The 56,323-nt window shown below is 68.3% G+C and carries 48 protein-coding genes (2 of these 48 only partly in view); 16 read left to right on the plus strand and 32 right to left on the minus strand.

What is annotated here, in order from left to right; all coding sequences use genetic code 11:
- On the minus strand, positions 1–839 hold the 5' portion of the coding sequence (locus ACS5PK_RS08865; RefSeq protein ID WP_439439872.1) for an NAD(P)/FAD-dependent oxidoreductase. Its footprint begins 478 nt before the window's first position; only the first 839 of its 1,317 coding nucleotides appear in the window; it begins with the start codon at positions 837–839; the stop codon falls past the left edge of the window.
- Between the two features lie 28 nt (positions 840–867).
- Positions 868–2,184, minus strand: coding sequence for an aspartate aminotransferase family protein (locus ACS5PK_RS08870; RefSeq protein WP_439439873.1), 1,317 nt, complete (start codon positions 2,182–2,184; stop codon positions 868–870).
- A gap of 188 nt (positions 2,185–2,372) precedes the next feature.
- Here ACS5PK_RS08870 and ACS5PK_RS08875 point away from each other — a divergent pair, with 188 nt between their 5' ends.
- Positions 2,373–2,831: an Lrp/AsnC family transcriptional regulator gene (locus ACS5PK_RS08875; RefSeq protein ID WP_439439874.1), complete on the plus strand. Its 459-nt coding sequence runs from the start codon at positions 2,373–2,375 to the stop codon at positions 2,829–2,831.
- A gap of 293 nt (positions 2,832–3,124) precedes the next feature.
- On the opposite strand, the gene ACS5PK_RS08880 is transcribed toward ACS5PK_RS08875, so the two are convergent.
- The 3 genes from ACS5PK_RS08880 to ACS5PK_RS08890 all read right to left on the minus strand — a co-directional run bounded on the left by ACS5PK_RS08880 (position 3,125) and on the right by ACS5PK_RS08890 (position 5,380).
- Complete coding sequence (locus tag ACS5PK_RS08880) at positions 3,125–3,310, minus strand: hypothetical protein (protein ID WP_439439875.1); 186 nt, start codon at positions 3,308–3,310, stop codon at positions 3,125–3,127.
- Positions 3,311–3,621: 311 nt separating this feature from the next.
- Complete coding sequence (locus ACS5PK_RS08885) at positions 3,622–4,521, minus strand: DMT family transporter (protein WP_439439876.1); 900 nt, start codon at positions 4,519–4,521, stop codon at positions 3,622–3,624.
- A gap of 70 nt (positions 4,522–4,591) precedes the next feature.
- Complete coding sequence (locus tag ACS5PK_RS08890) at positions 4,592–5,380, minus strand: ferritin-like domain-containing protein (protein WP_439439877.1); 789 nt, start codon at positions 5,378–5,380, stop codon at positions 4,592–4,594.
- Positions 5,381–5,454: 74 nt separating this feature from the next.
- Here ACS5PK_RS08890 and ACS5PK_RS08895 point away from each other — a divergent pair, with 74 nt between their 5' ends.
- Together ACS5PK_RS08895 and ACS5PK_RS08900 are read left to right on the plus strand one after the other, a co-directional pair.
- Positions 5,455–5,979, plus strand: coding sequence for a gamma carbonic anhydrase family protein (locus ACS5PK_RS08895; protein ID WP_439439878.1), 525 nt, complete (start codon positions 5,455–5,457; stop codon positions 5,977–5,979).
- A 167-nt stretch (positions 5,980–6,146) separates the two neighbouring features.
- Positions 6,147–7,100, plus strand: coding sequence for an Hsp33 family molecular chaperone HslO (locus ACS5PK_RS08900; RefSeq protein ID WP_439439879.1), 954 nt, complete (start codon positions 6,147–6,149; stop codon positions 7,098–7,100).
- A 139-nt stretch (positions 7,101–7,239) separates the two neighbouring features.
- Here ACS5PK_RS08900 and ACS5PK_RS08905 read toward each other — a convergent pair whose 3' ends face one another.
- From ACS5PK_RS08905 to mutS, 10 genes are all read right to left on the minus strand, one after another.
- Positions 7,240–9,015 carry a bifunctional metallophosphatase/5'-nucleotidase gene (locus tag ACS5PK_RS08905; protein ID WP_439439880.1) on the minus strand — a complete coding sequence of 592 codons (1,776 nt, stop codon included), beginning with the start codon at positions 9,013–9,015 and terminating at the stop codon, positions 7,240–7,242.
- Positions 9,016–9,192: 177 nt separating this feature from the next.
- On the minus strand, positions 9,193–9,906 hold the full coding sequence (locus ACS5PK_RS08910) for an AAA family ATPase (RefSeq protein ID WP_439439881.1): 714 nt from the start codon (positions 9,904–9,906) through the stop codon (positions 9,193–9,195).
- Between the two features lie 9 nt (positions 9,907–9,915).
- Positions 9,916–10,554, minus strand: a complete 639-nt coding sequence (gene pnuC, locus ACS5PK_RS08915) for a nicotinamide riboside transporter PnuC (protein WP_439439882.1) — start codon at positions 10,552–10,554, stop codon at positions 9,916–9,918.
- Positions 10,555–10,567: 13 nt separating this feature from the next.
- Positions 10,568–10,837 (minus strand): septum formation initiator family protein, encoded by a 270-nt coding sequence (locus ACS5PK_RS08920; protein WP_439439883.1) that lies wholly within the window; start codon positions 10,835–10,837, stop codon positions 10,568–10,570.
- Positions 10,838–10,966: 129 nt separating this feature from the next.
- A complete protein-coding gene (gene eno, locus ACS5PK_RS08925; RefSeq protein WP_439439884.1) occupies positions 10,967–12,253 on the minus strand; it encodes a phosphopyruvate hydratase in 1,287 nt (428 codons plus the stop codon).
- Positions 12,254–12,351: 98 nt separating this feature from the next.
- Positions 12,352–12,642: a DUF1330 domain-containing protein gene (locus ACS5PK_RS08930; RefSeq protein ID WP_439439885.1), complete on the minus strand. Its 291-nt coding sequence runs from the start codon at positions 12,640–12,642 to the stop codon at positions 12,352–12,354.
- A gap of 61 nt (positions 12,643–12,703) precedes the next feature.
- Positions 12,704–13,561 (minus strand): 3-deoxy-8-phosphooctulonate synthase, encoded by an 858-nt coding sequence (gene kdsA, locus ACS5PK_RS08935; protein ID WP_439439886.1) that lies wholly within the window; start codon positions 13,559–13,561, stop codon positions 12,704–12,706.
- Positions 13,562–13,574: 13 nt separating this feature from the next.
- Positions 13,575–15,218 carry a CTP synthase gene (locus tag ACS5PK_RS08940; RefSeq protein WP_439439887.1) on the minus strand — a complete coding sequence of 548 codons (1,644 nt, stop codon included), beginning with the start codon at positions 15,216–15,218 and terminating at the stop codon, positions 13,575–13,577.
- 45 nt (positions 15,219–15,263) lie between these two features.
- Positions 15,264–16,133, minus strand: coding sequence for an alpha/beta fold hydrolase (locus tag ACS5PK_RS08945; RefSeq protein ID WP_439439888.1), 870 nt, complete (start codon positions 16,131–16,133; stop codon positions 15,264–15,266).
- 8 nt (positions 16,134–16,141) lie between these two features.
- A complete protein-coding gene (gene mutS, locus ACS5PK_RS08950; RefSeq protein WP_439439999.1) occupies positions 16,142–18,703 on the minus strand; it encodes a DNA mismatch repair protein MutS in 2,562 nt (853 codons plus the stop codon).
- Positions 18,704–19,035: 332 nt separating this feature from the next.
- Here mutS and ACS5PK_RS08955 point away from each other — a divergent pair, with 332 nt between their 5' ends.
- Positions 19,036–19,179, plus strand: coding sequence for a hypothetical protein (locus ACS5PK_RS08955; protein WP_439439889.1), 144 nt, complete (start codon positions 19,036–19,038; stop codon positions 19,177–19,179).
- Between the two features lie 19 nt (positions 19,180–19,198).
- Here the strand turns inward: ACS5PK_RS08955 and ACS5PK_RS08960 are convergent, their stop codons facing one another.
- Positions 19,199–20,194: a pirin family protein gene (locus ACS5PK_RS08960; protein ID WP_439439890.1), complete on the minus strand. Its 996-nt coding sequence runs from the start codon at positions 20,192–20,194 to the stop codon at positions 19,199–19,201.
- 191 nt (positions 20,195–20,385) lie between these two features.
- Between ACS5PK_RS08960 and edd the strand changes: the two genes are divergently transcribed.
- Together edd and eda are read left to right on the plus strand one after the other, a co-directional pair.
- Complete coding sequence (edd, locus tag ACS5PK_RS08965) at positions 20,386–22,203, plus strand: phosphogluconate dehydratase (protein WP_439439891.1); 1,818 nt, start codon at positions 20,386–20,388, stop codon at positions 22,201–22,203.
- 28 nt (positions 22,204–22,231) lie between these two features.
- Complete coding sequence (gene eda, locus ACS5PK_RS08970) at positions 22,232–22,861, plus strand: bifunctional 4-hydroxy-2-oxoglutarate aldolase/2-dehydro-3-deoxy-phosphogluconate aldolase (protein WP_439439892.1); 630 nt, start codon at positions 22,232–22,234, stop codon at positions 22,859–22,861.
- A gap of 44 nt (positions 22,862–22,905) precedes the next feature.
- Here the strand turns inward: eda and ACS5PK_RS08975 are convergent, their stop codons facing one another.
- Positions 22,906–23,463 carry a PaaI family thioesterase gene (locus tag ACS5PK_RS08975; protein WP_439439893.1) on the minus strand — a complete coding sequence of 186 codons (558 nt, stop codon included), beginning with the start codon at positions 23,461–23,463 and terminating at the stop codon, positions 22,906–22,908.
- A gap of 18 nt (positions 23,464–23,481) precedes the next feature.
- Complete coding sequence (xth, locus tag ACS5PK_RS08980; RefSeq protein WP_439439894.1) at positions 23,482–24,246, minus strand: exodeoxyribonuclease III; 765 nt, start codon at positions 24,244–24,246, stop codon at positions 23,482–23,484.
- 352 nt (positions 24,247–24,598) lie between these two features.
- Between xth and ACS5PK_RS08985 the strand changes: the two genes are divergently transcribed.
- Positions 24,599–26,287, plus strand: coding sequence for a methyl-accepting chemotaxis protein (locus ACS5PK_RS08985; RefSeq protein WP_439439895.1), 1,689 nt, complete (start codon positions 24,599–24,601; stop codon positions 26,285–26,287).
- Between the two features lie 15 nt (positions 26,288–26,302).
- On the opposite strand, the gene ACS5PK_RS08990 is transcribed toward ACS5PK_RS08985, so the two are convergent.
- The 5 genes from ACS5PK_RS08990 to ACS5PK_RS09010 form a co-directional block, all read right to left on the minus strand.
- Positions 26,303–26,881, minus strand: coding sequence for a DUF4337 domain-containing protein (locus tag ACS5PK_RS08990; RefSeq protein ID WP_439439896.1), 579 nt, complete (start codon positions 26,879–26,881; stop codon positions 26,303–26,305).
- Between the two features lie 30 nt (positions 26,882–26,911).
- Positions 26,912–27,418 carry a dihydrofolate reductase gene (locus ACS5PK_RS08995; protein ID WP_439439897.1) on the minus strand — a complete coding sequence of 169 codons (507 nt, stop codon included), beginning with the start codon at positions 27,416–27,418 and terminating at the stop codon, positions 26,912–26,914.
- A 17-nt stretch (positions 27,419–27,435) separates the two neighbouring features.
- Positions 27,436–28,269: a thymidylate synthase gene (locus ACS5PK_RS09000; protein WP_439439898.1), complete on the minus strand. Its 834-nt coding sequence runs from the start codon at positions 28,267–28,269 to the stop codon at positions 27,436–27,438.
- Positions 28,270–28,336: 67 nt separating this feature from the next.
- Positions 28,337–30,103 (minus strand): mechanosensitive ion channel family protein, encoded by a 1,767-nt coding sequence (locus ACS5PK_RS09005; protein WP_439439899.1) that lies wholly within the window; start codon positions 30,101–30,103, stop codon positions 28,337–28,339.
- 75 nt (positions 30,104–30,178) lie between these two features.
- Positions 30,179–32,008 (minus strand): ABC transporter transmembrane domain-containing protein, encoded by a 1,830-nt coding sequence (locus ACS5PK_RS09010; protein ID WP_439439900.1) that lies wholly within the window; start codon positions 32,006–32,008, stop codon positions 30,179–30,181.
- Between the two features lie 211 nt (positions 32,009–32,219).
- Between ACS5PK_RS09010 and ACS5PK_RS09015 the strand changes: the two genes are divergently transcribed.
- The 4 genes from ACS5PK_RS09015 to ACS5PK_RS09030 all read left to right on the plus strand — a co-directional run bounded on the left by ACS5PK_RS09015 (position 32,220) and on the right by ACS5PK_RS09030 (position 37,090).
- Positions 32,220–32,717 (plus strand): MarR family winged helix-turn-helix transcriptional regulator, encoded by a 498-nt coding sequence (locus ACS5PK_RS09015; protein ID WP_439439901.1) that lies wholly within the window; start codon positions 32,220–32,222, stop codon positions 32,715–32,717.
- 5 nt (positions 32,718–32,722) lie between these two features.
- A complete protein-coding gene (locus ACS5PK_RS09020; RefSeq protein WP_439439902.1) occupies positions 32,723–34,150 on the plus strand; it encodes an efflux transporter outer membrane subunit in 1,428 nt (475 codons plus the stop codon).
- A 76-nt stretch (positions 34,151–34,226) separates the two neighbouring features.
- Positions 34,227–35,525 carry an HlyD family secretion protein gene (locus tag ACS5PK_RS09025; protein WP_439439903.1) on the plus strand — a complete coding sequence of 433 codons (1,299 nt, stop codon included), beginning with the start codon at positions 34,227–34,229 and terminating at the stop codon, positions 35,523–35,525.
- Positions 35,526–35,527: 2 nt separating this feature from the next.
- Positions 35,528–37,090 carry a DHA2 family efflux MFS transporter permease subunit gene (locus tag ACS5PK_RS09030; protein ID WP_439439904.1) on the plus strand — a complete coding sequence of 521 codons (1,563 nt, stop codon included), beginning with the start codon at positions 35,528–35,530 and terminating at the stop codon, positions 37,088–37,090.
- Positions 37,091–37,124: 34 nt separating this feature from the next.
- Here ACS5PK_RS09030 and ACS5PK_RS09035 read toward each other — a convergent pair whose 3' ends face one another.
- The 3 genes from ACS5PK_RS09035 to ACS5PK_RS09045 form a co-directional block, all read right to left on the minus strand.
- Complete coding sequence (locus tag ACS5PK_RS09035; protein ID WP_439439905.1) at positions 37,125–37,367, minus strand: hypothetical protein; 243 nt, start codon at positions 37,365–37,367, stop codon at positions 37,125–37,127.
- 7 nt (positions 37,368–37,374) lie between these two features.
- Positions 37,375–38,268, minus strand: coding sequence for an SPFH domain-containing protein (locus ACS5PK_RS09040; RefSeq protein ID WP_439439906.1), 894 nt, complete (start codon positions 38,266–38,268; stop codon positions 37,375–37,377).
- Between the two features lie 94 nt (positions 38,269–38,362).
- Complete coding sequence (locus ACS5PK_RS09045) at positions 38,363–40,507, minus strand: acetyl-CoA hydrolase/transferase C-terminal domain-containing protein (protein ID WP_439439907.1); 2,145 nt, start codon at positions 40,505–40,507, stop codon at positions 38,363–38,365.
- Between the two features lie 214 nt (positions 40,508–40,721).
- Here ACS5PK_RS09045 and ACS5PK_RS09050 point away from each other — a divergent pair, with 214 nt between their 5' ends.
- Positions 40,722–41,540, plus strand: coding sequence for a GGDEF domain-containing protein (locus tag ACS5PK_RS09050; protein ID WP_439439908.1), 819 nt, complete (start codon positions 40,722–40,724; stop codon positions 41,538–41,540).
- Between the two features lie 45 nt (positions 41,541–41,585).
- On the opposite strand, the gene miaA is transcribed toward ACS5PK_RS09050, so the two are convergent.
- The 3 genes from miaA to mutL all read right to left on the minus strand — a co-directional run bounded on the left by miaA (position 41,586) and on the right by mutL (position 46,248).
- On the minus strand, positions 41,586–42,512 hold the full coding sequence (gene miaA / locus ACS5PK_RS09055) for a tRNA (adenosine(37)-N6)-dimethylallyltransferase MiaA (RefSeq protein WP_439439909.1): 927 nt from the start codon (positions 42,510–42,512) through the stop codon (positions 41,586–41,588).
- Positions 42,513–42,523: 11 nt separating this feature from the next.
- Complete coding sequence (locus tag ACS5PK_RS09060) at positions 42,524–44,245, minus strand: pseudouridine synthase (RefSeq protein WP_439439910.1); 1,722 nt, start codon at positions 44,243–44,245, stop codon at positions 42,524–42,526.
- A 65-nt stretch (positions 44,246–44,310) separates the two neighbouring features.
- On the minus strand, positions 44,311–46,248 hold the full coding sequence (gene mutL, locus ACS5PK_RS09065) for a DNA mismatch repair endonuclease MutL (protein ID WP_439439911.1): 1,938 nt from the start codon (positions 46,246–46,248) through the stop codon (positions 44,311–44,313).
- A gap of 60 nt (positions 46,249–46,308) precedes the next feature.
- Here mutL and ACS5PK_RS09070 point away from each other — a divergent pair, with 60 nt between their 5' ends.
- The 3 genes from ACS5PK_RS09070 (at position 46,309) to ACS5PK_RS09080 (ending at position 52,781) form a co-directional block, all read left to right on the plus strand.
- The gene (locus ACS5PK_RS09070; protein ID WP_439439912.1) at positions 46,309–46,953 is read left to right on the plus strand and encodes a DedA family protein; all 645 of its coding nucleotides are present in this window, start codon (positions 46,309–46,311) and stop codon (positions 46,951–46,953) included.
- 110 nt (positions 46,954–47,063) lie between these two features.
- The gene (locus ACS5PK_RS09075) at positions 47,064–50,411 is read left to right on the plus strand and encodes a S41 family peptidase (RefSeq protein WP_439439913.1); all 3,348 of its coding nucleotides are present in this window, start codon (positions 47,064–47,066) and stop codon (positions 50,409–50,411) included.
- Between the two features lie 192 nt (positions 50,412–50,603).
- Entirely contained in the window at positions 50,604–52,781 is a 2,178-nt protein-coding gene (locus tag ACS5PK_RS09080) for a prolyl oligopeptidase family serine peptidase (RefSeq protein ID WP_439439914.1), read from the plus strand.
- 48 nt (positions 52,782–52,829) lie between these two features.
- Here ACS5PK_RS09080 and ACS5PK_RS09085 read toward each other — a convergent pair whose 3' ends face one another.
- Together ACS5PK_RS09085 and tsaE are read right to left on the minus strand one after the other, a co-directional pair.
- Positions 52,830–54,251, minus strand: a complete 1,422-nt coding sequence (locus ACS5PK_RS09085) for an N-acetylmuramoyl-L-alanine amidase (protein WP_439439915.1) — start codon at positions 54,249–54,251, stop codon at positions 52,830–52,832.
- Positions 54,248–54,754 carry a tRNA (adenosine(37)-N6)-threonylcarbamoyltransferase complex ATPase subunit type 1 TsaE gene (gene tsaE, locus ACS5PK_RS09090; protein WP_439440000.1) on the minus strand — a complete coding sequence of 169 codons (507 nt, stop codon included), beginning with the start codon at positions 54,752–54,754 and terminating at the stop codon, positions 54,248–54,250. The genes ACS5PK_RS09085 and tsaE overlap by 4 nt, the downstream gene beginning before the upstream one ends.
- Between tsaE and queG the strand changes: the two genes are divergently transcribed.
- Positions 54,749–55,879 (plus strand): tRNA epoxyqueuosine(34) reductase QueG, encoded by a 1,131-nt coding sequence (queG, locus tag ACS5PK_RS09095; RefSeq protein WP_439439916.1) that lies wholly within the window; start codon positions 54,749–54,751, stop codon positions 55,877–55,879. The genes tsaE and queG overlap by 6 nt on opposite strands.
- Here the strand turns inward: queG and ACS5PK_RS09100 are convergent.
- Positions 55,833–56,323, minus strand: the 3' portion of a protein-coding gene (locus ACS5PK_RS09100) for an AEC family transporter (protein WP_439439917.1). 415 nt of this gene lie beyond the right edge of the window; the window shows 491 of its 906 coding nt (coding positions 416–906); the start codon falls outside the window, past its right edge; its stop codon occupies positions 55,833–55,835. The two genes, queG and ACS5PK_RS09100, sit on opposite strands and share 47 nt — an antisense overlap.

Here is a 56,323-nt window from a genome sequence, read left to right on the forward strand (position 1 = left end):
AGGCGTGCCGGGTCCATGGGCTCGGTGCAGACGATGTAGGTACCGACCGGCATGATGCGGCCCGCGAGTGCAGGCGCCAGCGAGGGAGCCAGGGCCTGCAGGTAGACATTCCCCGCCAGCAGCACCTGCCTGGCGCGCACGCTGCCTGTGCTGGTGCGAAGCAGCTGGCTGCCATCGGCCTGTGCCTCCAAGCGGTGCACGGCGCTGTGCTCATGAAGGATCGCCCCGGCGGCCCGCGCGGCGCGGGCCAGGCCCAGGCAGTACTTCAGGGGATGGAGATGGCCGGAGCGCGGGTCGTGGATGCCGGCATGGAAGCGCGGGCTGGCGATCCAGTCCTGCATCTGCTCGGGCGGGATCCAGGTCAGCGGGTAGCCGTAGTCCCGCTCGATGCGATCGGTCCAGGCGCGCAGCTCCACGGTCTTGGAGGGTTTGGTGCTGAGCCCCAGAAAGCCCGGCTGCCACTCGGCTTCGATGCCATGGCGCTGGCAGCGCTGCTGGATCAGGTCCAGGGCCTCCAGGCTCATGTCCCAGAGGCGCCGCGCGTCGGCCAGGCCCAACTGGCCTTCTATTGTCGAGTTGTCGCAGGCCAGGCCATGGATGGCCTGCCCGCCGTTGCGGCCAGACGCACCGCCACCGACCAGCCCGGCTTCCAGCAAGCGTACTTCCATGCCGCGCTCTGCCAGCTCCAGCGCAGCAGACAGGCCGGCCAGGCCGCCGCCCACGATGGCGACGTCCGCCTCCACCTCCTCGTGCAGAGGCGAGTAGGCCTCCTGACGCGGCGCAGTGGCGGCGTAGTAGGAGTCGCGGGCGAGGTCCTGGTCGATCCGGAGCAGGCGCATGCAGCAGTGATCAGGCGAGGCTCAGGCCTCAGGCCACCCGACGCAGGGCGGTGCGGATGGTGTCGATCAGGCGATCGATTTGCGCGGAGTCGATGATCAAGGGCGGTGACAAGGCGATGGTGTCACCCGTTGTGCGGATCAGCGCGCCTTGTTCCCAGCAGTCGAGGAAGACGTTGAAGGCCCGCTTGGCTGGTTCGCCGGGCAGGGATGCGAGTTCGATGCCGCCGACCAGGCCCATATTGCGGATGTCGATCACATGCGGCTCGCCCTTCAGCGAGTGCAGCGCCTCGGCGAACTGCGCCTGCATCGTGCTGGCGCGGGTCAGCAAGCCTTCTTCGGCATAGGTCTTGAGCGTGCCCAGGGCCGCGGCGCAGGCCAGCGGGTGGGCCGAGTAGGTGTAGCCATGGAAGAACTCGATCAGGTGCTCGGGCCCGTTCATGAAGGTGTCATGGATCTTCTGGTGGGCGAAGACGGCACCCATGGGCACGCAGCCGTTGGTCAGGCCCTTGGCGGCGGTCATGATGTCGGGCGTCACGCCGAAGGTCTGGGCGGCAAAGGGATTGCCGGTGCGACCGAAGCCGGTGATGACCTCGTCGAAGATCAGCAGGATGCCGTGCTTGTCGCAGATCTCGCGCAAGCGCTGCAGATAGCCCTGGGGGGGGATCAGCACACCGGTGGATCCCGCGATGGGCTCGACGATCAGCGCGGCGATGGTGGAGGCGTCATGCAGGGCCACAAGGCGCTCGAGGTCTTCCGCCAGTTCTGCGCCATGGGCGGGCTGGCCCACCGAGTAGGCATTGCGCGCGGGATCATGCGTGTGGCGGATGTGGTCCACGCCGCCCAGCATGGTGCCGAACATCTTGCGGTTGGCCACCATGCCGCCCACGGAGATGCCGCCGAAGTTGACGCCGTGGTAGCCGCGCTCGCGGCCGATCAGCCGGGTGCGCGCGCCTTCGCCGCGCACGCGGTGGTAGGCAATGGCCATCTTCAGCGCCGTGTCCACAGACTCCGAGCCGGAGTTGGTGAAGAAGACCTTGTTGAGGCCGGCAGGCGTCAGTTCCACCAACTGCTCGGCCAGCTCGAAGGCCTTGGGATGGGCCATCTGGAAGGGCGGGGCGAAGTCCAGCTCGGCGGCCTGCGCCTGGATGGCCTGGACGATGTGCGGGCGGTTGTGGCCGGCGTTGACACACCAGAGGCCGGCGATGCCATCCAGCACCTGGCGGCCGCGGTCGTCACGGAAATACATACCGTCGGCCTGGGTCAGCAGGCGGGGCGCCTTCTTGAACTGCCGGTTGGCGGTGAAGGGCATCCAGTAGGCATCCAGCGCGGCGGGATTGAGGGTCATGAAAGGGCTCCGGGTGATCGAATCCGCTGCGCCTCAGGGGCATGTACGTGCAGCAGGCAATTCGCTCAGTCTAGGCATTCCCTCACGCAATAGGCTTGCGGATGAGCGCAGGGCAAACCCTTGGATTTGCAATTTACTGCGATAGGATTGCGCTCAATTCGCATTGGATTCGAATGATGAGCTCAGTAGTGCAATTGGATTCGATTGATCGCGCCATCCTGAACGAATTGCAGCAGGACGGCCGCCTCTCCAATCAGGACCTCGCCCAGCGCGTGCATCTCTCGCCCTCGGCCTGCCTGCGGCGTGTCAAACGGCTGGAAGAAACCGGTGTCATTGCCCAATACGTGGCCCTGGTGAATCCCAAGGCCGTGGGCAAGCAGGGCACCAGCTACACCATCATCAATCTGGAGCGCATGACCTCCGCTGCCCTGGCTGCCTTCGAGCAGGCGGTACTGGACAGCCCGGACATCCTGGACTGCTTCTATGTGGCGGGTACCAACGACTATGTCATCCGCTTTGCGTACAAGGACGCCGAGGATCTGGAGCGCTTCCACACCCATGTGCTGATGCAGTTGCCCGAAGTGGCGCGCTCCAACAGCATGCTGGTGCTGCGGACCATCAAGAAGACCACTGCATTTGGGCTGTGAACCACCCCCTACGGCCCCATCAAGGGGGCATGCTTGGTGGCCCGGCGCAGCCGGATCCTCAGGCGTTGCGCGGGGCGAGTTCGATGGGCGGGGCGTCTGAAAAAGCAAAACGGACCTCGAAGGTCCGTTCAGGCTGGCATGGTGCCCATGCCGGGCGTTGAGCTGCACCGTGCGGAGCACCCGCAGCCCCGCCTGGCAACCGGGCATCCGGCATTGCCGGGCCTACGGTTTCACCCCCTTGAGGGGCCAGAGGCCCAGTGCGGTCGGCAAGGCCGGCGAAGCCGGTCGTGTGATCAAGCGGCCATCAGGGCGATGAGCGAGCTGAGGCCGAAGAAGGCCAGCATCGCGACGATCATCACTTCCTCAACCTGGCCGGCCGAGACGGGTTCGAAAGACTGGGTGCCGCTGGCGTCCAGGGCAGCCGGGCCGGCCACGAAAGACGTGGTCACCGGGGGAAGGAACTTCTTGAATGCAAACATGGAGCTTCTCATCGTGTCTGTTGGACGGTGGGGTGAGAAGACCTCGTGAGTAGCCCTACAGCTGCCACTCTCACCAGCCGGATGGGCACGTCCACATGCGACATCCGCCTAGCGTGTCGGCGTCGGGATCTGTCCGCCGCCTTAGGCCTTGTGATGCCCTCCAGGGCGTCACAGGAAGGAGTATCGCAGAGGTCCGTGAAAACCCTATGACAATGTTTCGGGTTAACCCGTACTTTTCTGCATAGATTGATGTCCTGTTGCTCGATGCGTGACTATTTGAAACAAAAATGTACGCGAATTGAACAGTCGCCTCAGCTGCGATCGCGTCGCAAGGACGCCAGCATGGGCAGCATTTGCACACCCAGCATGCTCACCAGAATGAGAGCACAGCCGGCCAGGCCTGCTGCGCTGAGGCGGTCGCCCATGAGCAGGTAGCCGAAGGCTGCCGAGAACACGGTCTCGGAGGACAGGATGATGGCAGCGTCTGCCGCATGCGAATAGCGCTGCGCCACCACCTGCGCTGTGAAGGCCACACCCACCGACATCACACCTGTGTAGAGGATGGCGTTGGTGGCTTCGCGCAGGCCGGTCCAGCTCCAGGGCTCGAAGGCCAGGGCATAGGCCAGGGCCGCCAGGCCCACGAAGAAGAACTGGCCGCTGGCCACCGAGAAGGGCGCGTTCATGCGGTCGGCCACTCGGCCCACCATCAGCACGTGCACGGCCCAGGGCAGGGAGGAGGCGATCACCCAGGCGTCGCCCAGGCCAATCTTCAGCTCATGGGCGCCCGACAGCAGGAAGGCTCCCACCAGGCAGGCCAGGCCGCCCGGCCAGACCGACCAGTGAGGCACCTGGCGCAGCAGCAGCCAGCCCAGCACCGGCACCAGGGGCACGTACAGCGCGGTCAGGAAACCGGCATTGGTGACCGTGGTGCTGACGATGCCGATCTGCTGCATGGCCGCGCCCATCAGGAGCAGGGCGGCCAGGGCGGCGATCTTGTGCCAGTCCCGGCGCTGCAGGGCGGCTCCCTGGGTGCTCAGTTGGCGCTGTTCCCGCCAGGCCAGTGGCAGCACCACCAGCGAGCCCAGCAGGAAGCGCACCCCGGTGAACATCATGGGCCCGATATGGGCCATGCCCTGGCTCTGGGCCACGAAGGCCGAACCCCAGATCAAGGCGATGACGGTCAGCAGCAGATTGGCTTGGATGCGGGTCACGGAGGCGGCACTTCAGGAGCGGTCAGGGGAGCCGCGCATCATAGCGAGGCGCCTGGGCTGCCGCCGTGGCTCAGCTTCGCAGATAGTCCAGTTCGGCTTCGCTGAAGCCTGCGGCGCTGCGGGCTTCGAAGTTGAAGGGCGGGCGCAGCCGGGGCGCCTGGTAGCGCTCGACCAGGGCCGGGTAGCTGGCGATCGGGTCCATGCCCCGTTCCACGCACAGGTGGCGATACCAGCGGTTGCCGATCTCCACATGGCCGATCTCGTCACGCAGGATGATGTCCAGGATGGCCACGGCGCGCTCGTCCCCGGCCTTGCGGAACTTGGCCTGCAGGGGCGGGGTGGCATCCAGGCCGCGGGCCTCCAGGGTGCGTGGCACCAGGGCCATGCGGGCGAGCACGTCGTCCCGGGTGCGCTCGGCCATGGTCCAGAGGCCGTCGTGGGCGTCGAAATCGCCGTAGTGGTGGCCCAGGGTCTGCAGGTGCTTGTGCAGCAGCGTGAAGTGCAGGGCCTCTTCCGCGGCCACCTGCAGCCAGTCGGCGTAGAAGTCGCGCGGCATGCCGGGGAAGCGCCAAACGGCGTCCAGCCCCAGGTTGATGGCATTGAACTCGATGTGGCAGAGGGCGTGGATCAGCGCCGCACGGCCCTCGACGGTGAAGGGCGAGCGGCTGGGCACCTGCAGCGCCTCCTTCAGCAGGGGCCGTGCCGGCCGGCCGGGGAGGAGCAGGGCGGGGGACAGGCGGGCTTCGGTGTCCAGCGCGGCGCCGGCCAGAAAATCAGCGCGCAGTTGCGTGGCGGCGCTCGCCTTGCGGGCTGGATCGGGCTCGGCCAGCACGTCGAGTGCCCTCATGCGTGTTTCCATCCTTAAAATTATCGCTTTGCCGTCAGGCCCCGGTCTGACGGCCCACAAGACAAGGCCGGACAAGGAGTGCCTCGATGGCGATCTATCAGCTGGGCGAACATGTGCCCGAGGTGGCCGATTCGGCCTGGGTGGCCGACAGCGCCGAAGTCATCGGGCGCGTGAGCCTGGGCGATGACGTGAGCATCTGGTTCCAGGCCGTGCTGCGCGGTGACAGCGACACCCTCACCATCGGCCGCGGCAGCAATATCCAGGACGGCTCCGTGCTTCACGCCGACACCGGTTTTCCCCTGGTGCTGGGCGAGAACGTGACCGTGGGCCATCAGGTGATGCTGCATGGCTGCACGGTGGGCGACAACTCCCTCATCGGCATCGGCGCCGTGGTGCTCAACGGCGCGCGCATTGGCAAGAACTGTCTGGTGGGGGCGGGGTCTCTGGTGACCGAGGGCAAGGAGTTCCCGGACGGCAGCCTGATCATGGGCAGGCCGGCCACGGTGGTGAAGGAGTTGCGACCGGAGCAGATCGCCGGGCTGGCGGCCAGCGCAAGGCATTACGTGGGCAACGGGCAGCGCTATGGCAAGGAGCTCAAGCGCCTGCGCTGAATGCCCGCCTTCAGCGCTTGCATTGATCGCGATCGGCCCCATATCGAGCGTTGCCACGGCATGAAGTGCCGCGGCCATCCCGTCGCTGCGGCGTCGGGATTTTTGTTTTTCTGAAACCTGCAAGGACGTCCCCGGCCCTTCATCATGGGGCTGGCCGGACCAAGACCATGAGTGAACTGCACAAATTCCTGTTCGAAGGCCTGCCTGTGCGTGGCATGCTGGTGCGACTGACCCACAGCTGGAAGGACCTGCTGGCGCGCCGTCCCGGCGACAAGGCCTTCCCGTCGGCGGTGCGCAGCCTGCTGGGGCAGATGTCGGCCGCAGGCGTGCTGATGCAGTCCAATATCAAGTTCAACGGCGCCCTGGTGCTGCAGGTGATGGGCGACGGCCCCGTCAAGCTGGCCGTGGTGGAGGTGCAGCCCGACCTCAGCTACCGGGCCACGGCCAAGGTGATCGGCGAGGTGGCGGACGACGCGCCGCTGGAGATGATGGTCAACGTGCTGGGCCAGGGCCGCTGCGCCATCACGCTGGACCCCAAGGACAAGATGCCCGGCATGCAGCCCTACCAGGGCGTCGTGCCCCTGCATGGCGACCAGCGCGAGCCCCTGCACAAGATCTCCGAGGCCCTGGAGCACTACATGCTGCAGTCCGAACAGCTGGATACCCGCCTCATCCTGGCCGCCAATGACGAGATGGCGGCCGGCCTGCTGATCCAGCGCATGCCTGTGGAGGGCGAGGCCAATCTGGAAGGCCAGCCGGGTCGGGGCGAGATGATCGGTGACCACGAGGACTTCAACCGCATCGCCATGCTGGCCTCCACCCTGACCAGCGAGGAGCTGCTGAGCCTGGACGCCGAGACCATCCTGCGCCGCCTGTTCTGGGAAGAGGACATGCGCCGCTTCGAGCCCCTGCGCCCGCGTTTCGCCTGCACCTGCTCTCGCGAGCGCGTGGGCCAGATGCTGGCCGGCCTGGGCCGTGAGGAGGTCGAAGGCGTGATCGAGGAACGGGGCGAAGTCGAGGTCGACTGCGAGTTCTGCGGCGCCCAGTACCGCTTCGATGCGGTGGATGTGGGTGGGCTTTTCGCGGCGCCCAGCGCTGGTGGGAGCCAGACGCTGCAGTAGCAGCCGCAGAAGGGCGGGCGTTACGGGCCGAGCGCCGGGCCGCGCCAAGCCGGCCCAAGCCGACCTATCTGCAATGGCCGGCGGCTCAAAGCCGCGGACCATTGCGTCCCCTGGGGGGACCGCCTGGCATCGCGCGCGTTCAGTGCTGCGGAGCTGGGCGGGGGGCCAACGCCACCACGCGATCCCGCGGGGCCGGCTTGAGGCCCGGATGGGCTTGCAGGTAGTTCACCAGGGCCATATGGTCCAGGATGCTGCGCTGCAGGATCTTGCCTTCCGCAAAGGCGGGGAAGCCGTCTCCGCCGGTGGCCAGGAACATGTTCATGCCGACCTTGTAGCTGGCGTCCATGCGCAGGGGTTGCCCGCGCAACTGCAGGCTGCCCGGTACCACGCGATCGCCCACCGGCCGGCTGGCGTCATGGGCATAGCGCAGGCCTTCTGAGAGCTGCAGCGGGCGGAACTTGGGCTGGCCTATCCATTGCTGCTCCAGTGCTGCCTTCAGCTGCGCGCCAGTCAACTGCATCACGACGAGGTTGTTGTTGAAGGGCTGTGTGGTGTAGACCTGCCCGAAGCTGACGGAACCGTCGCCGCTGAACAGCAGGCTGGAGCGCACACCGCCGATATTGGTGATGGCGAAGTCCGCGCCGCCGTCCTCGGGTGCGCGAGTGGCCGCCCAGTGCGCATCGGCCACCAGTTGGCCCATGGTGGTGGCCCCGGCGGCGTCTTCCTCGCGGGTAAAGCTGGTCCCGATGCGGCCCACGGGACGGTCGATGATGGCCGTGGCCTTGGATTCGTAGGCGGCGATCAGCGCGGTCTGCGATGCGTCACGGGCGTATTGATCGTGCCGCACGATGCGGTTCTCGGCCGAGGCGCTGCGCACGTCGCCGGTCTTGCGGTCCAGCTGGACATCGATGGCGGTGACGATGGTGCCGTACTTGTCACCGCTGGTGACCAGGCGGCCGGCGATGCGGCAGTTGTAGGCCCGGTGCGTGTGGCCGCTGACCACCAGGTCCACCGCCGGATCCAGCCGCTTGACGATGTCCACGATGGGACCGGAGATGCCCGGGCACTCGTTGTAGTCACCAGCGGGGAAGCCTCCCTCGTGGATCAGCACCACGATGGCCTCGACGCCCTGGGCGCGCAGCTGGGGGACCAGGCGGTTGACGGTCTCGGCCTCGTCATCGAAGCGCAGGCCCTTGACGCTGCTGGGCACCACGATGCCCGGCGTCCCCTCGAGGGCCAGGCCGATGAAGGCCACGGGAATGCCGTCGAAATGGCGGATGGCATGGGTGGGGAAGATGGGCTTGCCGGTCGCCGTCTCGATGGTGCTGGCGGCCAGATACTGGAAAGCGGCGCCCTTGAACGGCGCCGGGCCCTGGCAGCCCTTCTCGGGGTGGCATCCGCCGCGCTGGCGGCGCTGGAGCTCGTCCAGGCCGGCGTCGAACTCGTGGTTGCCCACGCTGCTGAGGGCCAGACCCATGGCGGAGAGGGATTCGATGGCCGGCTCGTCATTGAAGAGCGCAGACAGCAGAGGCGAGCCGCCGACCAGATCGCCCGCGGCTACGAAGACGTTGTTGGCATGGCCTGCTCGGGCCTGGGCCACAGCGGACGCGAGGTATTCCGAACCGCCCGCGTCGATGTCCAGGAAGGCGCCCGGACGCTGGGGGTCCTGGATGCGGATACCTCCTGCCGGCGGCTTCAGGTTGCCATGGAAATCGTTGATGGCCAGGATGCGCAGCGGCACCAGTTCAGAAGCTGCGGCGGCAGCTGCGGGTGTGGCCCGGCTGGCCGGGGCCTGTATGGGCGCTGTGCTGCAGGCTGCCAGGCCAAGGGCAGCCAGCGCGGCGGCCAGGGTGGGGCGCCAGGACAGGCGCGGGAACGCGGGACGGGATCCGTGCAGGGCAGCTGGGGCGGTCATGGAACTTCGCGGACGCTCAGGGTTTGTGAGGGGGCTGGCATGCGGCACCACAAGAATGCCAAACGTTTGCCGCACGCGGCGGCCAGTGTGCAGGGGGAGCGCCCCTGCGTCAAGAAGTGGGACCGATGTGCGGCCAGGCCCCTCGTCGCGGCGAGGGCGCTTGGGCAGGAGGCCGTGTCAGGATCGGTGGCGGTCCTGGGGTGATGGCGCTGCCTTCAAGGCATGCTCACAGCCTGGGTCATCACAGAGTTCGCAAGTCCAGCGCGTACTGCCGGGCAGACGGGACTGTCGGTCCAGCAGGCGGCTGAAGAGGCCTCCAACTGGCTTGGCCGCTCCCGTAGCCTGGCCTGGACTGACCTGGCCCAAGAGCGGGGTGAGGGCGTCCAGGGCATGTTCCAGGCGGCTTGGGCCCTGGCCCTGCACCACGACGAAGGCATGGCCCGCCTCGCGCAGCCAGCGGCGGAGCAGGCGGTCCACGGGCGCCTGGGCATGCGGGCCGTCGCGCATGGTGTCGGGTGCCCAGGGCAGGTCGGTGCTCATCAGCAGGCTCAGGTGGTAGCGGCGATGGGCCTGGTGGGCCCAGGCGGCCAGGCTGGTGTCGGCGAACAGGTACTCGCTGTAGATGGCGGGCATCAGGGCGGTGGTGTCGGCAATCAGCACATCGTGGCTGGCTGCCAGCGCGTCAGCGCGGCGCTCCTGCTCCTGGATGATGGCCAGCTGCTCATCCGCACGAGGCGTGCGGCCTTCGCGTTCGCACCATTCGCGCAGGTACTCGTCCACGCGCGCCACGCGCAGGCCGGTGAGGTGGGGCAGCGCCTGGTGCAGGGCGCGAGCGAGCGTGCTCTTGCCCGTGCTTTCTGCGCCCAGCAGCGCAATCCTCAAGGCAGACATCGCAGCCACTCAGCTTGCCGGCTGGTCCCGCAGCTCGCGGGACCAGGCCCGCCAGCCCGCCACAGACATGGGGATGAATCCGGCATACAGCAGCACCGTCAACCAGTAGCCCTTGATGGCGAACAGCGCGACAGACGCGACGTTCACCACCACCCATACCCCCCAGTTCTCCTGGTACTTCCGGCCCAGCAGGTACTGGCCGAGCAGGCTGGCCACGGTGGGGAAGGCGTCCCAGTAGGGCAGGGGGGAATCGGTGAAGTGGGCCAGGTAGAGCCCCAGCACGGGCCAGGCCAACAGGGTGACGGCCACGGCCTGCAGGAGGTGGCGCTGCGCCAGGCGGCGGACGTAGAGCGCCTCGCCCTCGTCCGTGCGACCGCGCAGCCATTGCAGCCAGCCCCACAGCGCGAGCACGGCAAAGACCAGCTGCAGCGTGGCCTCGCCATAGAGCTTGCCGGACCAGAACAGCAGGAAGTACAGCAGCGAGCTGACGAGGGCCAGGGGCCAGCCCAGCACCTGCACGCGCATATTGCAGATCACCATCCAGACGGCCAGCACGAAGGCCACCAGTTCCAGCCAGGTGATGGGGCTGCCGAAGGCCTCGAAGGCGGGCAGCAGCAGGGGGCTCAGCCAGGCGAGCAGGGCTTCCATGGAAGACAGGGGATCAGCGATGGACCTGGACGTAGATCTCGTCGGGACGGACCATGCTCAGCTCAAACCGGGCCTTCTCCTCGACCATCTCCAGGCCCTCGCGCAGGTCGCGCAACTCGGCCTGGATTAGCGCATTGCGCGCCTGGGCCTGTTCATTCGCCTGCTGCTGCTGGCGCAGCTCGGCGCGCAGCTGCACGCCACGGGCCAGGCCGCCCTTGCCGAACCAGAGCTGGCCCTGGATGGCGATGAGGAAGGCGGCGAGGATGAGCGCGAGGACTTTCACGAGGGGCGAGTGTAAGGCAGTCCGCGGGGGCCGGCCTTGCGGGATGTCCTTGAAAAAGGCCCCGGCACCAGGGGGTGCGGGGCCTTTGGGGGCCTTTCGCGGCATCGGGCACGAAGCCCGGATGCTCGATCAGCGCAGGTTGTAGAACGCAGCGCGGCCAGGATAGACAGCGATGTCGCCCAGGTCTTCCTCAATGCGCAGCAACTGGTTGTACTTGGCCATGCGGTCCGAGCGCGACAGCGAGCCGGTCTTGATCTGGCCGGCGTTGAGGCCCACGGCGATGTCGGAGATGGTGGAGTCTTCGGTTTCGCCCGAGCGGTGCGAGATCACGGCGGTGTAGCCGGCGCGCTTGGCCATCTCGATGGCGGCGAAGGTCTCGGTCAGGGTGCCGATCTGGTTGATCTTGATCAGGATCGAGTTGGCGATGCCCTTGTCGATGCCTTCTTTCAGGATCTTGGTGTTGGTCACGAAGAGGTCGTCACCCACCAGTTGCACCTTGGCGCCCAGGCGCTCGGTGATGTGCTTCCAGCCGTCCCAGTCGCCTTCGGCCATGCCGTCCTCGATGGAAATGATGGGGTACTTGTCGACCCAGGTGGCCAGCATGTCGGTCCATTGCTCGGCTGTCAGCGAGATGCCGCCTTCGCCTTCCAGCACGTACTTGCCGTCCTTGTAGAACTCGCTGGCGGCGCAGTCCAGGCCCAGGGCGATCTGCTCGCCGGCTGTGTAGCCGGCCTTGTCGATGGCTTCCAGGATCAACTGGATGGCGGCCTCGTGGCTCTCGACGCTGGGGGCGAAGCCACCCTCGTCACCCACGGCGGTACTGATGCCCTTGTCGTGAAGGATTTTCTTCAGGGCATGGAACACCTCGGCGCCCCAGCGCAGGGCCTCGCGGAAGCTCGGGGCACCCACGGGGATGATCATCAGCTCTTGCAGGTCCAGCGAATTGTTCGCGTGGGCGCCGCCGTTGATCACGTTCATCATGGGCACGGGCAGTTGGTTGCCGCCCATGCCGCCGAAGTAGCGGTACAGGGGCAGGCCGCTCTCTTCGGCAGCGGCACGGGCCACGGCCATGGAGACGGCCAGCATGGCGTTGGCGCCCAGGCGGCTCTTGTTTTCGGTGCCGTCGAGGTCGATCAGGGTCTTGTCCAGGAAGGCCTGCTCGGAGGCATCCAGGCCCAGCACGGCCTCGGAAATCTCGGTGTTGATGTGCTCGACGGCCTTCAGCACGCCCTTGCCCAGATAGCGGCTCTTGTCGCCGTCACGCAGTTCGATGGCTTCGCGCGAGCCGGTGGACGCACCGCTCGGCACAGCCGCACGGCCCATCACACCCGATTCCAGCAGCACGTCACATTCCACGGTGGGATTGCCGCGGCTGTCCAGGATCTCGCGTCCGACGATGTCAACAATGGCGCTCATTGAGAAGGTCTCCGGTAGGAAGTTGGTAACTTAGTTACGTTCGGCGCGCATGGTGCCAGCAAAAGGTTACGCGCGCTGAACAATCGCGGTCCAGGGGCTCATACCCCGTCCACGATCAGCATGCGCATGACGCCCGCGTTCTCGCGCAGGGTCCGGGCATGCCGGTAGGTCTCGGAATCGTAGAAAGCGCGGGCGGTGGCGTGGTCGGCAAACTTCAGCAGCACCAGGCGGGTGGGCTGCCAGTCACCTTCCAGCACCTCGATGGCGCCGCCGCGCACCAGGATCTCGGCGCCATGCTCCTGCATGGCCTTGGTGCTCCATTCCCGGTACTTGGCCATCTGCTCGGCATCGGTCACGGTGACGTCGGCAATCACGAAGGCGGCGGGCATGGGCATCCTTGAAGAAAAAGCGGCGCGGACTGTGCAGGCCGCGCCGGGGTGTGTTTCAGGTTCAGGCGGAGAAGTCGTTCTCCAGCAGGGGCTGGCTCTTGACCACGCGGTCCAGGGCCACGAGCTGCTCCAGCAGCGCCCGCATGCGGTTCAGTGGGACGGCGTTGGGGCCGTCCGAGAAGGCCTCGGCCGGGCGAGGATGGGTCTCCATGAAGAGCCCCGCCACGCCCACGCCTACGCCGGCTCGGGCCAGCACCGGCACCATCTCACGGGCACCGCCGCTGGTGGTGCCCTGGCCGCCGGGCTTCTGCACCGAGTGGGTCACGTCGAACACCACCGGGGCGCCGGACTTGCGCATTTCGGCCAGGCTGCACATGTCGGCCACGAGGTTGTTGTAGCCGAAGCTAACGCCGCGCTCGCAGGCCAGGAAGCTGTCTTCAGGCAGGCCTGCTTCGCGGGCGGCCTCGCGGGCCTTGTCGATGACGTTCTTCATGTCCCAGGGCGCGAGGAACTGGCCCTTCTTGATGTTCACCGGCTTGCCCGACTTGGCCACCGCGCGGATGAAGTCCGTCTGGCGGCACAGGAAGGCCGGCGTCTGCAGCACGTCGACCACGGCGGCCACGGGGGCCACCTGGGATTCGTCATGCACATCGGTCAGGATGGGCAAGCCGAGCTGGCGGCGCACCTCGTCCAGGATTCTCAGGCCTGCATCCATGCCGACGCCGCGCTTGCTGGTGCCGGAGGACCGGTTGGCCTTGTCGAAGGAGCCCTTGTAAATGAGGGGGATGCCCAGGGCCGAGCAGGCTTCCTTGAGCTGGCCGGCCACCTCGATGGAGAGCTCCTGGCTCTCGATCGAGCAGGTGCCGGCGATCAGGAAGAAAGGCTTGTCGATCCCGACATCAAAGCCGCAGAGCTTCATGGGCAGGGTTCCTTCAGGCCTTCTTGTGGCTCAGGGCCGCCTTGATGAAGGCGGTGAACAGCGGATGGCCATCCCAGGGCGTGGACTTGAACTCGGGGTGGAACTGCACGCCGACGAACCAGGGGTGCACCTCGCGCGGCAGCTCGACCATCTCAGTCAGCTTCTCGCGCTGGGTGATGGCCGAGATCACCAGACCGGCCGCCTGCAGCTTGTCGAGGTAGTGCTCGTTGGCTTCGTAGCGGTGGCGGTGACGTTCCGTCACGACCGGGCCGTAGATGTCATGGGCCAGGGTGCCGGGTTTGACGTCCGAGCTCTGGGCGCCCAGGCGCATGGTGCCGCCGAGGTCGCTCTTTTCGTCACGCTTCTGGATGGAGCCGTCGGCGTCCTGCCATTCGTCGATCAGGGCGATGACCTTGTGCGGAGCGTCGGGGTCGAACTCGGTGGAGTTCGCGCCTTCCAGGCCGGCCATGTGGCGGGCGTATTCGATGGTCGCGACCTGCATGCCCAGGCAGATGCCCAGATAGGGCACCTTGTGCTCGCGGGCGTACTGGGCCGCGAGGATCTTGCCTTCCACGCCGCGCTTGCCGAAGCCGCCGGGCACCAGGATGGCGTCGAACTTGGCCAGCTGCGAGATGCTTTCGCGGTCCAGCAGCTCGGAGTCGATGTACTCGATGTTGACGCGGGCATGGTTGTGGATGCCGGCGTGGCGCAGGGCCTCGTTGAGCGACTTGTACGAATCCGACAGGTCGGTGTACTTGCCGCACATGGCGATGGTGACTTCGGTCTTGGGGTTCTCGACCTCATAGACCAGGCTGTCCCAGCGCTTGAGGTCGGTGGACTTGGTGTTGAGCTGCAGCTTGGTGCAGATCAGCTGGTCCAGGCCCTGCTCGTGCAGCATGCGCGGCACCTTGTAGATGGTGTTGACGTCCCACATGGAGATCACACCGTACTCGGGCACATTGGTGAACAGCGAGATCTTCTCGCGCTCGTCGTCCGGGATGCGACGGTCGGCGCGGCACAGCAGGGCATCGGGCTGCACGCCGATCTCGCGCAGCTTCTGCACCGTGTGCTGGGTGGGCTTGGTCTTGAGCTCGCCAGCGGCGGCAATCCACGGCACGTAGGTCAGGTGCACGAAGGCGGTGTTCGTGGGGCCCAGCTTCAGGCTCATCTGACGAGCGGCTTCCAGGAAGGGCAGGGACTCGATGTCACCCACGGTGCCGCCGATCTCCACGATGGCCACATCGACCGCATCCGGCGTGCCGGTACCGGCGCCGCGCTTGACGAATTCCTGGATTTCGTTGGTGATGTGCGGGATCACCTGCACGGTCTTGCCCAGGTAGTCCCCACGGCGCTCCTTCTCCAGTACCGACTTGTAGATCTGGCCGGTGGTGAAGTTGTTGCTGCGCTTCATCCGGGTGGTGATGAAACGCTCGTAGTGACCCAGGTCCAGGTCGGTCTCGGCACCGTCATCGGTGACGAAGACTTCGCCGTGCTGGAAGGGGGACATCGTGCCCGGATCCACATTGATGTAGGGATCCAGCTTGATGAGGGTGACGGAGAGGCCGCGCGATTCGAGGATGGCAGCCAGAGAGGCCGATGCGATGCCCTTGCCGAGGGAGGACACCACACCGCCGGTGACGAAGACGTACTTGGTCATGTCTTGCAGCGTCCGATGCAAGAACGCTGTGGTGGTAAAGCGCGATTATAGCGAGGTCGCGCCGGGGGCCGCAGCCTCCGCTTCCAGCCTATCCAGCAATTGCAGCACAAGAGCTGCCGTATCGTCGGGCCGCTCGAAGGGATAGAGGTGCCCGCCTTCCATCCAGTGGAAGTTGTGACCGGCCAGGCGCTTGCTGGCCTCGGCTCCGGCCTGGCGCAGCTCCTCGGACTGCGTGCCCGCCACGAAGGCCACCGGGCAGCGCGGCGGATGGCGGCGCATGATGCGGTCGAAGGTGTGGGGCAGGGTGTTGTAGATGCGGGTCTCGATCTCGCGGCGGAATCCCAGGTGGATCTCCCCCTCGATCTCGTCGAAGCCGCTGGCGATGTAGTCGCGCAGCACGCGCTCGTCCCAGCGGGCGAACTTGTGCTTGCTGGCGAAATGCTCGAACACCACGTCACGCGAGGGCCAGCGGTGGCGGCGCTGGCTGGAGATCTTGCCGGGCGACACCCGCTCGATCAGCCCCGTCAGCTTGGCCACATGGATGCTGTGCGCCTTCCAGCCCGAGACCACCGGCGAGTCCAGCATGAGCAGGCCGCGCGCCAGGTCCGGCCGCTTGCAGGCCGCCAGCAGGCTCACGCCACCGCCCAGCGAATGCCCGGCCAGCATGACGGGGCCCGGCGTCTTCATGCGCGGGCGCACCTGGCGCTCGATGAAGTGGATCAGTTGGTCCCGCAGGTGCGGCCAGTTGCTGGTGACGGGGTAGTGCGGGTCGTGGCCCAGGCGGGGGATGGCATGCACCGTCCAGCCCGCCCGCTCCCAGGTCTCGAACAGCACACGGTAGCAGCCCGCGGGAAAGCCGTTGGCGTGGGAGAAAACGAGGTGGCGCTCGGCCGGCGCGGGCGGGATCTGGGACATGGAAGGGTTCAGGCGCGGACCAGTTGCTTCAGCTTGTAGAGCTGCTCCAGGGCCTCGCGCGGGCTCATGGCATCGGGGTCGAGATCATGCAGGGCGTCCAGGGCGGGATGGGTCGCCTCGGCGACAGCCGGGGGCGGCTCGGGCGGCGCCGCGAACAGGTCGATCTGCGAGTCAGCCTCACCGGCCTTGGCCTCCAGCGCCTCCAGCGTGGCGCGAGCCTGTCGCACCAGGCTGCCGGGCATGCCGGCCAGGCGGGCCACCTGAACGCCGTAGCTGCGGCTGGCAGGGCCGGGCTGGATCTCGTGAAGGAAGACGATGTCTTCGCCGCTCTCCGCTGCCGAGACGTGCATGTTCACCGCCTGCGGGTGCTTGGTCGGGAACTCCGTCAGCTCGAAGTAGTGCGTTGCGAACAGGGTGAAGGCCCGGCACTTGTCATGCAGATGGCTGGCGATGGCGCCGGCCAGTGCCAGACCGTCGAAGGTGGAGGTGCCGCGGCCGATCTCGTCCATCAGCACCAGGGACTGGTCCGTGGCACCGTGCAGGATGGCGGCGGCTTCGGTCATCTCCAGCATGAAGGTGGACTGGGCATTGGCCAGGTCGTCCGCAGCGCCGATGCGGGTGTGGATGGCGTCCATGGGTCCCAGGCGGCAGCTGCGCGCCGGCACGTAGGAACCCATGGCCGCCAGCAGGCAGATCAGGGCCACCTGACGCATGAAGGTGCTCTTGCCGCCCATGTTCGGGCCGGTGATGACCTGCATGCGGGTGCGGGCGTCGAGCCGGCAGTCATTGGCCATGAACTCGCCGGCGCCGGTTTCGCGCAGGCGCATCTCGACGACGGGGTGGCGGCCGCCCTGGATGTCGATGCAGGGCTGGGGCACGAACTCCGGCCGGGCCCAGCCCAGCGTGGCGGCGCGCTCGGCCAGGGCTGCCAGTGCATCCAGGCTGGCCAGGGCACGGCCCAGGCGGGTGAGGGCGGGCAGCTCGTTGATGAGTTCGTCGATCACCAGCTCGTACAGCGCCTTTTCGCGCGACAGCGCGCGCTCCTGGGCGGAGAGAGCCTTGTCTTCGAAGCTCTTGAGTTCCGGCGTGATGAAGCGCTCGGCGTTCTTGAGGGTCTGGCGGCGCTGGAAGTCCATGGGGACCTTGTCCAGCTGCCCCGTGGTGACCTCGATGTAGAAGCCGTGCACCTTGTTGTACTGCACGCGCAGATTGGCGATGCCGGTGCGGGCGCGCTCGCGGGCTTCCAGGTCGAGCAGGTAGGCGTCACAGTTCTGGCTGATGCCGCGCAGCTCGTCCAGCTCCTCGTCGAAGCCGGTGGCGATGACGCCGCCGTCGCGGACCAGCACCGCCGGCTCCTCGGCGATGGCGCGGCTCAGCAGCTCCGCCAGGTGGGGCGAGGCCAGCAGGCCTTCGCCCAGGGTCTGCAGCAGCACGCTGCCGGCCGCGGGCACCTGCGAGCGCAGGGCAGGGAGGTTCAACAGCGTGGCGCGCAGGCCGGCCAGCTCGCGCGGGCGCACCTGCCGCAGGGCCACGCGGGCCGCGATGCGCTCCACGTCGGAGACCTGGCGCATGGCCTCGCGCAGCCCCTCGAAACCCTTGGTGAGAAAGGTGTCGATGGCTTCGTGCCGCGCCAAGGCCTCGCTGCGCTCGCGCTTGGGATGCAGCAGCCAATGGCGCAGGGCGCGGCTGCCCATGCCGGTGCGGCAGTTGTCCAGCAGGGAGAGCAGGGTGGGACTGGCCTCGCCGCGCAGGGTTTGAGTCAGTTCCAGATTGCGCTGGGTGGCGGGCGGAAGATCCAGCAGCTCGGAGGCGCGCTGCACTTGCAGACTCTTGACGTGAGCCAGGGCGCGGCCCTGGGTGTGCTCGGCGTAGCTCAGCAGCGCCGCGGCGGCGGCCTGCGCGGCCGTCATCTCCTGCGCGTTCAGGCCCTGCAGGCTGGCCACGCCCAGTTGCTCGCAGAGCTTGCGCAGGCCCAGGGCGGTGTCGAACTGCCAACTGGGGCGGTTGGTGATGGGCAGGCGCGCAGCCAGCACGCCGGCGGGCTGGCGTTCGCGGTCCACCAGCACCTCGGCCGGGGACAGCCGGGCCAGCCACGATGGCAGTTCCTCGGCACTGCATTCCGCCAGGCCCAACTGGCCCTGGGTGAGCGAGAGCCAGGCCAGGCCCAGGGTGGGCTTGGCGCGGGCGCCGGTGCTGGCCACGGCCAGCAGAATGCTGTCCTGCTTGTCGGCAAGGAGTTCGGTGTCGGTTACGGTGCCCGGCGTCACCACTCGCACGACCTTGCGCTCCACCGGCCCCTTGGTGGCGCCTACCTCACCGACCTGCTCGGCAATGGCCACGGCCTCGCCCAGCTTGATCAGCTTGGAGAGGTAGGACTCCAGCGCATGCACCGGCACGCCGGCCATCACCACGGGCTCGCCACCGCTCTGGCCTCGCACGGTCAGGGTGATGTCCAGCAGGGCGTTGGCCTTGCGGGCATCGTCGTAGAAGACTTCGTAGAAGTCCCCCATGCGGTAGAAGACCAGGGTGTCCGGGAACTCGGCCTTGATGCGCAGGTACTGCTGCATCATGGGGGTGTGGGCGGAGAAGTCCTGGGCCGCTGGGGCGGCCTGGGCACTGGCGGCGCTGCTGGAGGCGTGGGCCATGTCGGCTTGCGGGATGCTGGAAAAGGGAAACGAGCCGCTGCGGGCTTGCGGGGCTGGCATCTTAGCGGCAGTGGGCGGTGAGCGTGCCTGCGCATGCGTCCGCATCCACGCTCCTGAGGAGGCGCTGGGCAGGGCCGAGGAAAAAAATCATTGAATACTGTATGCGCATACAGTATTCTTGCGCCATCACGAATCAAGGCAGGCACGCCACCCGGCGCCCCCTGCCACCTGGTCAAGCAATGCAGCGGGAGCAGCAGATGGCAGCGGTCAAGCGCATGAGTGTGAAGATGGGTCGGACGGTGGGACTGATGGTCGGCGGCCGCATGCAGGAGCCGGAGTCCTGGATCGTGGGCATTGGCGGTCTGACCGTGCTGGGGCTGGCGCTGGGCGTGCTGGGCTGAGTGTGGTGCCTTATTGGCCTTATGGCCTCGGGGCCGGCAGGGGGATGAAGTCGTCCTCGCCTGGCACTTTGGGGAAACGGCCCTCGGCCCAGTCCCGGGCCGCCTGCTCGACACGCTCCTTGCGGCTGGAGACGAAGTTCCACCAGAGGTGCCGGTGTCCATCCAGCGGCCTGCCGCCCAGGAGTACCAGTTCCGTGGGTTCCGGTGCCCAGGGCGGGGCGCTGAGCTCTAAGGCCGGATGGGGTGGCGCTGCGGTCTGGCTTGATGCCAAGGCGGTGCCGTCTTTGCTTGCTTCGTTGCCAGCCTGAACATCGCCGCCCCGCGTGCTGTCCTGGGCTGTGTGCAGCACCGCCAACTGTCGCGCTGGTAGCGGCGCTCCCTCAAGCAGCAGGTCCTGGCTGGGGGCGTAGAGGGCCCATTCTTCCGGCAGCTCGGCCCGCCAGTCGTCCAAGGCAAGGCTGGCCCCCGGCGCCAGGCTCAGGTGCAGGTACAAGGTGCCGGCCGATGCACGGACTGGCGACTTCAGCCCACCCAGCTGCCCCACCAGAATGCGGATCCTCGCCCCCGGTCGTTCCAGCACGGGCAGGTCCGCGGCAGCCACGTGCTGGAAGGCGGGTTCGCACTCCTCCTCCTCATGCGGCAAGGCGCACCACAGCTGCAGGCCGTGCATGGCGTAGCGGGCGCCTCGCAGGTGCTCGGGCGCACGTTCGCTGTGCACGATGCCTTTGCCGGCCGTCATCCAGTTGATGTCGCCCGGGCGGATCTCCTGGCGGGCCCCGGTGCTGTCGTGGTGGAGCAGAGCGCCTTCGAAGAGATAGCTCACCGTGCTCAGACCGATGTGCGGGTGTGGGCGCACGTCGTGGGCTGGATCGCCATGACTGGTGCTCGGGCCGAAATGATCCATGAAGATGAAGGGCCCGACGCTGCGCTGGGCCACCGCCGGCAGCAGGCGGGACACCTTGAAGCCACCGCCCAAGTCTTTCTCATGGCCGTGAATGAAGCGTGCTACTGGCATGTCGGTCTCTTTCATGAAGTCAGGTCGGGGCCTGGCAGGATTGTGGCTTGCTGGACTCCGGACCGCGCTGTCGCCGCGTGGCCGCCTCTCCTGCATTTGTACTCGCCTTGTAACCCGCTGAGGGTGCTCTTCTTGTAATATGGTTACCAACTTAACAAGGGTTGAGTTACATCGACCCGAGGCACAGACGCATGAACAAGACGCTGCAAACGGTGACCGCCCGCATCCGCGAGCGCAGTGCACCGGCCCGTGAACGCTATCTGGCCGAGGTGGAGCGCCTGGCGCACCGCAAGAGGGGGCCCGAGCGCATGGGCTGCGCCAACGTGGCCCACGCCTTCGCGGCCATGCCTGCCAACGACAAGCTGCGCCTCGTGGCCGAGCGCCCGACCCACCTCGGCGTGGTCACGGCCTACAACGACGTGCTGTCGGCCCACCAGCCCTACGAGCACTATCCCGAGCTGATCCGCGATGAAGCCCGCCGCCATGGCGCGACCGTGCAGGTGGCCGGCGGCGTGCCGGCCATGTGTGATGGCGTGACACAGGGCTTGCCGGGGATGGAGCTGAGCCTCTTCTCCCGGGACGCCATCGCCATGGGCACCGCCGTGGCCCTGAGTCATGACGTGTTCGACGCCGCCCTGCTGCTGGGCATTTGCGACAAGATCGTGCCCGGCCTGCTGATCGGCGCCCTGAGCTTCGGCCATCTGCCTTGCGTCTTCGTGCCCGCGGGTCCGATGAGCAGCGGCCTGTCCAACAGCGACAAGGCCAAGGTCCGTGAACTCTTCGCCCAGGGCAAGGTTGGCCGCGAGGAACTGCTCAAGGCCGAGTCGGCCGCCTACCATGGCGCAGGCACCTGCACTTTCTACGGCACGGCCAACAGCAACCAGATGCTGCTGGAGGCCATGGGCCTGCATGTGCCAGGTGCCGCCTTCGTGCACCCGCATGACGATCTGCGCGAGCAGCTCAGCCGGGAGGCCGTGCGCCAGGCCCTGCGCATCGCGCCGGGTGCCAACTTCACGCCCATCGGCCGCCTGGTGGACGAGCGCTGCATCGTCAATGCCATGGTGGCCCTGCTGGCCACCGGGGGCTCCACCAACCACCTGATCCACTGGGTGGCCGTGGCGAGGGCTGCGGGCATCTGCATCGACTGGACGGACTTCTCCGAGCTGTCCGCCGTGGTGCCCCTGCTGGCCCGCGTCTATCCCAATGGCAGTGCCGACGTGAACCAGTTCCAGGCTGCAGGCGGCCCGGGCTTCGTGATCCGCGAGCTGCTGGGGGCCGGGCTGATGCATGGCGATGTGCTGACCATCCAGGGGGCTGGCCTTGAAGCCTACGGCCGCGTGCCTCGCGCAGCAGCTGCCGGCGGCATCGAATGGACGGCGCTGCCTGCCGGGTCGGGCGATGACAGTGTCGTGCGCTGCGCCAGCGCGCCCTTCAGCCCGACCGGCGGCCTGAAGCTGCTGGAAGGCAATCTGGGCCGAGCCGTGATCAAGGTCTCCGCCGTGCCCGAGGATCGCCATGTGGTCGAGGCGCCCTGCCGCATCTTCAGCGACCAGGATTCCATGCAGGCTGCCTTCAAGGCCGGCGAGCTGGATCGCGACGTGGTGGTGGTGGTGCGCTTCCAGGGGCCGCACGCCAACGGCATGCCTGAGCTGCACAAGCTGACGCCGCCGCTGGCCGTGCTGCAGGGCAAGGGCTTCAAGGTGGCTCTGGTGACCGATGGCCGCATGAGCGGGGCCTCGGGCAAGGTGCCGGCCGCCATCCATGTCAGCCCGGAGGCGCTGGCCGGCGGACCGCTGGCCCGCTTGCGCGATGGCGATGTGGTCCGCCTCGATGCCGTCACGGGCGAGCTCCAGGCCCTGGTGCCGGCGGACGAATGGACCGTCCGCGAGCTGGCCACCATCTGCCCCGAGCAAGCATCAGACAATGCCACCGGCCTGGGCCGCAATCTCTTCGGCGGTTTCCGCCGCAACGTCCGCAGCGCCGAGGAAGGCGCCGTCACCTGGCTTTGATGGGCCGGTGCACAGCAGAGGAACCCGCATGAGCAATCAGACCCTGAACCTGGCCAGTCACGGCCCCGTGATCCCCGTCATCGTGATCCAGAAACTGGAGCATGCCGTGCCCCTGGCCGAGGCCCTGGTGGCCGGCGGCGTGCGGGTGCTGGAGGTGACGCTGCGCACGCCCGTCGCCTTGCAGGCCATGGAAGCCATGGCACGGGCCGTGCCCGAGGCCATCGTGGGCGCCGGCACGCTGCGCACGGCCACGGACGTGGCCGCTGCCAAGAATGCCGGCTGTCGCTTCGGCGTCAGCCCCGGCTTCAATCATGAGATCGCAGTGGCGGCCCAGGGGCAAGACCTGGCCCTGCTGCCGGGGGTGTCCACGGCCAGCGAGGTCATGCAGGCCAACGCGGCCGGCTACACCTTCCTGAAGCTCTTCCCGGCCGTGGCCGTGGGCGGCGTGAACCTGCTGAAGGCCCTGGCCGGGCCCTTCCCGGACGTGGCCTTCTGTCCGACCGGCGGAATCACGCAGGAGTCGGCCCCGCAGTTCCTGTCGCTGCCGAATGTGAAGGTCTGCGGCGGTTCCTGGCTCACGCCGCAGGACGCCATGGATGCCGGCGACTGGGGCCGTATCACCCAACTGGCCCGCGCGACGCACGCTTTGCGCCGCTGAGTCTCCCGGACCTGGCGCAAGCCGCAACGCTCAGCCCTCAGCCCTCAGCCCTGCCGCTGCTCGAAGATCAGGCAGGTGGTGCTGGCGTGTGCGTAGAGCTTGCCGTCATGCCCCACCAGGCGTGCTTCCGAGGTGGCGACCTGCCGGCCGCGGTGCGTCACTTCGCCGATGGCGCGGACCAGGGGGACCTTGTCCGTCAAGGCCCGCACCAGGTTCACCTTGAACTCCAGCGTCGTGTAGCCGCTGCCGGCTTCCAGCGTGGTGTGCACCGCGCAGCCCAGGGCTGAGTCCAGCAGGGTGGCGAACCAGCCGCCATGCACGGTGCCCAGGGGGTTGTAGTGGCGGAACTGCGGCTTGCCCTGGAAGACGGCCTTGCCCTTGGCCACCTCGACCAGCAGGAAGTCCAGGGTCAGGGCGATGGGCGGAGGCGGCAGTTCGCCGTCCAGCATGGCCTGCATCTGGGCCAGGCCGTCCAGCCCGGCCAACTGGTCCAGGCGCGCGAGGCCGGGCTCACCGAGCATGCGCTGGCGGACCTGGGCTTCCTCGTCACACCAGCGCTGGAGCAGGGCATCTGCATGGGTGGCGCTGTCGGTTCGGCTCATGAAGACTCCTGAAGGGCTTCAGCCCAGGGTGACGATGACGGGGGCGTGGTCGCTGGGGCGCTCGTTGCGGCGCGGCTGCTTGTCGATCTCGCAGGCCAGGACCTGCGCGCGCAGGGCTTCGCTGACCAGGATGTGATCGATGCGCAGGCCCTGGTTCTTGCGGAAGGCCAGGTTGCGGTAGTCCCACCAGCTCCAGCTCTTGGGCGGCTGCTCGAAGAGCCGGAAGGCGTCCACCAGGCCCAGTCCCAGCAGGTCCTGGAAATGGGCGCGCTCCTGCGGCGTGCAGTGGATCTGGCCTGCCCAGGCCACGGGGTCGTAGACGTCACGGTCCTCGGGGGCGATGTTGAAGTCCCCCATCAGCACCAGGCGCTCGTGCGTCTTCAGCTCGCTGCGCACCCATTCGCGCAAGGCCTCCAGCCAGCCCATCTTGTAGACGAACTTCTCGCTGTCCGGTGCCTGGCCATTGGGGAAGTAGGCACCGATGACGCGGACGCCGTCCACTGTGCCGGCGATCACGCGCGCCTGCTCGTCGCCAAGGCCGGGAATGTTCTTGACGACATCCAGGGCCGGCGTGCGGCTCAGCAGCGCCACGCCGTTGTAGGTCTTCTGGCCGAACCACTGCACCTGATAGCCTGCCGCGCCGATCTCCAGCGTGGGGAATTTGTCATCCGTGAGCTTGGTTTCCTGCAGCACCAGGGCATCGACCGGATTCGCCGCCAGCCAGTCCAGCAGCTGGGGCAGGCGCACGGCCAGGGAGTTGACGTTCCACGTGGCAAATTTCATGAGTTCGGGGCAAATGACGGGGGGAGCGACCATTGTCGGCCAGAACTGAGATTGCGTTGCCCCGGCGCGCTGCGTATGGTTGCACCACGGTGGAGCTTGCCACACCCTCCAGTGGTGCAGGACGCGCGCCGATGGCTGCAATCAGCGGGATAACAAGCCAAAAGGCTGGCCCGCCCAAGGGAGCGATTCATGCAGTGCTGTGCCTGCGGGCCTTAGCCGCCCGGCTTCAACTTCCACGTCTCCTGCCGCACGGCGAGCCTGGTGCTGGGTCGTCGTGACGGTGCATTCCTGCCCGGCAAAGCGAGCGGTGTGCCTGTTGCGCACCTGCTCCAGCCATCCCATGGAGAGAACCATGCAACAAGGCAAGGCAAGTTCGGTACGAGGCATCTTCGGCACGCTGTTTGCCGCGGTGTTCGGCATCTCGGTGCTGCTCCTGTGCTCGACGCTGGCGATGCGGCGCGCAGCGGAAAGCGTGGAGCGCACCACCCAGGCGCGCTACGACTCCTACCTCCTGGCAGACGAACTGAGGCAGAGCTCGGACGATCTCACCCGCCTCGCGCGGACCTATGTGATCAGCACGGATCCCAAATGGGAGAAGCAGTACTTCGAGGTGCTGGACGTCCGCAATGGCAGGCTCGCCAGGCCGGCGAACTACCAGGGCATCTACTGGGACTTTCGCGCTGCCGACGAAACACCCAGCAAGGGCAGCGGATCCCCCGTGCCCCTGCAGGACCTGATGAAGACGGCCGGTTTCACGGAGGCCGAGTTCGCCAAGCTGCGGGAAGCCCAGCAGAACTCCAACGACCTGGTGCGCACCGAGACCATCGCCATGAACCTCGTCAAGGGCCTCTACGACGACGGCAAGGGCGGCTTCACCAAGCAGGGCGAGCCGGACCTGGAGCGGGCCCGCGCCATGATGCACGACCTGGACTATCACCGCTTCAAGGCCAAGATCATGCGGCCGGTGGACGAGTTCCTCCAGCTGCTGGACCAACGCACGGCCCTTGCCGTGGCGCAGGCCAGCAAGCAGCGCAGTACCTGGGCCAATGTCTCGGTGCTGCTGGCCGTGTTGCTGGTGCTGGCCGTGGCAGCTCTGCTGTGGTGGGGCTACCGCGCCCTTCTTTCGCAGTTGGGGGCCGAACCCGCCCAGGTGCGCAGCATCGTGGAGCGGGTGGCGTCGGGTGACCTCAGCAGCCCGGTCGAATTGCAGGGCGTTTCATCGCACAGCCTGCTGGCCTCGGTATCCCGCATGCAGCATGCCCTGCGTGACGTGGTCGGGGCGGTGCGTGCCAGCAGCGACAGCATCGTGACCGGATCGGCCCAGATCGCCACGGGCAATGCCGATCTTTCCCAGCGCACCGAGCAGCAGTCCAGCAATCTGCAGCAGACGGCGGCCTCGATGGAGACGCTGTCAGACACCGTGCGCAGCAATGCAGACACCGCCCGCCAGGCCACCCAGCTCGCGGGCTCGGCCAGCGCGGTCGCCGAGCGCGGTGGCGAGGTGGTCAGCCGCGTGGTCTCGACCATGGAGGAGATCAACGGCGCCTCGCGCAAGATCGTCGACATCATCGGGGTCATCGACGGCATCGCCTTCCAGACCAACATCCTGGCCCTCAACGCTGCGGTGGAGGCCGCGCGTGCCGGGGAGCAGGGCCGCGGCTTTGCCGTCGTGGCCAGCGAGGTGCGCAGCCTGGCCCAGCGCAGCGCAGAGGCCGCCCGCGAGATCAAGAGCCTGATACACGACAGCGTGGGCAAGGTCGAGGCCGGCAGCCTGCTGGTGAACGAGGCTGGCAGCACCATGGCCGACATCGTCAGCCAGGTGCGCCGCGTCACCGACCTGATCAGCGAGATCAGCGCTGCCAACAGCGAGCAGACCACCGGCATCCAGCAGATCAGCAGCGCCGTGGGCCAGCTCGACCATGTCACGCAGCAGAACGCCGCGCTGGTGGAGCAGAGCGCCGCGGCGGCGGAAAGCCTCAGCCAGCAGGCTCAGGCGCTGATCGAGGCGGTGAGGGCCTTCAGGCTGGAGCCTGCGGCCTGAAACGAGGGCCTTGAATCAGTAGTGAAGCCAGGCTGCAATCCCGATCACGATGCCCACGCCACCCACCGCCAGGGTGGCCCATTCCATCCAGCGGCGGCGGGTCAGCAGGGCGATGGCGGCGACGGCGATGGAGACCTGCAGCGCCGTCGTGGCCTGGGCCCAGCGGTGGTGCTGGTGCAGTTGCTCCTCGCTCTTGTGGTCGAAGTCCGCGGATGCCTTCTCCAGGGCCTCGGCCTCTTTCTTGATCTCGTTCTTCTCGGTTTCGTAGCGCTCGATCTTGGCCTTGTACTTGGCCTTCTGCTCCTCGCTGGGTGCCAGGTCCATGGCAATCTCGGCGAGGTTCTGCTTGCTGCTCTTGGACTGGAAGTAGGCCCAACGGTTGGCCGCTTCGGTCTTCTTGATGGCCGCGTCGTTCTTGTAGAGCCCCGCATTGGCCTGCGTGGCGCCGCCCATGTAGGAGAAGAGGGCACCCACCGTGGCCAGGATGGCCGTGATCACGGCCAGTTGCCCGGCCATTCCCTTGGGTTCGTGCTGGGCCGCATGCTCCAGCTCATGGTCATGCGGGCCGTGGACGTGAAAGCCGCCTCCAGACATGGTCAATTCCTCCAGATGTTGTGATGCTGTTCAGCGTCGGCGCTCCAGGCGCACGAAGCTGTAGGCGAAGCCCTCGGGCTCGCCGGGGCGATGATGGTGAAGTTCGCGACTGCATTCGCGGAACTGGGCAGGGTCCCAGGCGGGGAAGAAGGCATCGGCCGGGCGCTGCAGCTCGAACAGCGTCAGCTCCAGGGCCGTGGCCAGGGGCAGGGCCAGGGCATAGATCTCGGCGCCGCCCATCACGAAGACCTGCTCGCCCGGCGTGCAGGCCGCCAGGGCCGAGGACAGCTCGGTGAAGACCTCGGCGCCGGGCAGCTGCAGACCGGCCTGGCGGCTCAGGACCAGATTGCGCCGACCGGGCAGTGGACGGAACTTCGGCGGTATGGATGCCCAGGTCTTGCGGCCCATCAGCACTGTGTGGCCCAGGGTGAGCGCCTTGAAGTGCGCCATGTCCTCGGGCAGTCGCACCAGCAGCTCATTGCCCAGGCCGATGCCACGGTCCAGGCACAGGCCGGCGATGAGGGTCAGGTCTTGCATGCGCAGCGCCCCGTCACTCAGACAGCCACCGGCGCCTTGATGGCGGCGTGGTGCTCATAGCCCTGCACCTCGAAGTCTTCCAGTGTGTAGTCGAAGAGGCTGTCCGGCCTGCGGCGGATGTGCAGGGTCGGGTAGGGGAAGGGCTGGCGGGCGAGTTGGGTCTGCACCTGCTCGAAGTGGTTGCTGTAGATGTGGCAGTCGCCACCGGTCCAGATGAAGTCACCCACGTCCAGGTCGCACTGCTGGGCCACCATGTGGGTCAGCAGGGCATAGCTGGCGATGTTGAAGGGCACGCCCAGGAAGATGTCGGCGCTGCGCTGGTAGAGCTGGCAGGACAGCCGACCGCGGCCGCCGGGCTCATTGGCGGGGGCCACGTAGAACTGGAAGAACGCGTGACAGGGCATCAGGGCCATCTTGGACAGGTCGGCGACGTTCCAGGCGCTCACGATGAGGCGGCGCGAGTCGGGATTGCTGCGCAGCTGTTGCAGCACGTCATTGATCTGGTCGATGTGGCCGCCGTCGGGCGTGGGCCAGGAGCGCCACTGAACGCCGTAGACCGGGCCGAGGTCACCATCTTCGCGGGCCCATTCGTCCCAGATGGTGCAGCCGCGTTCCTGCAGCCACTTCACATTGGAGTCGCCGCGCAGGAACCACAGCAGCTCCAGGATGATGGACTTCAGGTGCACCTTCTTGGTCGTCACCAGGGGGAAGCCTTCATTCAGGTTGAAGCGCATCTGGTGGCCGAAGACCGAGCGCGTGCCGGTGCCGGTGCGGTCGCCCTTGGCCACGCCCTGTTCAAAGACAAGGCGCATGAAATCTTCGTACTGGCTTCGAACGGGGTGGGTGGTCACGGCAGGGATCCGGGCCGCCTTGGGGCGGCATCAGGGCAGCAATCGAGGCAGCGTAGTTTATGCGAGCTTATGCGAGCCGCCGGCCGCTGGAGGGCGGCGTGCCGGCGGGATCGCCCTTCACTGGTTCGGGGCGCCAGCGGGCTGGCGGGACCACCTTGGCCTCAGCCGGATCGCCCAGGTAGTGCGGGGACATGATCTGCACGCCGAACTCGTTGAAGACGTCCTGGATCTCCGCGTGCAGCAGGCTCAGTACCTGGGCGCGCGGACCCGGCTCCGTGGGCTGGGCCTGCACCACCAGGCGGTACTCGACGTAGAAGTCCGACAGCGCGGTCTGGAATACGCGCGGCGCGGGGGTCTGCAGGATGCCCGGGGTGCGGGCCGCGGCGAGCTTGAGCATGGCCTCGACTTGGCGCCAGGCGGTGTCATAACCAATGGTCACCGTCGTGTCCAGTGCGAAGCCTGCGCCGCCGCCGGTGCGGGAGTAGTTGCGCGTGACGCTGCCGGCGATCAGGGCGTTGGGCAAGGTGAGTTCGTCGCCCTGGCCCGTGCGGATGCGGGTGGCGAAGGTGCCCAGCTCGGTGACCGTGCCTTCATGCTCGCCGATGCGCACGTATTCGCCGATGCGCAGCGTGCGCGTGTACATCAGGATCAGCCCGGCGGCCGCTTGCCCCACCACGCTGGAGGCGCCCAGCGAGGCCATCAGGCCGATGAGCACGGACAGGCCTTTGAAGGCCTCGGTCTGCGCGCCGGGGAGGTAGGGGTAGGCCATGGCCACGGCGAAGGCCCAGATGCCCAGGCGCAGCAGGCGGCGCGTCGGGCGGGCGGTGTCGGCGTCCAGCCAGCCCAGGTCGACGGCACCGGATTCGGCGCGCTCGAAGAAGGGGTCCAGGGCCGTGCTCAGGAAATGCGCGAGTACGAAGATGAGAATGGCCACCAGCAGCTGGGGCAGGGCGCTGGCGGCGCCGATCAGCAGGCCGCCCAGGGCGTCGCGCAGCATGGCATGGAGCTGCTCGCCCCAGACCCGTGTGTAGGGGAACTGGCGCAGGGCCCAGCCCAGCCACTCGTACACCAGCAGCAGCCACAGGCCGGCATGCAGCAGGCGAACGACCAGCCGCACGCCGTCTCCCAGGCGGTCCAGGCTCAGCAGCGTGACGCCGCTGACCTGCAGCTTGCGGGCCTGTGCACCCGCCCCACGTGCGAGCAGGCGCAGGCTGATCCGCGACATCTTGCGCAGGGCCCATAGCAAGGGCAGCAGCAGGGCCAGCGAACCCAGCACCCACAGCGCGGCGAGGCCCAGGCGCTGCCAGCTGTGAGCCTCCTGATGCTCGGCCAGGGCCTGCTGCAGCTGGGCCTTGGCGGCCTGCGCGCGCTGGTCCAGATCCGGTTCCGCGGAGGCGTCCAGGCCCAGGTCGCCCGGCATGAGGGTGCCGATCAGTTGGCCGTTCACGAGCAGGGCCCGCCCCTCGGGCGTGGGGCGCAGCTCCACCCGGTAATCGGGCGACTGCATCTCCAGCACGGCCTGCAGCTGGGCCTGTGCGCGCCGCTGCCGGTCGGCCGGGCTCAGGCCCAGCGAACCGGCGCGGAAGACGAGGATGTCGCGCCCCGCCAATTGCAGTCGCGGCTCGGCGAGGGCTGGTCGCGATGCCGGGAGCGCTGCCGCGACGGCCGAGGCGGCCGAGGCGGCCGAGGCGGGCGCTGCCGCCGACGCTTGGGCGAGCCCGGCCTGGGGCAGCGCCATCAGCAGCGCGGCCAGCAGCAGGCACAGGCCCTGATGAAGTCGGTCGAACAGCGATGGGATCTTGGGTAGTTGCGCGGGCAGGCAGGTCCGTGTCATGGGCGATCCGGGTGTCGTGGGCGGGCGTGGGTTCAGCCCGGCAGGGCGGCTCAACTCTACCCGCCCGGGGCCGCCTCAGGCGCCCGTCTGGAACTGCAGCGCGGCCAGCCGCGCGTAGATGCCGCCGCGCTCGATCAGCTCAGCATGCGTGCCCTGCTCAACGATGTGGCCGTGGTCCAGCACCAGGATGCGGTCTGCCCGTTGCACCGTGGCCAGGCGGTGGGCGATCACCAGGGTGCTGCGCTGGCGCATGGCCGCTTCCAGCGCTGCCTGCACGACGCGCTCGCTCTCGGCGTCCAGAGCGCTGGTAGCCTCGTCCAGCAAGAGCAGGGGCGGGTTCTTCAGGATGGCGCGGGCGATGCTGATGCGCTGGCGCTGGCCCCCCGAGAGCCGCACGCCGCGCTCGCCCAGGAAGGTCTGGTAGCCCTGGGGCAGGGCGCTGATGAAGTCATGGGCGAAGGCAGCCTTGGCCGCGGCGATGACCTCCTCGTCCGAGGCCTCCGGCCGGCCGTAGCGGATGTTCTCCAGGGCGTTGGTCGAGAAGATCACGCTGTCCTGGGGCACCAGCCCGATGCGCTGGCGCAGTGCCTGCAGTGGCAGCTGCGCGATGGGCACGCCGTCCAGCTCGATGCGGCCCAGCTGCGCGTCGTAGAAGCGCTGCAGCAGCTGCAGCACCGTGCTCTTGCCTGCACCGCTGGCGCCGACCAGGGCGACGGTCTCGCCGGGCGCAAGGCTGAGGCTCAGGCCCTGCAGGGCGGGCTTGTCGGGCCGCGAGGGGTAGTGGAAGTGCACATCGTCCAGCACCAGCGTCGCGCCGGCACGGGCGGGTGGCAGGGTCTGTGCCTGGGGCGGATCCTGGATGGGCGATTGCGCGCTGAGCAGCTCGCTCAGCCGCTCCATGGCGCCGGCCGCGCGAAGCACCTCGCCCCAGACCTCGGCCAGCACCGCCACGCTGGAGACCAGCAGGGTCACGTAGACCAGGGTCTGGCCCAGCAGGCCGGCACTCATGCGGCCCTCGATGACGGCCTCGGTGCCCCGGTACAGGCCGAAGAGCATGGCGCCGAAGGTGGCGGTGATGAGGAAGGCCACCAGCCCGGCGCGCACCTTCATGCGCTTGCGGGCCGTGTCGAAGGCGGCCTCGCTGGCCTGCTCGAAGCGCTGGCCTTCGCGGGCCTCCTGTGTGTAGCTCTGCACCACGGTGACGGCATTGATCACCTCGGCGGCGATGGCGCTGGTGTCCGCCACCCGGTCTTGGCTGGCGCGGCTGAGCTTGCGCACCCGGCGCCCCAGCAGCACGGCCGGCAGCACCACCAGGGTCAGCAGGCCCAGCACCGGCAGCATCAGGCCCGGGTTGCTCCAGACCAGCATCAGCAGGGCGCCCACGCCCATCACCACATTGCGCAGACCCATCGAGAGGCTGGACCCCACGACGGTCTGCACCACGGTCGTGTCGGTGGTGAGTCGGCTCAGCACCTCACCGGTCTGGGTGGTTTCGAAGAAGGCCGGGCTCTGCTTGAGCACATGCCGGTAGACCGCGTTGCGCAGGTCAGCCGTGACCCGCTCGCCCAGCCAGGTGACGCTGTAGAAGCGCGCGGCGGAGAACACGGCGAGCGTCACGCCCACGCCGAACAGCGCCCCGAAATGCCCGCGCAGGGCCATGACCCGCTGGGCGGGATCGCTGGACACCAGGCCCTGGTCGATCAACTGCTTGAGGGCCACGGGGAAGAGCAGGGTGCTGACGGCCGCCAGCAACAAGAACAAGCCGGCCAGGATGACCCTCCCGCGGTAGGGCCGCAGAAAAGGCCACAGCGCGGCCAGGGCCTGGGGCGGGCCCTTGGCCTTGTCGGCACCGGGGGCGCTGCGCTGGAGGGGGGCGGGGGAGGTGGCGACTGGGGTGTCCGACATGGGCTGGAGGCGTGCGGGCTGGATGCGGGCTTGCGGGGCGGCGGGCTTGCGGGGTGTGGCCGGGAACTGGGGCCAGACCCGCCAAATGCAAGCGGATCTGTGCGAAATGCAGCAATTTGGACGGAAACAGCCCCTGAACCACGCGGGAAGGGTGATGCCCCCGACTTCCGCAAGGATACTTGCCTGAGCAATAATTGCCTAGGCAATTGATATGAAGCAATCCAAACCACTCCCGCCCCCGGCCGACTTCTACAGCGCCGACACCTACCGCAGCCAGGACAGCATCGGCTGGCTGATGCACCGCACCAAGCAGTCCATCGTCCATCTGGCGGACAAGCGCCTGTGCCAGCACGGCCTCACTCACGCGCAATGGGCACCCATGCTCAAGCTGCGCCTGCACGGGCCGCACTCCACCGTGCAGCTCGGCAAGGAGCTGGACATGGATGCCGGCGCCCTGAGCCGCCTGCTGGACCGCCTGGAAGCCAAGGGCCTGGTGCAGCGCGAGCGCTCCAGCACCGACCGCCGCGTAGTCCAGGTCTCGCTGAGCGAGGAAGGGCAGCGGATGACGGCCGAGCTGCCTGCCGTGCTGTCCGAGGTCTTCAACGCCCACTTGGCTGGCTTCACCGAGGCCGAGTGGCGCACCCTGATCGAACTGCTGCAACGCCTGGTCGCCAATGGCGAGGCCTTGCGCGAGGCAAGCAAGGAATGAACCCGATGTACCCACACTCCCGACCTGGCGCGCTGCGCTTGTCCGCATTGCCAGCCTTGATGCTGCTCCTGGGCCTGATGACGGCCTGCGCTCCGGTGCCGCCGCAGCCGGCCGCGCCGGGGCGTCTGCAGGGCGAGGCCCTGGGCCTCAAGCCCGGCCCGGCTGCGGCAGGTACCGCCTGGTGGCGCGCTTGGGGCGACGAGCGCCTCAACGCCCTGATGGACAAGGCCCTGCGCGACGCCCCCAGCCTGGCGCTGGCCCGCGCCCGCATCGCCAAGGCTGGCGCCGCGGTGGACAACGCCGCTGCCGCCGACAAGCCGGTGACGGGCGTGGGGCTGGACATCGAGCGCCAGCGCTTCAGCGAGCACGGCATGTACCCGCCGCCTCTGGCCGGCAGCGTCCAGAACACCGCGACCCTGCAGGCCGGCATCAGCTATGACTGGGACTTCTTCGGCCGCCATCAGGCCGCCTTGCAGGCCAGCCTGGGGCAGCAGCGCGCCTGGCAGGCCGAGGCCGAGGCCGCCCGGCTGAACATCGCCAGCGCCGTGCTGCGTGCCTGGCTGGGCCTGGCTCGCAGCGTGAGCCAGGAGCAGTTGCTGCAGCAGCAGATCGTGCTGCGCCAGCAGGCCCTGGACCTGGTGCGCCAGCGCCGCACCGCCGGCCTGGACACCGACATCGAGCTGCGTGGCGCCGAAGCCCCGCTGGCCGATCTGCAGCGCCAGGCCCTGGCCCTGCAGCAGCTGGCCCAGGGCTACCGTGTGCAGTTGGCGGCCCTGAGTGTGCAGCCCCTGGATGCGCTGGCCGACTGGAAGCCCGCGCTGCCCGCCGAAGTGGCACCGGCCCAGGCACCCAACCTGGACCTGCTGGCCTCCCGCCCCGATGTGAGTGCCGCCCTGGCCCGCGTGGAGGCGGCCGGCTACGAGATCACCGCGGCCCGTGGCCGCTTCTATCCGGACCTGACGCTCAACGCCTTCGCCGGCTTCAGCAGCATTGGGCTGGACAAGCTGCTGGAGAGCGGCAGCCACCAGCTGGGCTTCGGGCCCTCGCTGCGCCTGCCCCTGTTTGACACGGGCCGCCTGCGCGCCGGTTTCAAGGCCGCCGTGGCTGAGCAGGACGCCGCTGTGGCCGCCTACAACGCCGCCGTGCTCGAAGGCGTGCGCGATGCCCGCGAGCAGTGGGAGGCCCTGCGCTCCCTGCAGGCCCAGCAGTCGCCCCAGGAGGCCCTGCTGCGCAGCAACGAGCAGCAGCTGCGCCTGGCCCAGGAGCGGCAGGCCGCCGGCCTGGGCAACCGCCTGCCGGTGCTCCAGGCCCAGCAGGCCCTGATCCAGCAGCAGCGCCAGACCCTGGACTTGCGCGCCCAGCAGCTCGACAGCCGCGTGCAGCTGATGCGCGCCCTGGGCGGAGAGGTCCCCAGGACAGAGCCCCGCGCCTGATCCATCGCCTGACCGGCCCACGCATTCCTGCGGCTTTCCCGATCCAGCCGCACCCCAACGCAAATAGCAGCACATCATGAGCCAAGACAACAGCAGCCCCGCCGCCACCGCCCCCGTGAAGAGCGGCAATCCGCAGCGCAAGAAGGGCCTGACCACCGTCGCCATCGCCCTGATCCTGGGTTTCGGCGCCTACAGCGCCTACGAGTGGCTGGTGGGCCGCCACTTCGAGAAGACCGACAACGCCTATGTGCAGGCCCATGTCGTGCAGATCACGCCCCTGGTGGGCGGTACCGTGCGTGCCATCCACGTGGACGACACCGACGCCGTCAAGGCCGGCCAGAAGCTGGTGAGCCTGGACCCGGTGGATGCCCGCATGGCCCTGGACCAGGCGCAGGCCCAGCTGGCGCAGACGGTGCGGGAGGTCCGCACCCTGTTCGCCAACAACGCCACCCTGCAGGCCCAGGCACGCAGCCGTGAGGCCGACCTTCAGCGCGCCCGCAGCGAGGTGGCCCGCCTCAAGGACGATGTCAGCCGCCGCGAGCCCCTGGTGGCCACCGGCGCCGTGGGCAAGGAGGAACTGGAGCATGCCCGTGCCCAGCTCAAGACGGCCCAGGCCGCTGCGTCCGCTGCCGAGGCCGCGGCCGAAGCCGCCCGCGAGCAGCTGGTCTCGAACCAGTCGCTGACGGATGGCACCGGCGTCGAGCAGCATCCCAATGTGCTGCGCGCCGCCGCCCGTGTGCGCGAGACCTTCCTGGCCGTGCAACGCAACGAGCTGCTGGCCCCGGTGGACGGCTGGGTCGCGCGCCGCAGCGTGCAACTGGGCCAGCGCGTGGCCGCCGGCACGCCGCTGATGAGCGTGGTGGGCCTGCAGCAGGCCTGGGTCGATGCCAATTTCAAGGAAGGCCAGCTGGCTCGCCTGCGCATCGGCCAGCCGGTGACCCTGGTGGCCGACGTCTATGGCGACAAGGCCGAGTTTCACGGCAAGGTCGTGGGTCTAGGCGCAGGTACCGGTGCGGCCTTTGCGGTGCTGCCGGCGCAGAACGCCACGGGCAACTGGATCAAGGTCGTGCAGCGCGTGCCCGTGCGCATCGCCCTGGACGCCAAGGAGCTGGCCGAGCACCCGCTGCGCGTGGGCCTGTCGATGAACGTGGCGGTGGACGTGAGCGATCAGTCGGGCAAGCCGCTGTCCGAGACCATCGCGGCTGGCAGCGCCACCTCGACCAAGGTCTTCGAGGACCAGGACCGCGCCGCCGATGCCGAGGTGCAGCGCATCATCCAGTCCAATCTGGGCCGCGCGGCCAGGCCGGCGGTTGCCACAACCAAGGCCGTGGCCAAGGCCCACAAGAGCGCTGACGCCGTCCACGGAAAGGCCTGAGCATGAGCGCTCCCGCCGCCGCCTTGGCGCCGCCGCCACCGCTCAAGGGTTCCGACCTGGTGATGGGCACGCTGGCCCTGTCGCTGGCGACCTTCATGAACGTGCTGGACTCGTCCATTGCCAACGTGTCGCTGCCGGCCATCGCCGGTGACCTGGGCGTGAGCCCGGTGCAGGGCACCTGGGTGATCACGAGCTTCGGCGTGGCCAACGCCATCTCCGTGCCGCTGACCGGCTGGCTCACCCAGCGCTTCGGCGCCGTGCGCCTGTTCACCACCAGCGTGCTGCTCTTCGTGCTGGCCTCCTGGCTGTGCGGCTTCGCGCATTCGCTGGAGATGCTGGTGGCCTGCCGCGTGCTGCAGGGCCTGGTGGCGGGGCCCATGATCCCGCTGTCGCAGACCCTGCTGCTGTCCAGCTATCCGCCGGCCAAGGCGGGCACGGCACTCGCCTTATGGGGGGTGACGACGCTGGTCGCGCCCGTGGTCGGGCCGCTGCTGGGCGGCTGGATCACGGACAACGTCTCCTGGCCCTGGATCTTTTACATCAACGTGCCCGTGGGCCTGCTGGCCGCGGGCATGACCTGGAGCATCTACCGCCAGCGCGAGACGCAGATCAAGAAGCTGCCCATCGACGGCGTGGGCCTGGCCCTGCTCGTGCTGTGGGTGGGCGCGCTGCAGGTCATGCTGGACAAGGGCAAGGAGCTGGACTGGTTCGCCAGCCCCGAGATCTGCATCCTGGGCCTGACGGCGCTGATCGGCTTCGCCTTCTTCCTCGTGTGGGAGCTGACGGACGAGCACCCGGTGGTGGATCTGCGGCTGTTTGCGCGGCGCAACTTCCTCTTCGGTGCGGCCACGCTGTCCATCGCCTACGGCCTGTTCTTCGGCAATGTGGTGCTCCTGCCTCTGTGGCTGCAGCAGTGGATGGGCTACACGGCCACGGACGCCGGCATGGCGCTGGCGCCGGTGGGCCTGCTGGCCATCCTGCTGTCGCCGGTGGTGGGCCGCAACGTGGCCCGGGTGGACCCGCGCTGGATGGCCAGCTTCGCCTTCGTGATGTTCGCCATCGTGCTGAAGATGCGCGGCAACTTCACCACGCAGACGGACTTCGCCACCATCATGATCCCCACCATCCTGCAAGGGGCGGCGCTGGCCTTCTTCTTCATTCCGCTGACCACGCTGACGCTGTCGGGCATCACGCCGGACCGCATCGCGGCGGCGGCGGGCCTGTCGAACTTCGTGCGGATCACGGCGGGCGCCATGGGCACCTCGATCTCGACCACGCTGTGGGAGAACCGCGCCGCGCTGCATCACCACCACCTCGCCGAGCGACTGGCGCAAGGCGACCCGGTCACGACCGAGACCCTGCGCCAGCTGCAGACCGGCGGCCTGAGCATGGAGCAGTCCCTGGCCTGGCTCAACCGCATGGTGGACCAGCAGGCCTTCACCCGCGCGGCCGATGACATCTTCATCGCCTCGGCGGCCATCTTCCTGGTGCTGATTGCCGCGGTGTGGCTCACCAAGCGTCCACCGCGCCTGGCGGCGCCGGTGGATGCGGGCGGCGCGCACTGAGGGCCGCTTGCGCCGAAGCAAAAAAGGCGGGGACTCAGCGGTCCTCGCCCTTTTCACTTGTTGCAGGCTCGTCTCCCTCGGAGTCCTTGGGCGGCCGGCCGCGCTTCGCCGCCGGCGCGGTGTCCAGGCGGATGCCGCGCCGCTGCAGGGCCTCCCGCAGCAGGTACTCGATCTGTGCATTGCTGGACCGCAGCTCACGTGCGGCCAGACGCTCGATCTCGTCCCACAGCTCTGGCGGGAGGCGAAGCAGGAAGCTCTTCTTGCCCGGGCTGGCCATGCAGGGCTCAGTTGTAGAGCGTGCCAGCGTTGACGATGGGCTGGGTGTCCTTGTCGGAGCACAGCACCACCAGCAGGTTGGACACCATGGCGGCCTTGCGCTCGTCGTCCAGCACCACGATCTCGCGTTCGGACAGGCCCTTGAGCGCCGACTCCACCATGCTCACCGCACCGTGCACGATGCGTTGGCGGGCGCTGATGATGGCCTCGGCCTGCTGGCGGCGCAGCATCACCTGGGCGATCTCGGGGGCGTAGGCCAGGTGGGTCAGCTTGGCGTCCAGCACCTCCACGCCGGCAGCGGCGAAGCGTTCCTGCAGCTCGGCCTTCATGGCTGCGGCCACCTCGTCCTGGCCGGCGCGCAGGGTGGTCTCGCCGTGGGCGAGGTCCTCGCCGTCGTCATAGGCGTAGAGGTTGGCGGTGTGGCGCAGCGCGGCCTCGGCCTGGATCTGCACATAGGTCTCGTAGCTGTCCACGTCGAAGAGGGCCTGGGCTGTGTCGCTCACGCGCCAGACCACGGCGGCGCTGATCTCGATGGGATTGCCGCGCTTGTCATTGACCTTCAGTGTGGGCGAGACCAGGTTGCGCGAGCGCAGGGAAAGGCGCTGCTTGCCGGCCAGGGGATTGGCCCAGCGCAGGCCCGGTTCGCGGTCCGTGCCAATGTAGCGGCCGAACAGGGTCATCACCCGGCCTTCGTTGGGCTGCTGCATGTACAGGCCTGCACCGACGAAGACCGACAGCACCATGCTCAGCACGGCCCCGATCAGGTGGTGGGCCACGACGGCCATGAAGGCGGCCAGGCCCCACAGCGCCAGCATGCCCAGCAAGGCCAGGTAGCCGTTGGTGGCGTGGGCGCGGCGCTCGGCCGTGGGGGCTTGCTGCGTGATCGAACGGACTGTGCTCATGAGGCCCTCCTGTGAATTAATGTGATATCACTTTAATTCCAGAATTGCTGTCTTGGCAAGTCCCCTTCGCCACGCAGCGCACATGCCCCCGCGTTCAGAGATTCGCCGCGAACAGGCGTTTGAGGAAGAGCTGCTTGAAGCTGTGCGCCTGGTCCAGGCCCAGGCGCTCCAGGTAGGCCTCGGGCACTTCGGGCAGGCCTTGCAGGCTGCGCAGGACCAGACCCACCAGCTCCACGGGATGGGTGCTGGCGTGCTTGAGCTTCTTCAGGGCGCGGACGATCTTGAGCTCGTCCTCCGTGAGGTCAGTGCCGAAGGGGAAGTCCGGCAGCAGGCCCTCATTGCGCCAGGGGCGCAGCAGCTCGCGCAGGGCCTCGGGTCGGTTGCAGCGCCAGGCATCCGGAAGTTGCCAGTCGGCGGCGAGCTTGCCGTGGGCCTGGGCTTCGCGCACCAGCTCGTCCTGGAAGCGGGAGTCGGCGATGCGGATCAGGGCCTGCACCACCTCGGTGTCGGTCCTGCCGCGCAGGTCGGCCACGCCGTATTCGGTGATGACGATGTCGCGCAGGTGGCGCGGGATGGTCACGTTGCCGTAGTTCCAGACGATGGAGCTGGTGAGGCCGTGGTGGTTGTCATGTGTGGCGCGCAGCATCAGGATGGAGCGGGCATCCGGCAGCGCATGGCCCATGGCAACGAAGTTGTACTGGCCACCCACGCCCGAGACCACCTGGCCTGATTCCAGGGCGTCCGAGCCGGCCGCGCCCAGCAGCGTCATCTTCATGGTGGTGTTCATGAAGCGGGCGTCGCGGCGCTGCAGGCGCTTGAGGCGCTCGCTGCCCAGGGCATCGCCGTAAAGCTCGTTGATGTAACCGATGCGGGTCATGGCGATCTGCTCGCGCAGGGGCTCATCCAGCTCGCGCAGGGTCTGGTAGAAGTCCCGAGGGCCCAGGAAGAAGCCACCATGTAGAAGGGCAGTCTGGCGCCAGCTTGTACCCAGCACCGCGCTCCAGGCCTGGAGGGTCTCGCTGCTGCCCAGTTCGGTAGGCAGCGTTCGTGCGGCCTCCAGCGTGAGGGTCTCGCTCAGCAAGCCCTGGCTTTGCCAATGCCGCAGTGCCGGGGCGTCCAGCGGCAGGGGCAGGGCGCCCAGGGTTTGCAGGGCCAGCAAGGTGCCCACGCTGGGGGTTTCGCTGAGCGCCCCTTCGAGCGCCAGGGTCTGCAGGGCCTCGTCCTGGAAGACGCGTCGTTTCACGATGCCGGCCCGGATCAGCTGCAGCAGGCCGTTGACGAACATCTCCGAGCAGCCATAGAGCCCCTGCTCGAAGGGCGCCAGCTCGCGTGTGGCGATGCCCTCCAGCGCGAGGCCGGCCAACATCTGGCGGAAGGCTGCCGGCCGCGTCTGTCGCACGATCAGGGCTTGAGCGATGGCGTCGCCCAGCGAGCCGATGCCGATCTGCAGCGTGCCGCCGTCCTTGACCAGGCTTGCGGCGTGCAGGCCGATGGCGTAGTCAGCCCAGCCGATGGCGGCATTGGGTGGAGCGAAGAGCTGGTGGCTGGTCGCGGGCGTCTCGACCAGGAGGTCCGCCAGGCCGGCGGGGACCACGGCAGGGCCGGTCATGAAGGGCAGCTGGCGGTTGATCATCAGCACAGTCAGCGGCTTGCGGCCCTGGGCGGCCAGGCGCTCGATGAGGTCCAGGCTGAGGTCCGGATTGCAGGAGAGGGACAGCTGCCGCCCGCCCGCGTCTGCCTCGTCACCGCGGCAGGCCACGGCCTGCAGGATGAGGTTGACGCCGTGGCTCATCATGTCCCGCACCACGAAGCTGTAGTTGGTGCAGACGAAGCCCTGCTGCGCCAGGGGGTTGCCCAGGTAGTCGCCGGTCTTCAGGAAGAACTCGTGGACCTCGATATTGGGCGGCAGCGCCTGCGCGCGGTGGTCCTTCACGTAGTCGAGGTCCGGGTAGTCGGCGAAGACCCGCTCGACCAGCGGACCCAGGAACTGCTGCTCCAGCTCACTCTTGCCCACCGGCTTCTCCAGCGACAGCGCGGTGAATATCTTCAGCCGACGCTCGGGCAGGTGGCTCACGCGACGATACAGGGCGTTCACCAGGGGGTTGGGCTTGCCCAGGCCCAGGGGAATGGCCATGACGATGTCGCCGGGCACCCGTTCGAGGATCAGATCGACGGCCCGCTCCAGGTCTTGGACAAGCGGGGCCGTACTGGCGAGGTGGGGGCTGAGGGGGGATGTCACGGAAGGTCTCCTCTGTTTGGCTGCAGTGTCTGCGCAGCCTGTTGTCAGTGGCTTGATATTTGGCAAGACATGACGTTGGTGACCGTCCCGCGCAAGGGGGGATTGCCGGGGCCCCTTGATCATGGTGCGAGGTGTCTGGAGGTGCGCGGAGTGTGCTGCAATATCGCCTGCAGTTTTCCCTGCCACTCCTTGCGCACCGCCCGCCTATCCGTTCATGTCCACGCCGCCGCCAGACCTCGAACACGATGCCCCCGCCTGGCTCCCCTGGTTCGGGCATTTCGTGACCCGCCGCGGGCTGTGGGCCGGCTTGACGCTGTTGTGCCTGACGGTCTGGCTGCTGGCGCTGGGGCTGTCCCAGTTGCTGATCACGCTGATGGGGCGTGGCGACCGGCTGGTGGCCACACTGTGTGCCTCGGCCTGCGCGCTGCTCATCACCGGGGTGTTCGGCTACCTTTTCCTGCGCCTGGTGCAGTTCCAGGACCAGACCCGGCAGCGGGTGAGTCACCACGCCACGCTGGATCCGCTCACCGACACCTTCAACCGGCGGCATTTCCTGCAACTGGTCGACCGCGAATGGTCCCGCGCCAAGCGCTACAACATGGATTGCGCCATGCTGCTGATGGACGTGGACCATTTCAAGCGCGTCAATGACACCCACGGTCACCTGTGTGGGGACCGGCTGCTGCGCGAGATCGCCCGCGTCAGCGGCGAGACGCTGCGGCAGGCCGACGTCCTGGCTCGCTTCGGCGGCGAGGAGTTCGCGGTCTTCCTGCCGCACACCGACCCCCTGGGCGCGCTGGACGTGGCCGAGCGCATCCGCGAGCGCGTGGAGCAGCTTCACTTCAGCTGGGAGGAGCGCGACGTGCCGGTGAGCGTCAGCCTGGGCGTGGCCTCGCTGCAGTATGAGCACCTGACCCTGGATCACCTCATCCACGACGCCGACGAAGCCCTCTACAGCGCCAAGGCCGCCGGCCGCAACTGCGTGCGGGCCAAGCTGGGGCTGCAGCCTGGCCATTCCAGTTACGCCCACTGAGGTCTCTGCGCCAGCGCGCTGACCACGTCCCCGATCAGCGCCCGATCAGCGACCCAGCAGGCGCTGGAGCTGCGCCAGGAGATGCAGCGGGGCTTGCGGTGACTGGCAGTCCAGCACGATGCGCCGCGGCATGGACCGCAGCCAGGTGATCTGGCGCTTGGCCAGCTGGCGGGTGGCCGCGGCGCCACGTTCCTGCAGCCCGTCGAAGCGGTCGGCGTCCAGGGCCTCCCAGGCCTGGCGGTAGCCTACGCAGCGCATGGAGGGCAGGCCCAGGTGCAGGTCGCCCCGGGCACGCAGGGTGCGGACCTCATCGACCAGGCCCTGGTCCAGCATCTGGGCAAAGCGCTGCCCCAGGCGCTGGTGCAGCCAGGCGCGGTCTTCGGTCTCCAGTGAGATCAAGGGCCAGTCCACGCCCGGGCTGCGCTCCTGCTGGGCATGCAGCTGGGACATCGTCTGCCCGCTGAGCTGCCAGACTTCCAGGGCACGCTGTATGCGTTGTGCGTCGTTGGGCGCCAGGCGCGCGGCGGTCACCGGGTCGATGCGGGCCAGCTCCTCGTGCAGGGCCGGCCAGCCCTGCTCGGCGGCGCGGGCGTCGAGCTCGCGGCGCACGGCTTCGTCTGCCTGGGGCAGGGGCGAGAGGCCGTCGAACAGGGCCTTGAAGTAAAGCATGGTGCCGCCCACCAGCAGGGGCAGGCGGCCGCGCGCCAGGATCTCTGCGGCCAGTTGCTGCGCACTGCGCGCGAACTCGGCGGCGGAGTAGGCCTCCAGCGGGTCGATGATGTCGATCAGGTGATGCGGCACTGCCGCCATCTCGGCCGCCGAGGGCTTGGCCGTACCGATGTTCATGCCGCGGTAGACCAGGGCCGAGTCCACGCTGATGATCTCGACAGGCAGGTACTCGGCCACCTTCAGCGCACAGGCAGTCTTGCCGGTGCCGGTAGGGCCGGCCAGGCAGATGGGCTTGAACTGCATGGCCGCCGGGGTCAGAATTTTTCCCAGGGCGCCAGGAAGCGCCACTGGCCGACGGGCAGGTGGCCCAGCGGGATGCGGCCGATGCGCACGCGCTTGAGCGCCGTCACCTTGAGGCCGACAAGCTCGCACATGCGGCGGATCTGGCGCTTGCGGCCCTCGCGCAGCACGAAGCGCAGCTGGTCCTCATTGGCCCAGCTGACCTTGGCCGGCTTGAGCTCCACGTCGTCCAGCATCAGGCCATGGTTGAGCAGGGCCAGGCCTTGCTCGTCCAACTGGCCGGATTCGTTCTTCACGCCGTTGATGCCCACGTACTCGACGCGCACCAGGTATTCCTTCTCGATGGTGGAGTCGTCACCGATCAGCTGCTTGGCGATGCGACCGTCCTGGGTCAGCACCAGCAGGCCGGTGGAGTCGATGTCCAGGCGGCCCGCAGGCGCCAGGAAACGGCTGTGGCCAATGTGGTACTTGATGCCGGCGGGATCGTCCTTCCAGTGGGTGTCGCTCTTGACCAGCACGGCGGCGGGCTCGTAGCCGTCCTCGGCCTGGCCGGACACATAGCCGATGGGCTTGTGCAGCAGGATGGTGACGCGCTGGGCCTGCTGCTGGCGGGCGGCGGGGTCGACCTCGATGCGGGCCTCGGGGCCCACGCGCTCACCCAGGGTGGCCAGGTGGCCGTCCACCTTGACCCAGCCGGCGGCGATCCATTCGTCGGCCTCGCGGCGCGAGGCCAGGCCCAGCTCGCTCATGCGCTTGGAGAGGCGCTCGCCCTCGGCGCTGTTGCTGCGTTCAGGCGCGGGCTGCGGCGTGCGTGGGGGCTGCTCGGGATGCGATCGCAGCGCGGTCTGGCGGCGCTGGTCGGGTCGGGCCGCGGCATCACGGCCGCGCACTGGACCGCGCTCTGGGCCGCGGTGCTCAGCGGCCTGCTCGTTGCGACGCGCAGGGCGCTGCTGGCCCCAGCCCTGGTCCTGGTCGGCATGGCGACGGGGGCCTGGGCCGCGATCATCACGCGCGCCATGGCCGCGCGAGGGCTCATGGTGTGAGCCATGCGGGCGGCGCTCGTCCGGGCGGCCTGCGCCATAGGCCTTGCGCTGCTCGCCGCGAGCGGGGCCACGGAATTCTCCGCGGCCTTCACCTCGGAAGTCGCCCCTGAACTCCCCCCGGGGATCGCCCTTGAGTTCCCCCCGGCTGGGGCCGCGGTCACCGCCGCGAAAGTCAGGGCGACCTGGTCCGCGGCCATCACCGCGGCCATCACCGCGACCTTCGAACCGGCCCCCAGAACGGCTTTCAAAGCGACCGTCGTCGCGGCCCTCGTAGCGATGACCGGCACGACCGTCGCCCCGGCCTTCGAAGCGGCGCTCGTCGTCTCCGCCGCGCGACCAGCCGCCGGGGCGATCGCCCCGATCAGTGCGATCACGACCCGCCGGGCCTTCGCCGCGGAAGGGCTTGCCGCCGGGTCTGCCAGGCTTGGCCCCGAAGCCGGGCTTGGCACCGGGCTTTCCGGGGCGGTCCGGCCGGCCCGGACCTCGCCCGTCATCATGGCGCTGCCCCTGGGACTGCGCCGTGCGGCGCTCCTCGAAGGCAGCCTGGCGCTCGGCACGCTCGGTCTGGGCCTGGGCGAGGGTGGGCCGGGGGCGGGAGACGCCGCCGCCGCGCACGGGAGGGCGGCGCTCGCCGGTCTTGCCCGTCTTGGTGCTGTCACCGGCGGGCTTCTTCTTCAGGGTCAGGGTGGCCATGAACGACTTTCTATGCAAGGGCGTATTGGACCATGGACAGGCCCTGGATACGGGTTTTCCTTGCCTCAGCGCCCTCGCAGGAAGAGCGCATCGAGTTCACGCAGGGTCAGTTGGCGCCAGGTGGGGCGGCCGTGGTTGCACTGGTCGGCGCGCTCGGTGCGCTCCATGTCGCGCAGCAGGGCGTTCATCTCGTCCAGGGTCAGCTGGCGGTTGGCCCGCACGGCGCCGTGGCAGGCCATGGTGGCCAGGATCTCGTGCTGGGCGCGCTCGATGGCATGGCTGGCATCGAACTGGGCCAGCTCGGCCAGCACGCCACGGGCGAGCTCGACCACATCGCCGTCTGCCAGCAGCGCCGGGCGCGAGCGCAGGGCCAGCACCTGGGAGGAGAGCGGGGAGATGTCCAGCCCCAGCGTATGCAGGGTCTCGGCCTGTGCCTCGGCTGTGGCGATCTCGGTGGGCGTGGCGGCAAAGGTGACGGGGATCAGCAGGGGCTGGGTCTCGATCCGGGCCTCGCCCAGTGCCGCCTTCAGTCGCTCGTAGACCACGCGTTCGTGCGCTGCATGCATGTCCACGATCACCAGGCCCTGGGCGTTCTCGGCCAGCACATAGACGCCCTGGATCTGTGCGACGGCGCGGCCCAGGGGCCAGTCGCCCGCGGGCAGTGGGCTTGGCGCGGGCATGGCCGCGGGGCTTGCAGGGCTTGCGGCGGGCGCTGCAGGGATGGCGCGGTCCGGGGCATACAAGGCCTGGACCTCGCCCAGGCCCAGGCTGGATTGAGTGTTGCTGCGCCAACTGGGCGTGCCGCCGTAGAGGCGGGGGGGCTCGGCGCGAGGCTGCTCAGGCGCGGAGGACTGGAACCAGGCCGGCGGCTGGCCCGGGGCCGGGCGCTCGCCAGGCACGGCGGCGGCAAAGGCAGCGGCGGCCTGCGGGCTGCTGAGTGCATCGCCTGGCGTCTCGCCGGCCTGCGCGCGCGACAGGGCCAGCGCATCCTGCACGGCGTAGCGCACCTGCTGGTGGATTTCCCGGCCGTCGCGGAAGCGCACCTCGATCTTGGTGGGGTGCACGTTCACATCCACCCGGTCCGGGGCAATGTCAATGAAGAGCACGTAGCTGGGCTGGCGGCTGCCATGCAGCTGGTCCTCGTAGGCGGAGCGGATGCCGTGGGCGATGAGCTTGTCACGCACATAGCGGCCGTTGACGTAGACGTACTGCATGTCCGAGCGGCTGCGAGCCGCCTCGGGCAGGCCGGCGCGGCCGTAGATGCGCAGCGGGCCGGCCTCGGCATAGACCGTGCGGCTGCTGCCGAAGAAGTCCTCGCCCAGCACGTCCAGCAGGCGCTGCTCGGCCGAGCCTGCGCGCCACTGCTCCACCAGCTTGCCTTCGTGCCACACGGCAAAGCCCACGTCGGGTCGGGCCAGGGCATGGCGGCGCACGGACTCCAGGCAGTGCGCCAGCTCGGTGGCGTCGGTCTTGAGGAACTTGCGGCGGGCCGGGGTGTTGAAGAAGAGCTCGCGCACCTCGACGCTGGTGCCACGCGAGCGGGCCGCGATCTTCAGCTCGCCCGAGCGCGCTTCCAGGCGGTGGGCATGCGGCGTGCCCTCGCAGCGTGTGGCAATGGCCATCTCGGCCACCGAGCTGATGGCCGCCAGGGCCTCGCCGCGAAAGCCCATGGTGGCCACCGACTCCAGTTCCTCCAGCGAGCGGATCTTGCTGGTGGCGTGGCGCTTGAGGGCCAGGGGCAGTTCCTCGGGCGGGATGCCGCCGCCGTCATCCTCGACCACGATGGCGCGCACGCCGCCGGCCATCAGCTTGACGTTGATCTGGGTGGCGCCGGCATCCAGGGCGTTGTCCACCAGCTCGCGCACTACCGAGGCCGGGCGCTCGACGACCTCTCCCGCGGCGATCTGGCTGATCAGTTCGTCGGGCAGTTCGCGGATGGCGCGACGAGGAACATCCTGGTGGGGCGGCAGGCTGGGCAGGGCAGGGGGCGGCATCTCTGACATGGCGACGGATTCTACGGAGGTGGTGATCGCATCCCCGCGAGGCCGCCATAATCGCCCGCCATGGAAATCCTCGCCCTGCTCATTGACTTCATCCTGCACGTCGACCGCTACCTCAACGACTTCGTGCTGGCCTACGGAACCTGGATCTATGCCCTGCTGTTCCTGATCATCTTCGTCGAGACCGGTCTGGTGGTGATGCCCTTCCTGCCGGGGGACTCGCTGCTCTTCATCGTCGGTGCCATGTGCGGTGCGGGCATGCTGGACCTGAAGCTGTCCATCGGCCTCATGGTGGTGGCCGCGGTGGCGGGCAACCAGACCAACTACGCCATCGGTCGCTACTTCGGCCCCAGGGTCTTCCAGTGGGAGAACTCCCGCTTCTTCAACCGCGCGGCCTTTGACAAGGCCCACGAGTTCTATGAGCGCCATGGCGGCGTTGCCCTGGTGATCGGCCGTTTCATGCCTTTTGTGCGCACCTTCGCGCCCTTCGTCGCCGGTGTGGCGCAGATGAGTCGCCGCAAGTTCACGGCCTACGACGTGGGCGGCGCCCTGTTGTGGGTGGTGGGGGTGACTTGTGTCGGTTACTTCTTCGGCAACGTACCCTGGGTGAAGCAGAACCTGGAGAAGATCATCTGGGCGATGATCGTCATCCCAGGCCTGCTGGTCATCGCGGGCGGCATTCGCGGCAAGCTGCGCAAGCCGGCCTGAGCAGGGCCACAAATGGATCGAAACCCGGGCAATCCCCGGGTTTCGGCTTTGAGAGTCGGCTGCCTTCGAACCCCGGGTGGCCTCGCATGCAAAGACGGAGACAACACAAGATGAAGACCTTTGCCCTCACGCCCCTGAACTGGGCCCTTGCCGCGGCGGCCTCGCTGCTGTCCCTGCACGGCGCCGCACAGGCAGAGACCCTGCTGCTGCGCCAGCCCAGCGTGTCCGCTGACCGTCTGGCCTTTGTCTATGGCGGCGACATCTGGGTCGCCCGGCGTGACGGCAGCGAGCCGCGCCAGCTGACCAGCCAGGCCTCGGCGGAGTACGCCCCCAAGTTCTCGCCGGATGGCCGCTGGATCGCCTTCACGGCCAACTACGACGGCAATCCCGATGTGTATGTGATGTCGGCGGAGGGCGGCGAGCCCCGGCGCCTGACCTGGCACCCGGGGGCGGACATCGTCAACGGCTGGAGCCCGGATGGCAAGCGCGTCCTCTTTGCCTCGGCCCGCGAGGTGGCCAATAGCCGCAGCAACCAGCTCTACGAGGTGCCGGTGCAGGGCGGGCCTGAGCGCAAGCTGATGAAGGCCGTGGCCTTCGAAGGCAGTTGGAATGCCGATGGCGAGCGCCTGGCCTATCGCCCCAACCGCAAGGCGCATGATGGCGCGGCCGGCTGGCGCCTCAGCCGGGGCGGTGCCACACCGCCGATCTGGGTCATCAATCTCAAGACTCAGCAGCTGGAGAAGGTCCCCCACATGCGGGCCACCGACCACACCCCGCTGTGGCATGGCGACGAGCTGGTCTTCATCTCCGATCGCAACGACGGCGCCGCCAATCTGTACAGCTGGAACGGCAAGACCCAGCAGCTGCGTCAGCTCACCCGCAGCAAGAGCTGGGACGTGCGCAGTGCCGGCCTGCATGGCAGCACGGTGGTCTACGAGCTGGGGGGCAGCCTGCACCAGCTGGACCTCAAGACCGGGCAAGACCTGACCCTGCGCATCACGCTGCCCGCGGCTGGGGCCCAGACGCGCGAGCAGTGGAAGGACGTCAGCCGCCAGCTGCAGGGAGCGCAGCTCTCGCCCACTGGCAAGCGCGTGCTGGTGACGGCGCGCGGCGAGGTCTTCAGTGTGCCGGTCAAGGATGGCGTGACCCAGAACCTCACCGGCAGCTCCGGCGTGCGCGAGAAGGATGCTCTCTGGCGCCCTGACGGCAAGCAACTGGCCTGGCTGCGCGACGCCGGCTTCAAGCACGAGCTGGTGCTTGCCGATCCTGCGGCCGGCGGCAAGCGCGAGGCCCATGCGCTGCCGGCGGGCTACTTCACGCTGCTGGAATGGTCGCCGGACGGCAAGCGCATCGCCCTTCAGGACAACCACCTGCAGCTCTACGTCTACGAGACCGAGGCCAAGGCCCTGAAGCCGGTGGCCAAGACGCCGCGCCGCAGTCAGTTCGACGTGAGCTTCTCGCCGGACAGCCGCTGGCTGGCCTACACCATCGTCGGTGCCAACCAGCTCAGCCAGATCCACCTGCACGACTTCCAGACCGGCCAGGAGCACATGCTCAGCGACGGTCTGGCCCATGCCGTCTCGCCGGCCTTCTCGCCCAAGGGCGATCTGCTGTACTTCGCGGCCTCGGTGAATGCCGGCCCGCGCCAGGTGGGCCTGGACATGAGCGTGGAGGACCAGCCGCTGCGCCTGGGCCTTTACGCGGCCGTGCTGTCCAGCGAAGGCCGTTCGCCGCTGTGGCCCAAGACGGCCGAAGAGGAAGGCCCAAAGACCGAAGCGAAGGACGGCAAGGACGGCAAGCCCGAGGCAAAGTCTGATGCCAAGCCGGAGGCCAAGGGCGACGCCAAGCCGGATGGCAAGGCTGACGACAAGGCCAAGCCCTCCACCAAGCCCACCCGTATCGACATCGCCGGCCTGCAGCAGCGCTTCGTCCCGCTGCCGGTGCCTGAGCGCTTCTACATGGGCCTGATGGCCGCGGTCGATGGCAGCCTCTACTACCTGGACCGCCGCCAGCAGGGCGTGGCCAATGAAGGTCCCGAAGCCGATGCCGGTGCTCAGGCCGAGCTGTTCCGCTTCGACATGGAAGAGCGCAAGCCCAAGTCCATCAAGGCCGGCCTCAATGGCGCCAGCCTCAGTGCTGACGGCAAGAAGCTGCTGCTGGAGCTGCCCAAGGGCAAGCTGGAAGTGGCAGATGCCGGTGACAAGCCCGATCCCAAGGCCCTTGACCAGAGTGGCCTGCGCGCCCGCATCCAGCCGCGCGAGGAATGGCAGCAGATCTTCAACGAGGTCTGGTGGATGGAGAAGGAGTACTTCTACGCGCCCAATCTGCATGGTCTGGACTGGGATGCCGTCTACAAGCGCTACCAGCCCCTGCTGGCCCATGTGCAGCGCCGCGAGGACCTCAACGAGATCCTGACGGACATGATTGGTGAGTTCCAGGTTGCTCACAACAATGTGGGCGGCGGGGACGTGCAGTCGGATGCGCCCGTCAGCGTAGGCCTGCTGGGCGCCGATGTGGAGCCGCATGAAGGCCGCTGGCGCCTGTCCAAGGTCTATGCGGGCGACCGCTGGAATCCCTTCCTCAAGGCGCCTCTGGCCATGCCGGGCCTGAACGTGAAGGCGGGTGACTACGTGCTGGCCGTCAACGGCCAGCCGGTGGACGCCGGCCAGAACTTCTTCCGCGCTTTCGAAAACACGGCCGGCAAGCAGACCACGCTGACTCTGGCCGACAACCCACGCGGCGAGAAGAGCCGCCAGGTGGTGGTCGAGCCGGTCAGCCGCGACGCCGGGTTGCGCCAGTGGGACTGGATCGAGTCCAACCGTGCCCATGTGGCCGCCAAGACGGGCGGCAAGGTGGGCTACATCTACCTGCCGGACACCGGGCGCAACGGTTTCGAGTACTTCAACCGCCAGTTCTTCGCCCAGTCGGACAAGGAAGCGCTGATCATCGACGACCGCCGCAATGGTGGCGGCCATGCGGCCAACTACATCCTGGATGTGCTCAAGCGCCCCTATCTGTCGGGCTGGAAGGACCGTGACGCCATGGTCTTCAACACGCCTGGCAGCGCGGTCTATGGCCCCAAGGTGATGCTTATCGACCAGGACGCCGGTTCCGGTGGCGACTACCTGCCCTGGGCCTTCAGGCGCTTGGGCCTGGGCCCGCTGATCGGCACCCGCACCTGGGGCGGGCTGATCGGCATCTCGGCCAATCCGCCGTTGATCGACAACGGCTTCCTGACGGTGCCTTTCTTCCGATTCTTCACGCCGGACGGCGAATGGCGCATCGAGAACGAAGGCACGGTGCCGGACATGGAGGTGGATCTGGACCCCGTCGGCGTCAATCGCGGCCATGACAGCCAGCTGGAGGCCGGCATCGCCGAGGTGATGAAGCGCCTGGCCAGCTACAAGCCAGTGGACCTGAAGAAGGCACCGGCCCTGCCGACCGAGCTGGGCAAGTGAGTGAAGGGCCCGTGACAGCCAAGTTAAACCCTGATGCCGGTTGAGTATGTTGAAAATATACTGATCGCCACGTGCCGCAGTTCTGTCCATGCAGGCTGCGGCACTTTCACATCCGCACCCAGCAGCCGAACCCACCGCTCCGCACATCAGGTGCCCCTGCCTGTACCGCGGATGACTCACAGAAAGCCTTTCATGCGTACACCCACGAGCATCCCCTCCGCGCCGCGCCGCCGCTTGGTGCAGCTGCTTGCCCTGTCCACCCTGTCGCTGGCCGTCGCGGGCAGCGCGCAGGCGGCGGACGCCGCCTATCCCGCCACGCAGAAGCGCCCGGTACAGGACCAGTTCCATGGCACGACCGTCAGCGAGGACTACCGCTGGCTGGAGGACTTCGAGAGCCCCGAGGTCAAGCAGTGGGTGGCCGCTCAGAACGCGCTGACCCGCGCACGCCTCGATGCCATCCCCGGCCGTGAGGCCTTGGCCGCACGCATCAAGGAGCTGGTCATGACCCGCCCCACCGGCTACGGCAGCCTGGGTCGCTACGGCAAGCTCTGGTTTGCCATGAAGTACGAGCCCGGCCGCCAGCAGCCGCGCATCGTGGTGATGGACAGCCCCGACAAGCCGGGGACCGAGCGCGTGGTGCTGGACCCGGTGCAATTGGCCGCCGACGGCAGCCTGGCCATCGACTGGTTCAAGCCCTCGCCGGACGGCAAGCGCCTGGCTGTCTCGCTCAGTGAGAAGGGTAGCGAGCGCGGCAGCCTGCACCTCTATGACGTGGCCAGTGGCAAGCCCGTCGACGTGGTGATCCCGCGCGTGCAGTTCCCCACCGGCGGCGGCTCCGTCAGCTGGCAGGCCGATGGCAAGGGTCTGCTCTACACCCGCTACCCGGCACCCGGCGAGCGTGCTGAGGGCGATGCCATGTTCTTCCAGCAGGTCTGGAGCCACCGCCTGGGCGAGCCTCTGTCCAAGGACCGCCGCGTGCTGGGCGAGGGCTTGCCGCGCATTGCCGAGACCTTCCTGGCCAGCGGCCCCAAGGGTCTGCAGATCGCCCAGGTGCTCAACGGCGACGGCGGCGAGGAGGCCTTCTGGCTGCAGCAGCACGGCGGGCGCTGGCAGCAGCTCTCCGGCTTCCAGGACGGTGTCAAGGGACTGCAGGCCGCGGCCGATGGATGGCTCTACCTGCTCTCCACCCAGGGCGCGCCCAAGGGTCAGGTCTTGCGCCTGAAGCTGGGCCAGCCCCTGGCGAAGGCCGAGGTCCTGGTGCCCGAGGCCGAGGGCACGCTGACCCAGTTCAAGCTGCTGGACGGCCAGCTCTACCTGAGCTACCTCCTGGGCGGCCCCTCGGAGCTGCGCCGCTTCGACCTCAAGACCCGCAAGAGCGAGGTCCTGCCCCTGCCGGCCATCGCCAGCGTGGACGCGCTGGTGAAGGGTGACAAGGGCGAGTTGCTGGCCTCGGTGCAGAGCTACACCCAGCCCCAGGCCTGGTACCGCGTGCACAAGGACGGCCACCTGGAAGTCACCGCCCTGGCCCAGAAGTCCAATGTTGACTTCAGCGACGTGGAGGTGCTGCGCGAGTTCGCCACCTCCAAGGACGGCACTCGCGTGCCGCTCAACATCCTGCGCCCCAAGGGCATCAAGCTGGATGGCAGCAACCCCGTGCTGCTGTACGGCTACGGCGGCTACAGCGTCAGCCAGACGCCGGGCTTCAACGCCCTGCGCAAGGTCTGGCTGGAGCGCGGCGGCGTGATGGTGATCGCCAATCTGCGCGGCGGCGGTGAGTATGGCGAGGCCTGGCACCTGGCGGGCAACCTGACCCGCAAGCAGAACGTCTTTGACGACTTCATCGGCGCGGCCGAACACCTGATCGCCCGCGGCTACACCAAGCCCGAACGCCTGGCCATCCAGGGCGGCAGCAACGGCGGCCTGCTGATGGGGGCTGCCCTGACGCAGCGGCCAGAACTGTTCCGCGCCGTGCACGCCTCAGTAGGCATCTACGACATGCTGCGCGTGGAGCTGGACGCCAACGGCGCCTTCAATATCACCGAGTTCGGGACGGTCAAGGACGAGGCCCAGTTCCGCGCCCTGCTGGGCTATTCGCCTCTGCACAAGGTCAAGGACGGCACGCGCTACCCGGCCGTGCTGTTCACCACGGGGGACCACGACGGCCGCGTGAACCCCATGCAGTCCCGCAAGATGGTGGCGCGCCTGCAGGCGGCGCAGTCGGCCTCCATGGCTGAGCGGCCCATCTTGCTGCGCACCAGCGCCAATGCCGGCCACGGCATGGGCTCCTCGACCAGCGAGGTCATCGCCGAGCGCACCGACAGCTACAGTTTCCTGATGGACCAGTTGGGCATGCCGCTGCAGAAACCTTGAGCGAACGAGGCCGGACTGCCACGGCGGGCCGGCCCTGTCTTGTGGCGTTCAGGTCAGGCTGCGGTTGCGCGCCAGCGGCGGATTCTTCGCGAAATAGCGCGAGATGCCCGTGGCGATGGCCTCCACCAACTGCGCCTGGTAGGCCTCGCTGCTGAGCTTGGCCTCTTCCTCGGGGTTGGAGATGAAAGCGGTCTCCACCAGGATGCTGGGGATGTCCGGCGCCTTCAGCACCGCGAAGCCGGCCTGCTCGACCCGCGGCTTGTGCAGCTTGCCCACACGGCTGATCTGACCCAGGACCTCCCCGCCCAGCTTGAGGCTGTCCTTGATCTGGGCGGTGGTGCTGAGGTCCAGCAGGGTGCGCAGCACCGAGGCGTCCTTGACCTTTGTGTTCACGCCCCCAATCAGGTCGGCGGCATTTTCCTTGTCCGCCATCCAGCGGGCGGCCGCGCTGCTGGCGGCGCCGTCGCTGAGCGCGAACACGCTGGCACCCCGGGCCTGCGGCGTGAAGAAGGCATCGGCATGCAGTGAGACGAAAAGGTCCGCCTGCACACGGCGGGCCTTGCGCACGCGCTCGTGCAGGGGCACGAAGAAGTCGGCGTCGCGGGTCATCATGACCCGGATGTTGGGCTGCTTGTCCAGCCGGGCGCGCAGCTTGAGACCGATGGCCAGCACCACGTCCTTTTCCTTCAGACCGCTGGGGCCTACGGCGCCCGGGTCCTCGCCGCCATGACCAGGGTCCAGGGCGATGACGATGAGGCGGTCCAGCTGCTGCTTGGTCATGGCGGGTGGCGGCAGCGGGGCAGGGGGCTGGGCGAGGACAGGCGGCGCGCTGGCCGCGGGCAGGCGCCCGGGGGCCGAGGCGGGTTGGGCGGGCTGGGCAGGCGGGGAGGTGCGCGTGGGTGATGTGGATTCGGGCTTGTCCAGCTTGGCGATCAGCTCGCCCAGGGCGTCCTGCACCGACTGCGCCGCGGCCTTCTCGGCGGCCTCTTTCTCGCGGATCAGTACCAGCAGCGGGTCACGCTCCTGTACGGGGTAAAGGTCCAGTACCAGTCGGTGTTTGTAGGCCGCCACCGGCTGCAGAGTGAAGACCTGCGGCGCTACCGCCTGCTTGAGGTCCAGCACGATGCGCACCACGCGCGGCTGGTTCTGGCCCACGCGCAGGCCCTCGATGAAGGGATCGTCCGAGCGCACCTTGCCCAGCAGCTCGCGCAGCCCCGGGCTGAGGTCCAGGTCGTCGACGTCGATCACCAGGCGGTCCGGCCCGCTCACCAGGCTGTGGCGGGCGACCAGGGGCTTGTCGGATTCGATGGTGATGCGGGTGTAGTCCTGGGCCGGCCAGATGCGCACCGCGACGATAGTGGCAAGACCTGGCCCCGCCAGCAGCTGCGTCGGCGCTTGCAGCATCAGGGCCATGCCGCCCATGCGGCGCAGTGCCGAACGGCGTTCGGCAGACAGGGCAGGGCGGCTCATGCGCCGGCTCCCGGGGCCAAGGCAGCCAACAGCGACTGCCCCAACGGCGTGTGGGCGTCCATGCGCAGATGGCGGCTGTCGTCGTCGGCCATCGTCAGGTGCAGGGCCAGGTCCGGCACGGGCAGCATGCCAGCGGCTTTCTCGGGCCACTCTGAGAGCTTGAGGCCGGGGCTGGTGAAGACCTCGCGGAAGCCGGCGTCCTCCCACTCGCGCGGGTCGCCGAAGCGGTAGAAGTCGAAATGGCTGACGACGCCCGTGCCGCCGTGCTCGGCCAGCTCATAGCTTTCCATCACGGCGTAGCTGGGGCTCTTGATGCGGCCCTGCACGCCCAGCGCACGCAGCAGATGGCGCACCAGCGTGGTCTTGCCGGCGCCCAGGCTGCCGTGCAGCTCGATGGAGGCGTTCATGAGGCCCGGGGCCCGTGCCAGGTCTTGCGCGAAACGTTCGCAGGCGGCCTCGTCCGGCCAGCGCAGCTCGCGGGTTTCTAGAATGGCCAAATGCAGCAAACTCCCCAGAAGACTCTCGACCCCCAGGCGGTCATGCAGCAACTGCAGGCCTGGGCGCATGAGCTGGGATTCTCACAGATTGGCGTGGCCGATATCGACCTCAGCAGTGCCGAGGCGGGGCTTCTGGCCTGGCTGGAGGCCGGATTCCACGGCAGCATGCACTACATGGCCAGCCACGGCCTCAAGCGCGCCCGGCCGGCAGAGCTGGTGCCGGGCACCCTGCGCGTGCTGACGGCGCGCATGGACTACCTGCCCGCCGCGCTCGGCCCCGAATGGCGTCGCATCGAGTGGCAGGGCCTCGCAGACCCCTTGCGCGCCCAGGTGTCGCTCTATGCGCGGGGCCGGGACTATCACAAGGTCCTGCGCCAGCGCCTGCAGCAGTTGGCGGACCGGCTGGGGCAACTGCTAGGCCCCTTCGGCCACCGAGTCTTCACGGACTCGGCGCCGGTGCTGGAGGTGGAGCTGGCCTCGCGCTCGGGCCTGGGCTGGCGCGGCAAGCACACGCTGACGCTCTCGCGCGACGCGGGCTCCATGTTCTTCCTGGGCGAGATCTATGTGGATCTGCCGCTGCCCCTGAGCGCGGCCAACAGTGGCCACTGCGGCCAGTGCCAGGCCTGCCTGGAGGTCTGCCCCACGCAGGCCATCGTCGAGCCCTACCGGGTCGATGCGCGCCGCTGCATCTCCTACCTCACCATCGAGCACGACGGCGCGATTCCCCTCGAGCTGCGCCCGCTGATAGGCAACCGCATCTACGGCTGCGACGACTGTCAACTGGTCTGCCCCTGGAACAAGTTCGCCCGCCGCAGCCCGGTACCTGACTTCGACACCCGCGAGCAGTTCACTGCGCCGGGTCTGCTGCAGCTGTGGTCATGGACGGAAGCCGAGTTCCTGCGCCGTACCGAGGGCTCGGCCATCCGCCGCATCGGCCACTGGCGCTGGCGGCGCAATCTGGCGGTGGCCATGGGCAATGCCCTGAGGCAAGACCTGTCCCCCGCGGATCGGCAGGCCCTGCTGGCGGTCCTGGCGGCGGCCCTGCCCGAGGCGGATGAGGTGCTGGCCGAGCACCTGCGATGGGCTAGCCTGCAAGCCGGGCCTGGACCAGCAGCCACAGCGGCAGGCTGACCATCCCCAGCAGGGTGGACAGCGTGATCAAACCCGCCACAAAGGGGCCGTTTCCGCCCATGCGCACCGCCAGCACATAGCTGCTGGACGCCGTCGGCAGGGCCGCGAAGGCCATCAGCATGGAGGCCTGCGCGGCTGGCAGGGCGAGGCCCTGGATCAGCGCCAGCGCCACCAGTGGCAGGGCCGCATGGCGGATGAAGAGCAGGGCGCCCGCCAGCCCCGGCGCATCGCGCAGGGCGCCGAAGCGCAGGCCCGCGCCCACGGCCATCAAGCCCAGGGGCAGTGCGGCCACGCCGATTTTCTGCAGGCTCACGGCAGCGGGCTCAGGCAGGCGCAGGCCGCTGAGATTGGCGATGAGCCCCAGCACCGTCGAGACGATCAGCGGATTGCGCACCAGCTCCCTCAGATAGCCATGGCCGCCATGCCGGGCCAGCGGCCAGACGG

The organism is Roseateles sp. DB2, assembly GCF_051857535.1.
In the GTDB taxonomy this organism is placed as follows: Bacteria; Pseudomonadota; Gammaproteobacteria; order Burkholderiales; family Burkholderiaceae_C; genus Roseateles_B.

Bases quoted from the DNA above. Each gene is read 5' to 3' on its own strand.
- ACS5PK_RS08975 (WP_439439893.1), bottom strand. From the start codon at position 23,463: ATGAGCCGAACCGACAGCGCCACCCATGCAGATGCCCTGCTCCAGCGC.
- ACS5PK_RS08905 (WP_439439880.1), bottom strand. From the start codon at position 9,015: ATGACCGCCCCAGCTGCCCTGCACGGATCCCGTCCCGCGTTCCCGCGC.
- ACS5PK_RS09030 (WP_439439904.1), top strand. From the start codon at position 35,528: ATGAGCGCTCCCGCCGCCGCCTTGGCGCCGCCGCCACCGCTCAAGGGT.
- ACS5PK_RS09035 (WP_439439905.1), bottom strand. From the start codon at position 37,367: ATGGCCAGCCCGGGCAAGAAGAGCTTCCTGCTTCGCCTCCCGCCAGAG.
- eda (WP_439439892.1), top strand. From the start codon at position 22,232: ATGAGCAATCAGACCCTGAACCTGGCCAGTCACGGCCCCGTGATCCCC.
- ACS5PK_RS09075 (WP_439439913.1), top strand. From the start codon at position 47,064: ATGAAGACCTTTGCCCTCACGCCCCTGAACTGGGCCCTTGCCGCGGCG.
- xth (WP_439439894.1), bottom strand. From the start codon at position 24,246: ATGAAATTTGCCACGTGGAACGTCAACTCCCTGGCCGTGCGCCTGCCC.
- mutS (WP_439439999.1), bottom strand. From the start codon at position 18,703: ATGATGCAGCAGTACCTGCGCATCAAGGCCGAGTTCCCGGACACCCTG.
- ACS5PK_RS09070 (WP_439439912.1), top strand. From the start codon at position 46,309: ATGGAAATCCTCGCCCTGCTCATTGACTTCATCCTGCACGTCGACCGC.
- miaA (WP_439439909.1), bottom strand. From the start codon at position 42,512: ATGCAGTTCAAGCCCATCTGCCTGGCCGGCCCTACCGGCACCGGCAAG.
- queG (WP_439439916.1), top strand. From the start codon at position 54,749: ATGCAGCAAACTCCCCAGAAGACTCTCGACCCCCAGGCGGTCATGCAG.
- ACS5PK_RS09020 (WP_439439902.1), top strand. From the start codon at position 32,723: ATGTACCCACACTCCCGACCTGGCGCGCTGCGCTTGTCCGCATTGCCA.
- ACS5PK_RS08990 (WP_439439896.1), bottom strand. From the start codon at position 26,881: ATGTCTGGAGGCGGCTTTCACGTCCACGGCCCGCATGACCATGAGCTG.
- ACS5PK_RS09025 (WP_439439903.1), top strand. From the start codon at position 34,227: ATGAGCCAAGACAACAGCAGCCCCGCCGCCACCGCCCCCGTGAAGAGC.
- ACS5PK_RS08890 (WP_439439877.1), bottom strand. From the start codon at position 5,380: ATGGAAACACGCATGAGGGCACTCGACGTGCTGGCCGAGCCCGATCCA.
- ACS5PK_RS09085 (WP_439439915.1), bottom strand. From the start codon at position 54,251: ATGAGCCGCCCTGCCCTGTCTGCCGAACGCCGTTCGGCACTGCGCCGC.
- ACS5PK_RS08900 (WP_439439879.1), top strand. From the start codon at position 6,147: ATGAGTGAACTGCACAAATTCCTGTTCGAAGGCCTGCCTGTGCGTGGC.
- ACS5PK_RS08895 (WP_439439878.1), top strand. From the start codon at position 5,455: ATGGCGATCTATCAGCTGGGCGAACATGTGCCCGAGGTGGCCGATTCG.
- ACS5PK_RS09010 (WP_439439900.1), bottom strand. From the start codon at position 32,008: ATGTCGGACACCCCAGTCGCCACCTCCCCCGCCCCCCTCCAGCGCAGC.
- pnuC (WP_439439882.1), bottom strand. From the start codon at position 10,554: ATGGAAGCCCTGCTCGCCTGGCTGAGCCCCCTGCTGCTGCCCGCCTTC.
- ACS5PK_RS08955 (WP_439439889.1), top strand. From the start codon at position 19,036: ATGGCAGCGGTCAAGCGCATGAGTGTGAAGATGGGTCGGACGGTGGGA.
- ACS5PK_RS08930 (WP_439439885.1), bottom strand. From the start codon at position 12,642: ATGCCCGCCGCCTTCGTGATTGCCGACGTCACCGTGACCGATGCCGAG.
- ACS5PK_RS09050 (WP_439439908.1), top strand. From the start codon at position 40,722: ATGTCCACGCCGCCGCCAGACCTCGAACACGATGCCCCCGCCTGGCTC.
- ACS5PK_RS09080 (WP_439439914.1), top strand. From the start codon at position 50,604: ATGCGTACACCCACGAGCATCCCCTCCGCGCCGCGCCGCCGCTTGGTG.
- ACS5PK_RS09060 (WP_439439910.1), bottom strand. From the start codon at position 44,245: ATGGCCACCCTGACCCTGAAGAAGAAGCCCGCCGGTGACAGCACCAAG.
- mutL (WP_439439911.1), bottom strand. From the start codon at position 46,248: ATGTCAGAGATGCCGCCCCCTGCCCTGCCCAGCCTGCCGCCCCACCAG.
- ACS5PK_RS09005 (WP_439439899.1), bottom strand. From the start codon at position 30,103: ATGACACGGACCTGCCTGCCCGCGCAACTACCCAAGATCCCATCGCTG.
- ACS5PK_RS08985 (WP_439439895.1), top strand. From the start codon at position 24,599: ATGCAACAAGGCAAGGCAAGTTCGGTACGAGGCATCTTCGGCACGCTG.
- edd (WP_439439891.1), top strand. From the start codon at position 20,386: ATGAACAAGACGCTGCAAACGGTGACCGCCCGCATCCGCGAGCGCAGT.
- ACS5PK_RS09015 (WP_439439901.1), top strand. From the start codon at position 32,220: ATGAAGCAATCCAAACCACTCCCGCCCCCGGCCGACTTCTACAGCGCC.
- eno (WP_439439884.1), bottom strand. From the start codon at position 12,253: ATGAGCGCCATTGTTGACATCGTCGGACGCGAGATCCTGGACAGCCGC.
- ACS5PK_RS08945 (WP_439439888.1), bottom strand. From the start codon at position 16,133: ATGTCCCAGATCCCGCCCGCGCCGGCCGAGCGCCACCTCGTTTTCTCC.
- ACS5PK_RS08910 (WP_439439881.1), bottom strand. From the start codon at position 9,906: ATGTCTGCCTTGAGGATTGCGCTGCTGGGCGCAGAAAGCACGGGCAAG.
- ACS5PK_RS08940 (WP_439439887.1), bottom strand. From the start codon at position 15,218: ATGACCAAGTACGTCTTCGTCACCGGCGGTGTGGTGTCCTCCCTCGGC.
- ACS5PK_RS08880 (WP_439439875.1), bottom strand. From the start codon at position 3,310: ATGTTTGCATTCAAGAAGTTCCTTCCCCCGGTGACCACGTCTTTCGTG.
- ACS5PK_RS08870 (WP_439439873.1), bottom strand. From the start codon at position 2,184: ATGACCCTCAATCCCGCCGCGCTGGATGCCTACTGGATGCCCTTCACC.
- ACS5PK_RS08995 (WP_439439897.1), bottom strand. From the start codon at position 27,418: ATGCAAGACCTGACCCTCATCGCCGGCCTGTGCCTGGACCGTGGCATC.
- ACS5PK_RS09040 (WP_439439906.1), bottom strand. From the start codon at position 38,268: ATGAGCACAGTCCGTTCGATCACGCAGCAAGCCCCCACGGCCGAGCGC.
- kdsA (WP_439439886.1), bottom strand. From the start codon at position 13,561: ATGAAGCTCTGCGGCTTTGATGTCGGGATCGACAAGCCTTTCTTCCTG.
- ACS5PK_RS08960 (WP_439439890.1), bottom strand. From the start codon at position 20,194: ATGCCAGTAGCACGCTTCATTCACGGCCATGAGAAAGACTTGGGCGGT.